Source organism: Streptomyces sp. NPDC050704 (assembly GCF_040654355.1).
Lineage (GTDB): Bacteria > Actinomycetota > Actinomycetes > Streptomycetales > Streptomycetaceae > Streptomyces.
Window position 1 is genome coordinate 1 of record NZ_JBFAHW010000042.1, and the last position, 56441, is coordinate 56441.

49 protein-coding genes, 1 tRNA gene and 2 pseudogenes (1 of these 52 running past the window's edge) are annotated in these 56441 nt (G+C 70.7%); 24 read left to right on the forward strand and 28 right to left on the reverse strand.

All coding sequences use genetic code 11. From position 1 onward, the window contains the following. Both AB0I18_RS24455 and AB0I18_RS24460 read left to right on the forward strand, forming a co-directional pair. The coding region (locus AB0I18_RS24455) for an SAM-dependent methyltransferase (RefSeq protein ID WP_363107691.1) at positions 1 to 765 on the forward strand (765 nt) is incomplete at its 5' end. Between the two features lie 222 nt (positions 766 to 987). Continuing rightward, the gene (locus AB0I18_RS24460; protein WP_363107692.1) at positions 988 to 1671 is read left to right on the forward strand and encodes a haloacid dehalogenase type II; all 684 of its coding nucleotides are present in this window, start codon (positions 988 to 990) and stop codon (positions 1669 to 1671) included. A 219-nt stretch (positions 1672 to 1890) separates the two neighbouring features. Here AB0I18_RS24460 and AB0I18_RS24465 read toward each other — a convergent pair whose 3' ends face one another. Together AB0I18_RS24465 and AB0I18_RS24470 are read right to left on the reverse strand one after the other, a co-directional pair. Continuing rightward, entirely contained in the window at positions 1891 to 4284 is a 2394-nt protein-coding gene (locus AB0I18_RS24465; protein ID WP_363107693.1) for an excinuclease ABC subunit UvrA, read from the reverse strand. A 325-nt stretch (positions 4285 to 4609) separates the two neighbouring features. After that, a pseudogene (locus AB0I18_RS24470) lies at positions 4610 to 4753 on the reverse strand (VOC family protein); the annotation flags it as partial. 328 nt (positions 4754 to 5081) lie between these two features. Here AB0I18_RS24470 and AB0I18_RS24475 point away from each other — a divergent pair. The 6 genes from AB0I18_RS24475 to AB0I18_RS24500 all read left to right on the forward strand — a co-directional run bounded on the left by AB0I18_RS24475 (position 5082) and on the right by AB0I18_RS24500 (position 10087). Further along, positions 5082 to 5615 carry a dihydrofolate reductase family protein gene (locus tag AB0I18_RS24475; RefSeq protein WP_363107694.1) on the forward strand — a complete coding sequence of 178 codons (534 nt, stop codon included), beginning with the start codon at positions 5082 to 5084 and terminating at the stop codon, positions 5613 to 5615. Between the two features lie 100 nt (positions 5616 to 5715). After that, entirely contained in the window at positions 5716 to 6633 is a 918-nt protein-coding gene (locus tag AB0I18_RS24480; protein WP_363107695.1) for an alpha/beta hydrolase, read from the forward strand. Then, positions 6633 to 7043, forward strand: a complete 411-nt coding sequence (locus AB0I18_RS24485; RefSeq protein WP_363107696.1) for a YciI family protein — start codon at positions 6633 to 6635, stop codon at positions 7041 to 7043. The genes AB0I18_RS24480 and AB0I18_RS24485 overlap by 1 nt, the downstream gene beginning before the upstream one ends. A 59-nt stretch (positions 7044 to 7102) precedes the next feature. After that, on the forward strand, positions 7103 to 8377 hold the full coding sequence (locus tag AB0I18_RS24490) for an RNA polymerase sigma factor (protein WP_363107751.1): 1275 nt from the start codon (positions 7103 to 7105) through the stop codon (positions 8375 to 8377). 152 nt (positions 8378 to 8529) lie between these two features. Further along, on the forward strand, positions 8530 to 8814 hold the full coding sequence (locus AB0I18_RS24495; protein ID WP_363107697.1) for an antibiotic biosynthesis monooxygenase family protein: 285 nt from the start codon (positions 8530 to 8532) through the stop codon (positions 8812 to 8814). Positions 8815 to 9031: 217 nt separating this feature from the next. Further along, positions 9032 to 10087 (forward strand): SDR family oxidoreductase, encoded by a 1056-nt coding sequence (locus AB0I18_RS24500; protein WP_363107698.1) that lies wholly within the window; start codon positions 9032 to 9034, stop codon positions 10085 to 10087. A gap of 13 nt (positions 10088 to 10100) precedes the next feature. Here AB0I18_RS24500 and AB0I18_RS24505 read toward each other — a convergent pair whose 3' ends face one another. Continuing rightward, entirely contained in the window at positions 10101 to 10439 is a 339-nt protein-coding gene (locus tag AB0I18_RS24505; RefSeq protein WP_363107699.1) for a winged helix-turn-helix domain-containing protein, read from the reverse strand. Between the two features lie 108 nt (positions 10440 to 10547). After that, positions 10548 to 11306: a class I SAM-dependent methyltransferase gene (locus tag AB0I18_RS24510; RefSeq protein ID WP_363107700.1), complete on the reverse strand. Its 759-nt coding sequence runs from the start codon at positions 11304 to 11306 to the stop codon at positions 10548 to 10550. Positions 11307 to 11557: 251 nt separating this feature from the next. Here AB0I18_RS24510 and AB0I18_RS24515 point away from each other — a divergent pair, with 251 nt between their 5' ends. From AB0I18_RS24515 to AB0I18_RS24525, 3 genes are all read left to right on the forward strand, one after another. Then, the gene (locus AB0I18_RS24515) at positions 11558 to 12757 is read left to right on the forward strand and encodes an AAA family ATPase (protein ID WP_363107701.1); all 1200 of its coding nucleotides are present in this window, start codon (positions 11558 to 11560) and stop codon (positions 12755 to 12757) included. A gap of 20 nt (positions 12758 to 12777) precedes the next feature. Beyond that, a complete protein-coding gene (locus tag AB0I18_RS24520) occupies positions 12778 to 14397 on the forward strand; it encodes a VWA domain-containing protein (RefSeq protein ID WP_363107702.1) in 1620 nt (539 codons plus the stop codon). Positions 14398 to 14512: 115 nt separating this feature from the next. Next, a tRNA-Trp gene (locus tag AB0I18_RS24525) sits at positions 14513 to 14590 on the forward strand. Between the two features lie 55 nt (positions 14591 to 14645). Here AB0I18_RS24525 and AB0I18_RS24530 read toward each other — a convergent pair. Further along, positions 14646 to 15236, reverse strand: a complete 591-nt coding sequence (locus AB0I18_RS24530) for a TetR/AcrR family transcriptional regulator (RefSeq protein WP_363107703.1) — start codon at positions 15234 to 15236, stop codon at positions 14646 to 14648. Between the two features lie 91 nt (positions 15237 to 15327). Here AB0I18_RS24530 and AB0I18_RS24535 point away from each other — a divergent pair, with 91 nt between their 5' ends. The 3 genes from AB0I18_RS24535 to AB0I18_RS24545 all read left to right on the forward strand — a co-directional run bounded on the left by AB0I18_RS24535 (position 15328) and on the right by AB0I18_RS24545 (position 19451). After that, complete coding sequence (locus AB0I18_RS24535) at positions 15328 to 16341, forward strand: saccharopine dehydrogenase (RefSeq protein WP_363107704.1); 1014 nt, start codon at positions 15328 to 15330, stop codon at positions 16339 to 16341. Between the two features lie 572 nt (positions 16342 to 16913). Then, the gene (locus tag AB0I18_RS24540) at positions 16914 to 18311 is read left to right on the forward strand and encodes a M1 family metallopeptidase (RefSeq protein WP_363107705.1); all 1398 of its coding nucleotides are present in this window, start codon (positions 16914 to 16916) and stop codon (positions 18309 to 18311) included. 354 nt (positions 18312 to 18665) lie between these two features. Beyond that, complete coding sequence (locus AB0I18_RS24545; protein ID WP_363107706.1) at positions 18666 to 19451, forward strand: SDR family oxidoreductase; 786 nt, start codon at positions 18666 to 18668, stop codon at positions 19449 to 19451. Positions 19452 to 19470: 19 nt separating this feature from the next. Here AB0I18_RS24545 and AB0I18_RS24550 read toward each other — a convergent pair whose 3' ends face one another. The 3 genes from AB0I18_RS24550 to AB0I18_RS24560 form a co-directional block, all read right to left on the reverse strand. Further along, a complete protein-coding gene (locus AB0I18_RS24550; RefSeq protein WP_363107707.1) occupies positions 19471 to 21267 on the reverse strand; it encodes an ABC transporter permease subunit in 1797 nt (598 codons plus the stop codon). Between the two features lie 6 nt (positions 21268 to 21273). Continuing rightward, entirely contained in the window at positions 21274 to 22797 is a 1524-nt protein-coding gene (locus AB0I18_RS24555) for an ABC transporter substrate-binding protein (RefSeq protein WP_363107708.1), read from the reverse strand. A gap of 981 nt (positions 22798 to 23778) precedes the next feature. Further along, positions 23779 to 24969, reverse strand: a complete 1191-nt coding sequence (locus AB0I18_RS24560; RefSeq protein ID WP_363107709.1) for an epoxide hydrolase family protein — start codon at positions 24967 to 24969, stop codon at positions 23779 to 23781. 64 nt (positions 24970 to 25033) lie between these two features. Between AB0I18_RS24560 and AB0I18_RS24565 the strand changes: the two genes are divergently transcribed. The 5 genes from AB0I18_RS24565 (at position 25034) to AB0I18_RS24585 (ending at position 29109) form a co-directional block, all read left to right on the forward strand. Then, complete coding sequence (locus AB0I18_RS24565) at positions 25034 to 25990, forward strand: YafY family protein (protein WP_363107710.1); 957 nt, start codon at positions 25034 to 25036, stop codon at positions 25988 to 25990. A gap of 404 nt (positions 25991 to 26394) precedes the next feature. Continuing rightward, a complete protein-coding gene (locus tag AB0I18_RS24570; RefSeq protein WP_363107711.1) occupies positions 26395 to 26655 on the forward strand; it encodes a hypothetical protein in 261 nt (86 codons plus the stop codon). Positions 26656 to 27494: 839 nt separating this feature from the next. After that, on the forward strand, positions 27495 to 27779 hold the full coding sequence (locus AB0I18_RS24575; RefSeq protein WP_363107712.1) for a hypothetical protein: 285 nt from the start codon (positions 27495 to 27497) through the stop codon (positions 27777 to 27779). 337 nt (positions 27780 to 28116) lie between these two features. After that, entirely contained in the window at positions 28117 to 28680 is a 564-nt protein-coding gene (locus AB0I18_RS24580) for a hemerythrin domain-containing protein (protein WP_363107713.1), read from the forward strand. Positions 28681 to 28941: 261 nt separating this feature from the next. Next, entirely contained in the window at positions 28942 to 29109 is a 168-nt protein-coding gene (locus AB0I18_RS24585; RefSeq protein ID WP_363107714.1) for a hypothetical protein, read from the forward strand. 108 nt (positions 29110 to 29217) lie between these two features. Here the strand turns inward: AB0I18_RS24585 and AB0I18_RS24590 are convergent, their stop codons facing one another. The 7 genes from AB0I18_RS24590 to AB0I18_RS24620 form a co-directional block, all read right to left on the reverse strand. Further along, positions 29218 to 29739: a hypothetical protein gene (locus AB0I18_RS24590; protein WP_363107715.1), complete on the reverse strand. Its 522-nt coding sequence runs from the start codon at positions 29737 to 29739 to the stop codon at positions 29218 to 29220. Between the two features lie 220 nt (positions 29740 to 29959). Then, positions 29960 to 30736 (reverse strand): metallophosphoesterase, encoded by a 777-nt coding sequence (locus AB0I18_RS24595; protein ID WP_363107716.1) that lies wholly within the window; start codon positions 30734 to 30736, stop codon positions 29960 to 29962. Continuing rightward, positions 30733 to 31020 carry a BON domain-containing protein gene (locus AB0I18_RS24600; RefSeq protein ID WP_363107717.1) on the reverse strand — a complete coding sequence of 96 codons (288 nt, stop codon included), beginning with the start codon at positions 31018 to 31020 and terminating at the stop codon, positions 30733 to 30735. The genes AB0I18_RS24595 and AB0I18_RS24600 overlap by 4 nt, the downstream gene beginning before the upstream one ends. Further along, complete coding sequence (locus tag AB0I18_RS24605) at positions 31017 to 31727, reverse strand: hypothetical protein (protein WP_363107718.1); 711 nt, start codon at positions 31725 to 31727, stop codon at positions 31017 to 31019. Before AB0I18_RS24605 ends, AB0I18_RS24600 begins: the two co-directional genes overlap by 4 nt. Positions 31728 to 32045: 318 nt before the next feature. Next, a complete protein-coding gene (locus AB0I18_RS24610; protein ID WP_363107719.1) occupies positions 32046 to 33497 on the reverse strand; it encodes a cytochrome P450 in 1452 nt (483 codons plus the stop codon). Positions 33498 to 33700: 203 nt separating this feature from the next. Beyond that, complete coding sequence (locus AB0I18_RS24615) at positions 33701 to 34174, reverse strand: carboxymuconolactone decarboxylase family protein (RefSeq protein ID WP_363107720.1); 474 nt, start codon at positions 34172 to 34174, stop codon at positions 33701 to 33703. A gap of 166 nt (positions 34175 to 34340) precedes the next feature. Beyond that, entirely contained in the window at positions 34341 to 35168 is an 828-nt protein-coding gene (locus AB0I18_RS24620) for a siderophore-interacting protein (RefSeq protein ID WP_363107721.1), read from the reverse strand. A 253-nt stretch (positions 35169 to 35421) separates the two neighbouring features. Here AB0I18_RS24620 and AB0I18_RS24625 point away from each other — a divergent pair. Beyond that, positions 35422 to 35904, forward strand: a pseudogene (locus tag AB0I18_RS24625) (GNAT family N-acetyltransferase); the annotation flags it as partial. A gap of 143 nt (positions 35905 to 36047) precedes the next feature. Here the strand turns inward: AB0I18_RS24625 and AB0I18_RS24630 are convergent. Next, positions 36048 to 36965, reverse strand: coding sequence for an NAD(P)-dependent oxidoreductase (locus AB0I18_RS24630; protein WP_363107722.1), 918 nt, complete (start codon positions 36963 to 36965; stop codon positions 36048 to 36050). 138 nt (positions 36966 to 37103) lie between these two features. Between AB0I18_RS24630 and AB0I18_RS24635 the strand changes: the two genes are divergently transcribed. Continuing rightward, positions 37104 to 37700 (forward strand): TetR/AcrR family transcriptional regulator, encoded by a 597-nt coding sequence (locus AB0I18_RS24635; RefSeq protein ID WP_363107723.1) that lies wholly within the window; start codon positions 37104 to 37106, stop codon positions 37698 to 37700. A gap of 21 nt (positions 37701 to 37721) precedes the next feature. Here the strand turns inward: AB0I18_RS24635 and AB0I18_RS24640 are convergent, their stop codons facing one another. Further along, a complete protein-coding gene (locus tag AB0I18_RS24640) occupies positions 37722 to 38801 on the reverse strand; it encodes a helix-turn-helix transcriptional regulator (protein WP_363107724.1) in 1080 nt (359 codons plus the stop codon). 197 nt (positions 38802 to 38998) lie between these two features. On the opposite strand from AB0I18_RS24640, the gene AB0I18_RS24645 reads away from it, so the two are divergent. Both AB0I18_RS24645 and AB0I18_RS24650 read left to right on the forward strand, forming a co-directional pair. After that, positions 38999 to 40456, forward strand: coding sequence for an FAD/NAD(P)-binding protein (locus AB0I18_RS24645; RefSeq protein WP_363107725.1), 1458 nt, complete (start codon positions 38999 to 39001; stop codon positions 40454 to 40456). Between the two features lie 251 nt (positions 40457 to 40707). Then, positions 40708 to 41673 (forward strand): fructosamine kinase family protein, encoded by a 966-nt coding sequence (locus AB0I18_RS24650; protein ID WP_363107726.1) that lies wholly within the window; start codon positions 40708 to 40710, stop codon positions 41671 to 41673. A 127-nt stretch (positions 41674 to 41800) separates the two neighbouring features. Here AB0I18_RS24650 and AB0I18_RS24655 read toward each other — a convergent pair whose 3' ends face one another. Genes AB0I18_RS24655 through AB0I18_RS24670 form a run of 4 tightly spaced genes read right to left on the reverse strand, consistent with a single transcriptional unit; the run spans position 41801 to position 50351 of the window. Further along, positions 41801 to 43396, reverse strand: coding sequence for an amino acid adenylation domain-containing protein (locus AB0I18_RS24655; protein WP_363107727.1), 1596 nt, complete (start codon positions 43394 to 43396; stop codon positions 41801 to 41803). Further along, on the reverse strand, positions 43380 to 44534 hold the full coding sequence (alr, locus tag AB0I18_RS24660; protein ID WP_363107728.1) for an alanine racemase: 1155 nt from the start codon (positions 44532 to 44534) through the stop codon (positions 43380 to 43382). The genes AB0I18_RS24655 and alr overlap by 17 nt, the downstream gene beginning before the upstream one ends. Beyond that, a complete protein-coding gene (locus AB0I18_RS24665) occupies positions 44531 to 49534 on the reverse strand; it encodes an amino acid adenylation domain-containing protein (protein ID WP_363107729.1) in 5004 nt (1667 codons plus the stop codon). Before AB0I18_RS24665 ends, alr begins: the two co-directional genes overlap by 4 nt. Then, positions 49527 to 50351 carry a hypothetical protein gene (locus tag AB0I18_RS24670; protein WP_363107730.1) on the reverse strand — a complete coding sequence of 275 codons (825 nt, stop codon included), beginning with the start codon at positions 50349 to 50351 and terminating at the stop codon, positions 49527 to 49529. Before AB0I18_RS24670 ends, AB0I18_RS24665 begins: the two co-directional genes overlap by 8 nt. Positions 50352 to 50446: 95 nt before the next feature. On the opposite strand from AB0I18_RS24670, the gene AB0I18_RS24675 reads away from it, so the two are divergent. Then, positions 50447 to 50710 (forward strand): acyl carrier protein, encoded by a 264-nt coding sequence (locus AB0I18_RS24675; RefSeq protein WP_363107731.1) that lies wholly within the window; start codon positions 50447 to 50449, stop codon positions 50708 to 50710. Here AB0I18_RS24675 and AB0I18_RS24680 read toward each other — a convergent pair. The 7 genes in view from AB0I18_RS24680 to AB0I18_RS24710 are tightly spaced (at most 3 nt apart) and all read right to left on the reverse strand, a layout consistent with a single transcriptional unit that may run on beyond the window. Next, positions 50685 to 51707 carry an HAD-IIIC family phosphatase gene (locus tag AB0I18_RS24680; RefSeq protein ID WP_363107732.1) on the reverse strand — a complete coding sequence of 341 codons (1023 nt, stop codon included), beginning with the start codon at positions 51705 to 51707 and terminating at the stop codon, positions 50685 to 50687. The two genes, AB0I18_RS24675 and AB0I18_RS24680, sit on opposite strands and share 26 nt — an antisense overlap. Positions 51708 to 51710: 3 nt before the next feature. Further along, positions 51711 to 52679 carry a 3-oxoacyl-[acyl-carrier-protein] synthase III C-terminal domain-containing protein gene (locus AB0I18_RS24685; protein ID WP_363107733.1) on the reverse strand — a complete coding sequence of 323 codons (969 nt, stop codon included), beginning with the start codon at positions 52677 to 52679 and terminating at the stop codon, positions 51711 to 51713. Further along, the gene (locus AB0I18_RS24690; RefSeq protein WP_363107734.1) at positions 52676 to 53818 is read right to left on the reverse strand and encodes an acyl-CoA dehydrogenase family protein; all 1143 of its coding nucleotides are present in this window, start codon (positions 53816 to 53818) and stop codon (positions 52676 to 52678) included. The genes AB0I18_RS24685 and AB0I18_RS24690 overlap by 4 nt, the downstream gene beginning before the upstream one ends. Then, positions 53818 to 54099: an acyl carrier protein gene (locus AB0I18_RS24695; protein WP_363107735.1), complete on the reverse strand. Its 282-nt coding sequence runs from the start codon at positions 54097 to 54099 to the stop codon at positions 53818 to 53820. Before AB0I18_RS24695 ends, AB0I18_RS24690 begins: the two co-directional genes overlap by 1 nt. Continuing rightward, positions 54096 to 55001 carry a 3-hydroxyacyl-CoA dehydrogenase family protein gene (locus AB0I18_RS24700; RefSeq protein ID WP_363107736.1) on the reverse strand — a complete coding sequence of 302 codons (906 nt, stop codon included), beginning with the start codon at positions 54999 to 55001 and terminating at the stop codon, positions 54096 to 54098. Before AB0I18_RS24700 ends, AB0I18_RS24695 begins: the two co-directional genes overlap by 4 nt. Next, positions 55001 to 56263, reverse strand: a complete 1263-nt coding sequence (locus tag AB0I18_RS24705; protein WP_363107737.1) for an MFS transporter — start codon at positions 56261 to 56263, stop codon at positions 55001 to 55003. Before AB0I18_RS24705 ends, AB0I18_RS24700 begins: the two co-directional genes overlap by 1 nt. Then, on the reverse strand, positions 56260 to 56441 hold the 3' portion of the coding sequence (locus AB0I18_RS24710; RefSeq protein ID WP_363107738.1) for an MbtH family protein. The gene runs 43 nt beyond the window's last position; the window shows 182 of its 225 coding nt (coding positions 44-225); the start codon falls outside the window, past its right edge — the gene reads right to left on this strand; its stop codon occupies positions 56260 to 56262. The genes AB0I18_RS24705 and AB0I18_RS24710 overlap by 4 nt, the downstream gene beginning before the upstream one ends.

The following is a 56441-nucleotide window of genomic DNA, read 5'->3' on the forward strand; positions in this document are numbered from 1 at the left end:
ACCTCGGTGCCGCACTCGGCCCGGATCTGGAACTACTGGCTGGGCGGCAAGGACAACTACCCCGTCGACGAGGAGGCCGGCGACGCGTACACCGCCGTCTTCCCCGGCATCGTCACCATCGCCCGCAGCAGCCGCGCCTTCCTGCGCCGCAACATCACATACCTGGTCTCCGAAGCGGGCATCCGGCAGTTCCTGGACGTCGGCACCGGCCTGCCGACCGCCGACAACACCCATGAGGTGGCCCAGCGGCTCGCCCCCGAGACCCGGATCGTCTACGTCGACAACGACCCGCTGGTCCTCGCGCACGCCCGCACCCTGCTCTACTCCACCCCTCAGGGGGCGACCGCCTATGTCGACGCCAACGTGACGGAACCGGACCGCATCCTGGCGGCCGCCGCCGACACGCTGGACTTCACCCGCCCCACCGCCCTCATCCTCAGCAACATCCTGGGCCACGTCGCCGACCACGACCAGGCACGCTCCATCGTCACCCGCCTGATGGACGCCCTGCCGTCCGGCAGCTACCTCTCCGTCAACGACGGTTCACGGGGCATCGACCCGGTCTTCGAACAGGCCCAGGACGCCTACAACAAAAGCGGGGCCATCCCGTACATCCTGCGCACCGTCGACCAGATCACGGCGTACTTCGACGGCCTGGAGCTCATCGACCCCGGGGTCGTCTCGGTCCCCCTCTGGCGCCCGGACCCCACTGCCCAGGCCCCGCACCCCATCGGGGAACACGGCGCCCTCGCCCGCAAGCCCTGACAGTCGTCACGGCCTGACGGACCAGGACCCGCGTACACGACGGACCGTCATCGCGCAGGCGACGGCGGTCCTGTCGTGCGGCCCGCGCAAACGACCTCTGGTCCAGCCCGCGGGCGGGACGGGGAATCACTGTTCAGCCGGGTCGGTTGGCCCATAGGCAAGGCTGAAACCCGGCTCGGTGCAGCGGCTGCTGAAAGGGCCGCCTTTCACGAGGAGAGTCCGTTGAGCGGTCCCGATCCCAGGTTCATCACGTTCGACATGTACGGAACTCTGACGGACTTCGCCATCGGGCCCGCCGCCAGAGAGGTCATCAAGGATGTAGCTCCGCCTGAGAAACTGGACGCCTTTCTCCACCGGTTCAGCTGCTACCAGCTCGATGAAGTGATGGGCGACTGGCGTCCTTATGACGAGGTCATTGCTCGATCCTTCGAGCGAGCCTGCCACAGCACCGGAGTTGAGTTCCGGCCGGACGATCCCGCCAGGATTTTCGCGGCGATCCCGGAATGGGGGCCTCACCCCGACGTCCCAGAGCCGCTCGCGAAGCTCGCCGAGCACTTCCCTCTCGTCATCATCTCCAACGCCGCGGACAGACACGCCCACCAGAACGTCGCGAAGCTCGGCGCATCGTTCCACGCGGTATACACAGCGGAGATGGCGCGGGCCTACAAGCCAAGGCTGCGTGCGTTCGAGTTCATGTACGAACAGTTGGACTGCCGCCCGGAGGAGACGATGCACGTGTCGTCCAGCCCACGCTACGACCTGCAGTCGGCAACCGACCTCGGCGTGCGGGACACGGTGTATCTCAACAGAGGAACCGAGCCGTCAGCGCCCTTTTACCACGCCTACGAGGTCACGTCCCTCGCCGGGGTGGCAGACATTCTGGGCGTGTCAACTGCCCAGCGCTGAAGCACTGATACAGGGCCGGCACGGCCCCATCATGACGCCGCGGCGCTGCACGCCGCCCGGCCAAGGATGCGATCCCTCCCAGGCGTGACCGCCTCTGCGAGGGCAGACGCTCATCCGGCGCCGGTCCGGCGGGCGGAGTGCGGCTACGAGAACGCGATGGTCCCCGGAGTCGGACACTCCCGCGCCGGACAAGTCCCACGGCGTCCGAGAGGGGCGCGGTCAGTTGCCGACGTAGGCCGCGAGGTGCTCGCCGGTGAGGGTCGAGCGGGCGGCGACGAGGTCGGCGGGTGCACCCTCGAAGACGATCCTGCCTCCGTCGTGGCCGGCGCCGGGACCGAGGTCGATGATCCAGTCGGCGTGCGCCATGACCGCCTGGTGGTGCTCGACGACGATGACCGACTTGCCGGAGTCGACGAGCCGGTCAAGCAGGCCGAGCAGCTGCTCCACGTCGGCGAGGTGCAGACCGGTGGTCGGCTCGTCGAGGATGTAGACGCCTCCCTTGTCGGACATGTGGGTGGCCAGCTTGAGCCGCTGCCGCTCGCCGCCGGACAGCGTGGTGAGCGGCTGGCCGAGGCTGAGGTAGCCGAGCCCGACGTCGGCGAGCCGGTCGAGGATGCGGTGCGCGGCCGGCGTGCGCGCCTCCCCTGCGCCGAAGAACTCCTCGGCCTCCGTCACCGACATCGCGAGCACCTCGCTGATGTCGCGGCCGCCGAAGTGGTACTCCAGCACCGCTGCCTGGAACCGCTTGCCCTCGCAGTCCTCGCAGGGCGCGGCGACACCGGCCATCATCGCCAGGTCGGTGTAGATGACGCCGGCGCCGTTGCAGGTGGGGCAGGCGCCCTCGGAGTTGGCGCTGAACAGTGCCGGCTTCACGCCGTTGGCCGTCGCGAACGCCTTACGGATCGGGTCGAGCAGTCCGGTGTACGTCGCCGGGTTGCTCCGTCGCGAGCCCTTGATGGCCGCCTGGTCGACCGAGACGACGCCCGCTCCGGCGGGGATCGATCCGTGGATCAGCGAGCTCTTGCCGGAGCCGGCGACGCCGGTGACCACGCAGAGCACCCCGAGCGGGATGTCGACGTCGACACCCTGCAGGTTGTGTGTCGTCGCGCCGCGGATCTCCAGCGCGCCGGTGGGCTTCCGTGCCGTCTCCTTGAGGGTGGCCCGGTCGTCGAAATGGCGGCCGGTGACGGTGCCGCTGGCCCGCAGCCCTTCGACGGTCCCCTCGAAGCAGACGGTGCCGCCCGCCGTACCGGCGCCGGGGCCCAGGTCGACGATGTGGTCGGCGATCGCGATCGCCTCCGGCTTGTGCTCCACGACGAGCACCGTGTTGCCCTTGTCCCGCAGCCGCAGCAGCAGGTCGTTCATCCGCTGGATGTCGTGGGGGTGCAGGCCGATGGTGGGCTCGTCGAAGACATACGTCGTGTCGGTGAGCGAGGAGCCGAGATGGCGGATCATCTTGACGCGTTGCGCTTCACCGCCCGACAGCGTGCCCGCCGGCCGTTCGAGCGAGAGGTAGCCGAGGCCGATCTCCACGAACGAGTCGAGCGTCTGCTGCAGCGCGGTGAGCAGTGGTGCCACCGACGGGTCGTCGAGGCCCCGGACCCATTCGGCCAGGTCGCGGATCTCCATCGTGCACGCGTCGGCGATGCTGATCTTCTTGATCTTCGACGAGCGGGCCCCTTCGCTGAGCCGGGTGCCGTCGCACTCGGGACAGGTGGTGAACGTGACCGCCCGCTCCACGAAGGCCCGGATGTGCGGCTGCAGCGCCTCCTTGTCCTTGGACAGGAACGACTTCTGGATCTTGGGGATCAGCCCCTCGTAGGTGAGGTTGACGCCGCTGACCTTGACCTTGACCGGTTCCCCGTAGAGGAAGTCGTGCAACTCCTTCTTGGTGTACTCGCGGATCGGCTTGTCCGGGTCGACGAAGCCGGACTGCGCATAGACCTGCACGGTCCACTGGCTGTCCGACTTCCAGCCGGGGATGGTGAACGCGCCCTCGGCGAGCGACTTCGAGTCGTCGTAGAGCTGGCTGAGGTCGATGTCGGAGACCGCGCCCCGGCCTTCGCAGCGCGTGCACATGCCGCCGGTGCGGTTGAAGGTCGCCTTCTGCGCCTTGGTCTTGTTACCGCGCTCGACGGTGATCGCACCACTCGCCCGGACCGAGGCGGTGTTGAAGGAGTACGCGCTGGGCGGGCCGACGTGCGGCTTGCCGAGCCGGCTGAAGAGGATGCGCAGCATCGCGTTGGCGTCGGTGGCGGTGCCGACCGTGGAGCGCGGGTCGGCACCCATTCGCTGCTGGTCGACGATGATCGCGGTGGTCAGGCCATCGAGGACGTCCACCTCGGGCCGCGCCAGCGTCGGCATGAAGCCCTGCACGAAGGCGCTGTACGTCTCGTTGATCAGCCGCTGCGACTCCGCGGCGATCGTGTTGAACACCAGCGAGCTCTTGCCCGAGCCGGAGACTCCGGTGAACACCGTCAGCCGGCGCTTCGGGAGCTCGATGCTGACATCCTTGAGATTGTTCTCGCGCGCACCGTGCACGCGGATCAGGTCGTGGCTGTCGGCAGCGTGCAGCGCAGGCGACTGCGTGTCCGTTCTCCTGGCCATGCTCATCGTGTCTCCATCCGTTGGGCGGGGCCGCCTTCGCGGTCTCCGCCGGCGTCGCCTGGCTCGATCTAACCAAGCTTCGAGCGGTACGTCCGGTTCTCCTTAGTTACCACCGCCGCGGCAACGGTCCGCTGTCTACGTGGTCGGCGATGTCGGGCGGGATGGCAGGACGTCCATCCGGCTGACGCGGCCGGGATCGCGTCCGGCGCAGAAGCCAAGGCATCCGTACCGCTTCGCCCCGTGGCAGCGCTGGGCCCCGGCCACGCGGCGCGCCCGAGCGACGCATCGGACAGACCGACGACAGTCGCGCACCAGCTCGCGGTCGGACGGCTCACTTCCGCTCCTGGATGCGGATCAGATTGCCCGCGGAATCGCGGATGCCGTACGGCTGCTCGACCGGCTCCTGGACGACCTCGGCGACGACGGCCCGCAGCCGCGCGAAGGTGGCGTCGAGGTCGGCGGTGGCCAGGAGGATACCGGCGCCAGAGACGCGTCCGGATCGTCGTGCGGCAGGAAGCCGGCGTGAATGGTGATGTCCATGGCCATCACGTTAGGTGCGGCTCGGGGGCCGGCGCTTCTCGATTCCTGACCGGTCTGGTCCCTCTGTCAGCAGTGATCTACCCGGACATACGAGGCGGACAGCATCGCGGTCTTCGACAAGCTGATGGCCAAGCACCGGCGGCGGCCTGACGACACTGCACGGTCCCCGCGTCCAAATCGACTCCCATGGCGCGTCGGTCTGAATGACCGCGAATCCCCAGCCGTCCGGCTTCCAGAAGGACGGGCGACCACAGGAGGCAGCAATGCGCAAGCTGACCGTCGGCACTCTGGTGTCCCTCGACGGGATCTTCGGCAACCCCCGCTCATGGGCGTCGCAGTACTTCGACGACGAGGCAGCGGACCGGTCCCTGCAGAAGCTGACCACCGCCGACGCGATGCTCATGGGACGCCACACCTATGAGTACTTCGCGCCGTCCTGGCCCACGCTGACCGGACCGTATCCCGACCGCGTCAACGCCATACAGAAGTACGTATTCTCCTCGACTCTGACCACCGCGGAGTGGAACAACTCGACGATCGTCTCCGACGACCCCGTGCGGGCCGTCAAGGAGTTGAAGCAGCAGGGCGACGGCGACCTGGTCGTCTACGGCTACGGGCAACTCGCCCGGACTCTCCTCCAACACGATCTCGTCGACGAGATCGACTTCTGGGTCCACCCCGTGGTCCTCGGCGACGGGCTCCCGCTGTTCCGGCCGGGGCAGCTCAGGCACCTGCGGCTGGTGTCGGCGCAGCCGTACTCGACCGGAGTCGTGTCGCTTCGCTACGCCACATCCTGAATTCCACCCCGCCGGCCTGTCCAAAAGCACCTCGCTGCCGCGTCGGCTTGATGCACGGCACCAACGGGGTGGCCGACGCGGACCAGAGGGAGCGAGAGCCATGGCGAGCCGGCAGTCGGAAGCGGTCAGGGAGGCCTACCGGGCCTGGACGGCCGAGCTGCATGATCCGGATACGACACGGCGGGAGCCTCGTGAGACCGACGACCACTGGGGCGACCTGACGGCCGAACCCCGTGGAGTCGACTACATCGAGACCGACGCGGGCGGGGTTTCCGCGATGTGGGCGGCCCCGAAGGGGAGCGACCCGGACCGGGTGCTGCTCTGTCTGCACGGTGGCGGGTTCGTGGGCGGTTCGCTCTACACGCACCGCAAGCTGTTCGGCCACCTCGCCAAGGCGACCGGGGTGCGCGCACTGATCGCGACGTATCGGCACACACCGGAGTACCCGTATCCGGCGCAGCTGGAGGACGCGACTGCCGCGTACCGGTGGCTCCTCGGCCAGGGTGTCGCCGCCCACCGGATCGCGGTGGTCGGCGACTCCTCCGGGGGCGGGCTGGCCGTCAGCGCGATGCTGCACGCCCGCGCCACGGGGACGCCGACCGCGGCCGCGCTGCTGCTCATCTCGCCCTGGGTGGACATGGAGGTGGGCGGAGCGTCGTACGAGACCAACAAGGGGACCGACGCCTACTTCCAGCGGGAACTGGTGCGGCAGCTGGCGGACATGTTCCTGGGCGGGGCCGGTCCCAGGGAGCCGCTGGCCAGCCCGTTGCACGCGGACCTCGCGGGGCTGCCACCGGTGTTCATCCAGGCCGGCGGTGACGAGACGCTGCTGGACGACAGCCGTAGCCTGGAGAAACGCGCGCGGGACGCGGGGGTCGAGGTGCGGCTGGACGTCTTCGCCGAGCAACAGCACACCTTCCAGATGGCTGCGGGCCGTGCGCCGGAGGCCGACGATGCCATCGCCCGGTTCGCGGACTGGGTCCGTCCCCGGCTGGGGCTCACCGGAGGAGACCACTGATGCCGCAGTACATGCTGCTGCTGTACGCCCCCGACGCGGACGAGGCCGGGCGTGCCGAACGCTGGGCCGAGATGCCGTTGTGGACGGAGGTGACGGACAGCCTGCGCGAGGCGGGGCTGCTGGTCGCGAACGCGCCGCTGCACGGAGTCGAGACGGCGACGACCGTACGGGTGCGGGGTGACGAGACCGAACTCACCGACGGCCCGTTCGCGGTCACGAAGGAGATCCTGGCCGGCTTCTACATCCTGGAGTGCACAGGGCTCGACGAGGCCCTCACGCATGCCGCGCGGCTGCCCACCGCACGCTACGGATCGGTCGAAGTGCGGCCGATCGCGGGTGCGGGCGAGCTGCCCGCCACCGGTCCGGTCGCGGGTTCGTCGGAGCCGCGCCCGGCGGATACCGACCCGTGACCGGCGTATATCGGCCCGTGACCGGCGGACACGCACCCATGCCCGACGGACACGCAGCCATGCCCGGTACGTCCGGTCGGCCGGCGGAGGCGGACGATCCCGCTGCCGCCGCGGTCGCGCGCGTCTTCCGGGACGAACGGGTCGCCGTCCTTGCGACGTTGATCAGGCACGTCGGCGACATCCAACTCGCCGAGGACGCCGTGCAGGACGCGTTCGCGGCCGCGCTCGGCGCCTGGCGGCAGGACGGCGTCCCGCGCCGCCCCGGAGCGTGGGTCACGGTCGCGGCCCGCAGACGTGCGATCGACCGACTGCGACGGGAGAGCTCCCAGTCCGAACGCACCCGGCGCCTGGCGGAGTTGATCCGCCTGGACCAGGCGGAAGAGGCACCGATGACGCGTGGCGACGACGTGATCCCGGACGACCGGCTGCGCCTGATCTTCACCGCCTGCCATCCCGCACTCGGACTGCAGGCGCGGGTGGCGCTGACGCTGCGCGTCGTCGGAGGACTCACCACGGGCGAGATCGCGCGGGCCTTCCTCGTGGCGGAGCCGACGATGGGCAAACGGATCGTGCGGGCCAAACGCAAGATCGCGACGGCCCGTATCGAGTACCGGGTGCCCGCCGGGTCCGAGCTCCCCGAACGGCTCGGCAGCGTCCTGCGGGTCACGTATCTGATCTTCAACGAGGGGTACGCCGCAAGTGCCGGCGAGGTTCTGGTGCGCGGCACGCTCTGTGCGGAGGCTATCCGCCTCGGACGGCTGCTGTGTGAACTGCTGCCCGACGAACCCGAGGTGTGGGGGCTGCTGGCGTTGATGCTCCTGCACGACGCCCGGCACGCCTCTCGCGTGGGCGACTCGGGCCAATGGGTCGGTCTGGACGACCAGGAACGCTCCGCCTGGGACCGTGACGAGATCGCCGAGGGACTGCTCACCCTCAAGCACGCCCTGCGCCTACGTCGACCGGGCCCGTACCAGCTCCAGGCCGCGATCACCGCTCTGCACCTCCAAGGAGCCGACACCGGCGTGACCGACTGGCAGCAGATCGCGCACCTGTACAGCGTGCTGGCCGGCCTGGACCCCTCGCCCGTGGTCGCACTCAACCACGCCGCCGCCGTGGGCTTCGCCGCCGGTCCCGAACAGGGCCTGGAGATGCTCGCACCCCTGCTCAGCCATCCGGCACTGGCCCGGTACCAGCCGCTGCACGCGACGCACGCCGACCTGCTCAGACGGACAGGCGACGCGGCGGGTGCCGCCGAGGCCTACCGACGGGCGATCGCCCTGACCACCAACGAGGTCGAACGCGCCGAACTCCGCCGCAGGCTGCACAGCCTCTGACCCGAGGCCGAGGCCTGCGACCACCTGCGGCCGTCATGGCACGAGACTGCTGGAGGCAGCACGGCCGGACCGATGAGTTTCGGGTCAGGTGCAGGTCCTTGACGGGGAGAGCAGTTCGACAGTGCCCGCCCGGGGCCTTGAGGAGGACGATCGTGATCATTGTGGCCGGCAAGTTGTACGTCGATTCCGATGCACGTGGTGACTATCTGGCCGGATGCGATCGTGTCGTCGAGCAGGCGCGGGCTGCCGCCGGGTGTCTGGACTTTGTGCTGGCCGCCGACCCGGTCGAGGCGGACCGCGTCAACGTGTACGAGCGGTGGGAGTCGGACGCCGAACTGGCGGCGTTCCGCGGCGCCGGACCCGAGCCGGAACAGGCGGCGGCGATTCGGGATGCGGACGTGAGGAAGTACCGCATCTCCGCCGTTGAGGCGCCGTAGGACGTCAGGGCATGGACGAAGCGCCGGTACCCGCTGTGCGGCCCGGCCCGGCCGCCTCACAGGCCAATCTCTAGGTACGCCTTGCGTCGTACCTAGAGGGCATGCTTCACTCCGCAGGTACGAACAACGTCGTACCTTCCGGGCCTTCGAACCATCGGCGGCCCGCGGCGCCTGAACGTCGAAGGCGTTCCGTCAGTCAGCTGAAGGAAACCAACGTATGAGCACGGACCAGAAGGCCGCCCTCGTCATCGGGGCGAACGGCGTCGTCGGACGCGACATCGTCGAGCATCTGCGCAGCCTCGGCGACTGGGACATCGTCGGCGTCTCCCGGCGGGGCGGCGAGGACAGCGGCCGTCTGCGATACGTCGCCGTCGATCTCCTCGACGCCGACGACGCCCGCGAGAAACTCGGCCCCCTGACGCACATCACCCACATCTTCTACGCCGCCTTCCAGGACCGGCCCAGCTGGGCGGAGCTCGTACCGCCGAACCTGGCGATGCTGGTCAACGCCGTGGACGCGGTCGAGCCCGTCGCACCGCGGCTGCGGCACATCAGCCTGATGCAGGGGTACAAGGTCTACGGCGCACACCTCGGCCCGTTCAAGACCCCGGCTCGGGAGACGGACGCGGGGCACATGCCGCCGGAGTTCAACGTGGACCAGCAGTCGTTCCTCGAAGAGCGGCAGCAGGGTAAGGCCTGGACGTGGTCGGCCATCCGGCCCTCGATGGTGGGCGGGGTCGCCCTCGGCAACCCGATGAATCTCGCCCTGGTGATCGCCGTCTACGCGGCCATCTCGAAAGAACTCGGCCTCCCCCTGCGTTTCCCGGGCAAGCCCGGCGCCTACGACTCCCTGCTGGAGGTGACCGACGCCGACCTGCTCGCGCGGGCCACCGTCTGGGCGGCCACCGACGAACGCGGCGCGCGGCAGGCGTTCAACGTGGCGAACGGCGACCTGTTCCGGTGGAACGAGATGTGGCCCAGGATCGCGGAGTTCTTCGAGATCGAGGTGGCACCGCCGCTGCCGATGTCGCTCACCGACGTGATGGCCGACAAGGAGGCGCTGTGGAACGAGATGGCGCGGAAATACGGTCTCGCCCACTCCTACGAGGAAGTGTCGTGCTGGAACTTCGGCGATTTCGTCTTCGGTCTTGACTACGACATGTTCGGTGACACGTCCAAGCTCCGGCGGGCCGGTTTCCACGAGTACGTCGAGACGGAGCAGATGTTCTTCGACATCTTCACCGAATTCCGCAAGCGGAAGATCATTCCCTAGCCGTTCCCCGCACTCAGCGGCTTTCCGGCTGATCGGCGGCTGGGCTTTCGTGAGCGAGCAGGCCGATCAGACCGGGAAAGCGCTCGTCGAGTTCTTTGCGCCTGAGCTGCACTCCACGGTGGTTGCCGTAGTTCGGGTGCAGGATCAGACCGGCTTCGCGCAGCACGCGGAAGTGGTGTGTGCAGGTCGACTTCGACACAGGCAGTTCGAAGGAGGCGCACGTTCGCTCGGTACCGGTGGGCTCCGCGATGAGCTCGGTCACGACCTTGCGGCGCAGCGGATCGGACAACGCCGCCAGGACGTTGCTCAGGTCCATCTCGTCAACCGCGGGGTGTCCGAACTCGTCGGGCATGAAGCCGTCACCCTCTCTGGCCGCCTGCACATGTGTCCCCGTACGCGAGTCTGCGTCTGCGGACAGGCACGTACAACTGTCATCGTACCTGCGGCGCACAGCGTCGCTTCAGGCCTGAGCAGTGGCCGGTCGTACGACGGTCAGGCCGCACCGGTACGGCTCGTCGAGCTCGCCGTCGGGGAAGCGCCGTGCCAACGCGGTGCGGTTCGCGTCGAGGAGTTCGGCCCGCTCGACGGGGTCCATGACCACGAAGTGCGAGTGGGTGCCGAGGTTGCGGATGTGCTCCTCGACGGTGATGCGGCGTGACCACGTGATCTCGCGGGCAGCCGCCCGGACGGGGAACGGGGCGAACAGTTCGGCCACGGTCGTCGGGAAGCCGCGGGTGAAGGGCGCGAGCCGGTTCTCCTCCGCCGCGACCCAGTCGACGCGGACGTCGGCCTGGTTCCACCACAGGGCCAGCACACCGTGCGGGCGCAGCACGCGCAGCGCCTCGGGGACGGAGCGGGCCGGGTCGGTCCAGTGCCAGGCCTGGGCGTAGGTGATCACGTCGAAACTGCCACCGGCGAAGGGCAGGCGGTTCCCCTCGCCCCGCACCAGCGGAACCTCCGGTGCGGCCCGGCGCAACTCTTCGGCCATACCGGCGCCCGGCTCCAGGGCGACGACGCGGGCGCCGCGCTCACCCAGCAGCCGGGTGGCGATACCGGTGCCGGCCCCGCAGTCCAGCACGTCGGCGCCGGCCAGCGCCAAGCCGGCGAGCTCCTCCATGGCGTCGAAAAGCGCCGCCGGATAGCCCGGGCGGGCGGCGGCGTACTGCGTGGCAACGGCGTCGAAGGAAAGGGCGCGGGATTGGTTCGAGTGGGATGTCATGCCCGGGATCCTTCCCGCGAGCTGGCGGACGTGCCACGCCCTTCGTGAACCGGCCGGTGTGACGGTTGCCGGCGACCGCGCCGCCGTGCGAGTGGCACGGCGAGCCGGGCTCTGCCCGCACACACGGTGGCCGGCCGATCGAGGGGCGGGAGGGTCTGCCCGGTCTCCAAGTTATCTTGCTCGGGCACAGGGCGGTTTCTGGGAACAGTCGTCTCGTCGCCCAACAGGGCGTTGCAGGCAAGGAGTTGAGTATGGGCGCGCAGAACGCGCAGGACACGGCCACGCGGCTGCGGGCGATCTGCGACGAGCTGTCGGACCGTTTCTACGAGCGGGCCGACGCGGTGCGGACGCTGGTGGTCGCGCTGCTGGCCGGGCAGCACTCGTTGGTGCTCGGCCCGCCCGGAACGGCGAAGTCCGAGTTGGCCCGGGAGCTCACGGGCCGGGTCGAGGGGGCGTCCTACTGGGAGATCCTCCTGTCGAAGTTCACCGCGCCGACGAGGATGTTCGGTCCCATCGACGTCGCCGCGCTGGCCCGGGGCGAGTACCGCCAGGTCTACGACGGGCGTGCCACGACCGCGCATGTCGCGTTCATCGACGAGATCTTCAAGTGCTCCACGGCGGCGCTGAACGAGACGTTGGGCTTCCTCAACGAGCGGATCTATCACCCCGAGAGCGGCGGCGAGCCGATCCGCTGCCCTCTGATCGGGGCCATCACGGCGAGCAACGAACTGCCCAGCGGGGAGGACACGGCGGCGATCTACGACCGGCTGCTGGTGCGGATCGAGGTCGGGTACCTGGCAGACCCCTCGAACTTCGCCGCGCTGGTCCGCTCCGCCGTCAGCCGCCCGGCGGCACCGGCACGGACCACCATCGGGCTGGCCGCGTTGCAGCACGCCGTGGCCGAAGCCGTCCCGGCCGTGGACGTCCCCGACGTGATCGTGGATGCGGTGTGCACGCTGCGGGCCGCCCTGCGCCGCAGGGAACTCGTCGCCTCCGACCGCCGCTGGCGGCAGTCGGTGAGCCTGCTCCAGGCGTCCGCGTATCTCGACGGCCGCCCGGCGGTCGCCGAGACCGACCTGTCGGTACTGACTCACGTGTTGTGGGACTCCCCCGCCGAGCGCCCGACCGTCGAGCGCGAGGTGCTGCAACTGGTCAACCCCGACGCCAAGGAAGCGCTCGACCTGGCCGACGCCATGGAGGAGTTGGAGGCCCAACTCGACGCCATGGCCGGGCAGTCCCGCGAGGCGCTGAGCGAGTGGGTCATCAAGAAGGCCCACAATCAGCTGGCTATGGCGGGGAAGCGCCTTGAGAAGCTGCGCGAGGAGGCGGCGGGTGCCGGCCGTTCCACCGCCGCCATCGACCGGGTCACCGGCCGCCAGCGCGCCGTCCGCGCCCGCGTTCTCACCGAGGCCCTCGGTATGGACGCGAGCATGGTGGAGGCCCAGCTCTGAGCACCGGGAGGATCAGGACCATGGGCGAGACACCGAGCACGCTCAATGAGCTGGCGAGCCGGGCCGGGAGGTGGTTGGCGCTGTCCGCCGCGGCTCCCGAGTGGTCCTCGGCGGCCGTGGTCGCGGACCGGTTCGAGCAGATCACGTGGCGCGACACCTTCGAGCAGTCGGCCGGACTGCGCGAGCTGGCCGAGGAGCTGAACGAGCGCTACGACCACACCGCCGACCTCCTGACCGACACGTTCCTGGCCGCCTACAAGGTCAACCCTCGGTTGCGAGAGCGCGCGGAGATGGCCCCCTCCCGGCTGGTCAACCATCAGGTCATCACCTCACTGGTGGAGTCACCGGAGTTCGCCGAGCTGCGCCGGGAGACGGTCGGCGACCCCTACGCCGCCGCCATGGCCGTGCTCGCCCAGGCCGCCGCGCTGCGCCGGATGCTGGAGCGCTCCCGGGATACCCAGGAACAGGCGGAGCAGGCGGAAAGGGACCAGCAGGACGCCGAAGGCGCGGCGACCGCAGTGGGCGAGGCGCTCCGGCAGGCCGTCGACGGGGCCGACGAGGACGGCGCCGTGCCGACCCCGGCCGCCGACGCCGTACAGCGGGCGATCGAGGCCGCCGACACGGCCGGGACCGCCGCGCGGCAGGCCGCCGAGGACGCCGCGCGAACCCTCGCGGCGGCGGCCCCCGGTATCCGTGCCGCCGCGCGGAACGCGGCGGCGAAGGCCGCCGAGGGCGCCCGGGAGGAGGCCGCGCTGATGCGGGCATGGGGTGTTGGTCCCGGCGAGCTGGAACGGATGCCGTTCGACCGGCGCGCCCGGCTCGCCGAGCGGCTGCGTACCAGCCGTCTCGCTCAGTGGGCCGAACTGATCGGCCGTTTCCGGCAGATGGCCGGCGGTGAGCGCGCCCGCAAGGTGGAGAACGCCACCGGAGAGCTGGTCGGCGTCACGCTCGGCAACGATCTCTCCCGCGTCATCCCTTCCGAGCTGGCCAACCTCGGCCTGCCCGAGCTGCGTGCGGTGTTCGCCGCGCGCTACGCCGCCGGGGAACTGATGCTCTACGACAGCCAGGGAGAGCAGACCACCGGCCGGGGCGCCATCATCGCGTGCGTCGACACCTCGCACTCCATGTACGAGGCAGGGCCCGGCGGAGTCACCCGGGAGGCGTGGGCCAAGGCGTGTGCCCTGGCACTGCTGGACCAGGCCCGCCACGCGGGGCGTGACTTCGTCGGCATCCTGTTCTCCGCCGCCGACAAGCTCCAGGTCTTCCGGTTCCCGGCCGACCAGCCGGCCGGCATCGACCGGGTCCTCGAGTTCGCGGAGACCTTCCTCGGCGGCGGCACCAGCTATCAGAGACCGCTGACAGCGGCCGGCGAACTGCTGGAGGAGGAGTTCAACGACGCCGCCCGCATGCGCGGCGACATCGTGATGCTCACCGACGACGACTGCGGCGTCACCGAGGAATGGATGCGCGGCTGGCACGACGCCAAGCACCTGCTGGGCTTCCGTGTCTTCGGCGTGGCCATCGGCGCCCCGCGCGTCGCCGAAGCCGACTCGGTCCTGGACGCCCTGTGCGACAACCTCCGCTCCGTCGAGGACTTCACGGACGTCCACGCCGCCGCCGACCTCTTCCGCGTGATCTGACCCGAGCGGCGGCAGGTGGCCGACCTGGTGGAACGGGAGCGGATGACGGCAAAGGGGCCCGGGCTAAATTCCGTCGCCCAACACCCGGCGGTCATGCCAAGCTGACACCTGACAAAGGGGCGTAGCTCAGCCCGGCCAGAGCAACGGATTCCAAACCCGTACGCCGCAGGTTCGAATCCTGCCGCCCCTGCCAACCATGGACACGCGCCGCGAGAACGCAACTCCAAGAGCTGCTTCTGGCACCGACCCTAACGGCCGGTCCTGGTGTCGAGGCCGCCCACGATCAGCTCGGTCAGTGCAGTGACCGCGTCGTCGGTGGTCGCCCGCTCTCGGTTCAGCTCGGCGGCGATCGTCTCGGCCGCACCCAGCACGCCGACGCAACGCAGCCGAAGGGCTTCGGGTGTGAGACCGGAATGCGGCAGCAGCGCCGCGGCCATCAGGTCCGTGTAGCTGTCGATCAACTCGCGCTGGGCCGCCTCCATTTCCGGATCTCCTTTCAACGCGGCGGAAACAGCGCTGAGTTCCGGCATGTCGGTGGCGCAGGCGAAGTACGCGGTGCTGATGACACGGGCGACCACGTCAGCGGTGGGCGCGGCATCCCGCAACGCCTGCGCGATCGCGTCCCGGTGACGTTCGTCGAGTCGTCGGTAGAGCGCGAGCAGCAGGCCGGGGCGGGTGCCGAAGTGGTCGTACACGATCGGCCTGCTCACCCCGGCCGCCTCCGCGAGGGTGACCAGAGTCAGACCGTCGGCGCCCTGGGTGCGCACGATCGCCACGGCGGTATCGAGCAACTGCTCCCGTCTGGCCTGCCTGGACAGACGGGTCGTTGTGGTGGCCATGGTCCTCCTTTACGTCGCACCGCAGCCTATGCTACAAAACGTAGGTTACAAAATGTAACTTCATGGTCCGTGGACGCGAGAGGAACTCACAGTGGGACAGTCGAACTCGGTACTGATCTTGGGTGGTTCGGGCCAGGCGGGCGCGGGGACCGCCGACCTGCTGCGCCGATGGCACCCGGCGCTGCCGCTGACGATCGCGGGTCGTGACATCGACCGCGCACAGCGGGTGGCCGACAAACTCGGCGCCGCCACTGCCGTGACCATCGATCTGCGGCGCGGCGATCTCGGCCTCCCGGCCGATCACAGCTGTTCGGCGGTGGTCGCCGCGCTGTGGGACGACCACCTGCACGGGCTGCGCTACGCGCAGCACCACAGGGTGCCGTACCTGAGCATCTCCAGCGGCCTGACGGATGTCGCGCTGGAGGTCGTCGCGGGCGCCCAGCGGCCCGGCGCCGCGCCGATCCTGGTGGCCAGCCACTACTGCGCCGGTGTCGGCGTCCTCGCGGCACTGCACTCGGCCCGGGAGTTCGACCGGATCGACACCATCCGCATCAGCACCGTACTGGACGAACTGGACGCCGGCGGGCCCGCGGGAACAGCGGATCTGGAGCGGTTGTCCACCGCCACCTCGGCGGGATTGGTACGCCGTGACGGCGTCTTCACCTGGATCACCGGCCCCGACGCGGAGGCGGATGTGACCAGTACCGACGGCACCGTCCTGAGCGGCCGGAGCATCCCCATCCTCGACGTACCGAGCCTCGCCCTCGCAACGGGTGCGCCGAACGTCCGCTTCGACTTCGCCGTCGGTGAGTCCGCGGGCCGGCGCCGCGGCGAACCCGCCTCCAACGAGACCCGGATCGACCTCGAAGGAACAGGACCGACCGGCGCACCGCTCAGGACCATTCGCTACCTCGTCCGCCCGGCGGGGCAAAACCCCCTGACCGCACTCGGCATCACCCTCGGTGTCGAACGACTGCTCGGGCTGCGCGGCGAACCCGTAACGCCGGGCATCCACACCCCTGAAGGACTGCTCGACCCGGCCTACGCGGTCGAGCGGATGCTGGAGATCGGCGCCACCTTCGTCGACGCACCCGGCGACGACTGAACACGGCCGCAGGCGCCGGACCATAGCGGCGGGCGCTGGTGGTGCTCTCGCAAGGGCGGCCCGGGGATGCCTGGACGAGCTCCATCTGCATACCCCAGGGGGTGCGGAAGTAGATCCACCGGTTTCCCGCGATGGGGCCGCCCGGAATGGTCCGGGCTGCCCCGACCATCCCGTGAAGAAGGCCACAGCCTGGTCGAGGTCGGGGGCCGTGTGCGCGACGTGGTCCACATTGGTGGCTCCCGGGATGCCTGCACGCCGAACGGCGGGGCGCGCGGGAGCCGTTGGGACCGCCGAGGTCATGAGGCGACGGGCAGGCGGGGCGGCATGGCGGCGGTGAGGTGCCGAAGTGCCACGGCGACCAGGACGAGTCGCATGCCGTGGTCGCCCGCGCGCAGGCGTGCTCGGCCGTTCAGTCGACCGTTCAGTCGACCCGACCGGACGCCCGACCCACGGCACCGGCTCGGTCGGCTTTCCGGGGTCCGGCAAGCATTCCCGCGCCCAAGCGGAGTTGATCCCCTCGGTTGTCGCAGGTGTGGGTCGAGTGCCAGACCGATATGGCAAGATCCGCTGCCATGTCATCCTTACCCGCGTGGTCGTCAACGGCCGGTCGCCGTCTGTTCGTTGCCCTGCTCGCGTTGCTCCTGGCAGCGGCCGCCACCATGGCCGATGCCGTCACCGCGCCCAAGGCCGAGGCGAGCACCTCCGAGGCCGCGACGCCCGACCGCCTTGACTACGACGTGACCCTGCGCGCCGACACCGACGGCTCCCGGTGGACGGGCCGGCAGCGGGTATCGTTCCGCAACGCTTCCGACCGGCCCCTGCGTGAGGTGTACGTACGTCTGTGGGGCAACGGCGAAGACGCGTGCGGTACGCCTGACAAGCTGTCTCCCGTCGAGGTCTCCGAGGTCCGCGGTGGCACGCCTGGCCCCCTCACCGTGAACTGCACGGCGCTGCGCATCACCCTGCCGAAGCCGCTCGCCCGCGGCGAGCGGGCTGCCATCGCCTTCGACGTGTCCATCACCGTGCCCGAGCGCAACAACCGCTTCGGCCGCGAGGGCGCGTTCCGCTTCCTGGGCAACGCACTGCCGGTGCTCGCCGTGCACGACGCGAAGGGGTGGCACCTCGATCCGTATGTGTCGACCGGCGAGAGCTTCTACGCCCTGGCGAGCGACTTCCGGGTGCGCATCGACCACCCGTCGACCCTCAAAATCCCGGCGACCGGCCGCACTTGGACCCGCCCCGGCGAACCCGGACGCACCGTCACACACAGCGTCGCGCACCAGGTGCGGGACTTCGCTTGGGCGGCGGGCCCGTTCCGCACCGCGACCGAGACCTCGCCCGGAGGCGTGCGCGTGAAGTCGTACTGGGCGCCCGACACACCCGCCGCGGGAGTCCGCCTCAACCGCCGGGACGGCGTCGCCGCCGTCGACCGGTTCGGCAAGGAGTTCGGCCGCTACCCGTACGGCGAGATCGACCTTGTGATGACCAAGGAGTTCGGCGGCGGCATGGAGTACCCCGGCCTGGTCATCCTCGGGACCACCGAGGAGGGCGGCGCGGTCGTCCACGAGGTCGCCCACCAGTGGTGGTACGGCATCGTGGGCAACGACGAATACGGCTCGCCCTGGCTGGACGAGAGCTTCGCCCAGTACGCCAACGCACGCTTCTACGGCTGGGACACATTCGACTGCTGGTCGGAGACCGACTGGCCGAGCGACCGCACCGCGCTGACCAACTCGATGGCCTACTGGGCCGAGCACCGCGGCGAGTACCACGTCATCTACACGGCCGGCCCCTGCGCCCTGGCGCGCCTGGAGCGCACCGTCGGGGCCGACGCCATGGCCCGACTCCTCAAGCAGTACGCCCGCGACCACTGGTACGGCGTCTCCACCACCGCCGACTTCAAGAAGGCCGCACAGTCCGTGACGGACCAGGACCTGGACCCCTTCTGGGAGGAACACCGCATCCGGTGAGACCACCGGCGAGCTGATGGCGGGCAGCGGTCAGGGCGGCTGGTGGAGATGGGTGCGCTGTCCGTCGTGGTCGAGGATGACCAGGATCTCCGCAGGTCCGCCGTGGGCCCTCATGGCGTGGGGGATCATGGTGGAGAACTGTGCCGCCTGGCCGGCCCATGCTCGGCGTTGAACTCACACCGCAGGCTGCCGAATGTGCCCCGCAGTCCCTTCACGGTGTGCTCAATTGCTGCCCGATAACTGGTCTGTTTCCTCGGACGCGGCCTGTGCCGCTGTTCATTCGCTGCCCGCCCGGCCCCAGGGCTCCCTCGGCGTGTCATTCTGCGGGCTCGGTTGAGGAACGCGAGAGGTGTCATGCGCAGAAGAACGGCCACGGTAGTCACGGGCGCCAGCTCGGGTATCGGCAAGGAATTCGCCAGGCGTCTCGCCGAGAGGGGCCACGACGTCGTTCTGGTGGCCCGGCGGCTTCATCGACTCGACCATCTCGCCGCGGAGTTGGTCTCCAGGTACGGCGTTGCTGCGATTCCCGTGCAACTCGACCTGGCCACGCCACGCCCGGGAAGGGAATTACGCGCCCGCCTCGAACGCCACGGCATCACCGTCGGCGGACTCGTCAACTGCGCCGGATTCGGAAAGCAGGCCGTCTTCGCGGAAGCCGACGCGGACGACATGGAGAAACTGATCGCGGTAGACGTCACGGCGGTGGTCGACCTGACAAAGGAGTTCTACGACGACCTCCTCGCGGCGGACTCCGGAATCCTCATCAACGTGGCCAGCCTGACCGGTCATCTGCCCTTCCCCGGAATGGCCGTCTACTCCTCGGCCAAGGCTTACGTGATCAACTTCACAGAGGCCTTGTGGGTGGAAGCGCGCGGAAGCCGTCTCCGTGTCCTGTGCGTGTCGCCGGGACCGACGGAAAGCGAGTTCTTCGCGATCGCGGGCAGTCCGAGCGAGGGCGTCAGTCTGCAGAACCCCGCCCAAGTGGTGGAGACCGCCTTGCGGGCGATCGCGAAGGGACGTCCCAGTGTGGTGGCCGGCCGCACCAACGCCCTGCTGGCTCACCTGGCCCGCAAACTTCCCAGGAAGGTCGTCCTGAAGATGGTCGCGCGACAGGTGCCGCCGGCTCGACGTCACGTATGAGCCCTCTCCGCCATGCCGATCACCTGCCGCTGAGACGGATACCGCGTCTGCCGGTGCGGCGCCGGGCTCCGCTCCCTCCCGATGCCGCACCGGACACGGCGAGAACGGAGAGCAGGACGAGCGCGCCGGCCGGGGCGAGAACGGTCCAGGGTGCCAGTTCCACATACGGCTGGTTCTCCGACAGCAGGCGGCCCCACTCCGGAGTGGGTGGCTGCTCTCCCAGGCCGAGGAAGCCGAGGGAGGCCAGTACGAGGACGGTGGTCGGCAGCCGCAGCAGGGCGTTGCGCAGTACCGCGGGCAGTGCCGCGGGCAGCAGGTGGTGGCGCAGCAGATACCACCGGCCGGCGCCGAACAGGATCGACGCCTGCATGTGCCCGCTCGCCCGTTCCTGTTCGAGCAGCGCCGCGGTCTGGGCGGCGTACGGGCTCCAGGCGACCAGGCACACCGCGCACGCGGCGCCCCAGACCGACGGCCCGGTCAGCGCGGTCGTCAGCAGTCCGGCGAGGACGGCAGGCAGCGTCGACACCACTTCTGTCAGGCCCGCGCCCACCTGGGCCGCCATGCCGAGCAGCAGCCCGATGGCGGTACTGACCGCCGTCACCACGAGGGCGACGCCCGCCGTGCGCAGCGCTCCGTGGCCCAGCCGGGCCAGCAGATCCCGGCCGAGTGAATCCGTGCCCAACGGGTGCGCGGCTGAGGGCGGCAGCAGTCGGGCCCCCGTGTCCACGTACAAGGGATCACGCAGTAGCCCCGCCACGACCAGCGTGAGCAGGGCGACGGCACAGAATCCGGCGATCCAGCGCGTGGTGCGCCGCCGCGGAAGGGCCGGCGGGTTCAGGGCGGGCAGACCGCCGTCCCGCAGCGCGGGGCCGAGGAGAGCGCGGCGCAGGGCCTGGATGAGCAGGCCGGCCGTGACGCCGAGCAGGACGAGGACCAGCGTCGCGGTCTGCAGCGGCGGGAGATCCTGGGCCACGGCGGCGTCAAGGGCGAGCCGGCCGAGTCCCGGGATGTTGAAGATCTTCTCCACCGCGACCGCGCCGCCGACCAGGGCCACGACCGTCGGCAGAAGCTGCGGGAGCACACCGGCCAGCGCGCGGCGCAGCCCGTTCCGGGCGGTGAGGCCGGGCGAGAAGCCGAAGGCGTGCCAGGTCCGCGCCCATGGTTCGTTGAACGCGGCGGGCAGCGACTGATCGAGCAGAGCGCCGATCATCGCCCCGGACGGCACACCGAGGGCGAGCGCGGGCAGCACCATGGACCGCGGTCCCGCCCAGCCGCTGGACGGGAACCAGCCGAGCCACACCCCGCACACGGTGGCGAGCAGCGAGGCCAGCAGGAACTTGGGCAGCGCGGCGAGGACGGCGGCCCCGGTGCCCGCCTGCCGCTGTCGCAGCCGTCGCCGGGTTCCGAGGTGCAGGGTGCGGGCGCAGACCAGCGCGGCCACCGCGATCGTGACCACGAGGGCGCCGAGCATCAGCGTGACGGAGACCGCGAAGGCGGCCGTCACCTGAGGCAGGACCGGTTCGCCCGACACCCAGGAGGTGCCCGCGTCGCCGCGCGGCAGTCCCCCCAGCCAGTGCGCGAGATGCGTGAACGGCCCCTGGTCCAGGCCCAGTTGCTCACGTACGACGGCCAGCTGTCCGGGGGTCGGGTCCTGGTCGGCGGAGCGGGCCCGCAGGACCGTCAGCGCGGGGTCGGTCCTGGACAGCCAGGGCAGCAGGGCGACGGCCGTCAGCAGTGCGGTCCCGGCGACGACCCGGCCGGCCCCCGCACGCCACCGGACCGGACGGACGCCGGCACCGCCCGACGTGACGCTCATCTGCTGCTACTTCGCGTGCGTGTCGACGTCGACCAGGGAGCGCTCGCGGGGGTCGAGGAGCACGCCTTCGACACCGGTGCTGATGCCCTGCACGACCTTCTCGTGGACCAGCGGTACGACGGCGTCGGTGCGCAGGATCTCCGCCTCGGCCCGCATGATCTTCTGCTGCCGCTTCGCCGTATCGCCTTCGCCGGCGGCGGACTTGATGGCCTGGTCGACCTTGGAGTCCTTCAGTCCCGCGATGTTGTAGACGCCGTCGCTGGTGTAGTCGCTCGCGAGGTAGGCGACGGCGTCGCCGGTGTCGAGGAGGGTGACGCGGGAGAAGACCAGTGCGTCGTACTTGCCCGCGAGGAGGTCGGCCTCCATCTGTGTGTACTCGCGTACGTCCTGCTTCACGGCGAAGCCGGCCTTCTCCAGCTGCTGTTGCAGGACGCTCGCGGCTTCGGGCAGTTCCGCGCGGTTGGTGTAGCTGGCCAGGCGCAGCGTCCTGCCCTTGGTCTTCGACTTGACCTGTGCGGTGGTCGCGGCCGCGGCGCGCCCGGTCACCTCGACACGCTTGTCGGCCGCCCAGGAGACGGCGGGCCCGAACAGGCCCTGCGCGGGGTCGGCGTACCCGCCGAAGACCGAGTCGACGAGAGCGGCACCGTCCACGGCCTCACGGGCGGCCGCGCGCAGCGTCTCGTCGGTGAAGAGGCCGCTGCCGGTGTTGAGGACCAAGCTGTCGGTCCGTACGGAGGGCACTTCGTGACGGGTGTCCTTGTCCAGCAGCTTCGCCTGGGCGGTGGGGATCCACTCGGCGATGTCGACGTCGCCGGCGCGCAGGGCGTTGGCGCGGGCGGTGCCGTCGGCGATCCAGCTCACGTCGATACCGGACGCCTTGGCCTTGCCGCCCCAGTGCGCGTCGAAACGGTCGAGGGCGGCCTTGGTCTTGCCGGTGAGCTTCGTGATCTCGAAGGGACCGGTTCCGGTGCCGACCGGGCTGACGGTGCCGTCCTTCGCGTACGCCTTCGGGGAGAGGATGCCCAGCGCGGGGCTGGCAAGCCGCAGCGGGAGCACCGGGTCGGCGGTCCTGGTGCTGATCGTGACGGTGTCGGCGTCCTCGGCCTTGGCGGTCAGGGTCACGTCGCTGAGGACGCGCGGCTTGGTCTCGGCCTCATTGGCATGGTCGAGCGCGTTGACGACGGACTCGGCGGTGACCTCGGTGCCGTCCTGGAACGTGGCCTCGCGCAGTTCGAAGGCCCAGGTGGTGGCGTTCTTCTGGGTCCAGGACTTCGCCAGCGCGGGCGCGGCGACTCCGTCCTCGTCCAGCGCCGTGAGGCCTTCGGCCACGGAGAGCTTGCTCAGGACGGTCGCGTCGTTGCTGTACGGGGACAGGGCCTGCACCGGCGGTACCGCGAGAGCGACCCTGAGACGGCCGGACTGCCCCGCCTCGCCATCCGCACTCGAACCGCCCTCGCCGGAGACGAAACAACCGGCCAGCAATGGAGTGAGAGCAAGCGTCGCGAAGAGGCCACGGGAGGCGGTGCGCATGGTGGGTCCTGTCGTGCGGGGAAGGGACGGTCACGCCCCTGCACACCGGATGCGACGGCGAGGGCCGCGTCAGCATATAAGGCAAGGCTTACCAAATTTCCACCCGGGTAGGTGAAGCCTCAATCACTGAGGTTTCACCTACCGCGCAGCCGGCACCAGGGACCGGGCCCTGCCTTAGGGCCGTCAGCTCGTTCGTGGTGACTGGGAGGCGCCGGAGCAGGTGCGCAGCTCCCGGGTGGTGACTGACGGCTGGCATGGGATCTGAAGTTCCGTCATCCCCAGTGAAGTTCGATCAGCAGCATCGATGTGAAGACGCACTCCGTGAAGGGAGCGGTCGATGGGTCTGGCCGTGGTGCGCAACCTCTCGTCCGCGCGTGGTCGAAAACACGCAAGCATGGAAGCGAGAACTCGACAGGATCGGGCGGCGGCTCACGTCCCGCCCCCTCCTGCCCCCGCTGGTCGCTCACCGCCTCAACCAGCGCCGAGCTGAGATCACGCAGTCCCTGCTCAGCAACGGAATCCCGGTGACCGCCCCGTGAGCTCTCCGGACCAGGACCTACCGTACGTACTCGTCCGCAAGCGCATGGAGAAGATGCTGGCCGCCTGCCGAGACGCCAACCGTCGACCGAGCGTCCTCGCATTTGCCCGCAGCCTCGGCATGAGCAACACGACGTTCCGCCGGCGCTGTCCCGACCTTGTCCAGGAGATCTCCACCCACCGAACGACCTCCAACGACGAAGGAGCACGTGAGCCATCGGCCCAGGACACCCTGATCGCTCGCAACGCCAAGCTGCGGCGCCGCAACCGCGAACGTTGCGTCGTAGGTGGCCATTGTGTCGCGGCATGGTTGGCCGGTTCCGGGGGCGTGTTCGTAGCGCGTTGTTACTGCCTTGAACGCGAGAGGGCCCCGGCATCAGCACCGGGGCCAGGCCGCGGTCGAATCACTGGCATCCGGGCCGTAGGCGGGTCGTCGCTGTGAGATCAGCGCAGGTCGCGGAAGAACTCCCTGACGTCGCGGGTCAGCAGGTCGGGGGCCTCCAGGGCCGCGAAGTGTCCGCCGCGGTCGAACTCGCTCCAGCGGACGACGTTGTTGGCTTCCTCGGCCCAGTGCCGGATCGCCGTGTCGCCGGCGAAGTTCGCCACCGCGGTGGGCACTTCGGAACGCGTGAGGGGGAACCACCCGGCCTGGGCGTACTTGCTGCCCTCGTAGTACATCCGCGCTGACGAGCCCGCTGTCGCGGTGAGCCAGTACAGCATCACGTTGGTGAGCAGGGTGTCCCGGTCGACCGCGTCTTCGGGCAGTTCGGCGGAGGGGTTGGACCACTCCTTGAACTTCTCGATGATCCAGGCGAGCTGGCCGGCGGGCGAGTCGGTGAGGCCGTAGGCGAGGGTCTGCGGACGCGTCATCTGGATCGCCATATAGCCGGAGCCGTCGGCGGCGAACATGCCGAGTGCCGCGAGGCGCTGCCGGTCCTGGTCCGTCAGTTTGGCCACCACGTCCTCCGGGGTGGGGCCCATCGGCTGGAAGCCGAGGGTGGCGGCGTTCACGTGGATTCCGATGACCGACTCGGGCGCGACCCGGCCGATCTCCGGTGTGATCAGCGCGCCCATGTCGCCGCCCTGGGCGGCGAAGCGCTCGTAGCCGAGGCGGTGCATCAGCTCCACCCAGGCCCGGGCCACCCGGTTGGGATTCCAGCCCGCTTCGCGGGTGGGTCCGGAGAAGCCGAAGCCGGGAACGGACGGGATGACCAGGTGGAAGGCGTCGGCCGCATCGCCGCCGTGGGCGCGCGGGTCGCTCAGCGGGCCGATCACGTCGAGGAACTCCACGATCGAGCCCGGCCAGCCGTGGGTGAGGATCAGCGGCACCGCGTCCGGCTCGGGCGAGCGCAGGTGCAGGAAGTGCACCTGGGTGCCGTCGATCTCCGTCATGAACTGCGGGAGCTCATTCAGTGCGGCCTCGTGCTCGCGCCAGTCGTAGCCGGTGCGCCAGTAGTCGACCAGCTCGGCCAGGTATCCGGTGGGGACACCGAGGTCCCAGCCGGCGCCGGGCAGCTCGTCCGGGAAGCGGACCCTGGCCAGGCGCTCATTCAGATCGTCGAGGTCGGCCTGCGGGATCTCGATCCGGAACGGACGGATCTCGGGTTTGGTGTCAGCGGTGTTGTGGTTCGTCACGCCCACCATGACACCCCCTATTGCGGAAGGATGGCTTCCGCAATAGGGGGTAGAGTAACGCAATGTGATGACCGTCTCGGCCCGATTGCTCCAGGTTCTGTCCCTGCTGCAGGCCCGCCCCTCCTGGACCGGGCCGGAACTCGCCGAGCGGCTTGGGGTGAGCGCGCGCACGGTGCGCAGCGACATCGACAAGCTGCGCGAGCTCGGCTATCCGGTGCATGCGCTGCCGGGCGTGGGCGGCGGTTACCGGCTCGCGCCCGGGGCGAAGCTGCCTCCCTTGCTGCTCGACGACGACGAGGCCACCGCCGTCGCGATCGGCCTGAACAGCGCCACCGGTGGCGCGGTCGCCGGGATCGAGGAAGCGGCCACCCGCGCGCTGGCCAAGCTCGAACAGGTCCTGCCCTCCCGGCTGCGCCACCGGATCAGCCTCCTGCGCGCCTCCACCGTCACCCCCAAACACGGCGGACCGACCGTCGCCCCGGAGGTTCTGACCGCGATCGCCGCGGCCTGCCGGGACCAGCACCGCCTCCGCTTCGACTACCGCACCCACGACGGCACCGACCAGCGCAGGGAGATCGAGCCGTACCGGCTGGTGCACCTCGGCCGCAAGTGGTACCTCGTCGGCTGGGATCCCGGCCGCGCCGACTGGCGCACCTTCCGCGTCGACCGGATGCAGCCCCGCACCCCCACCGGGCCCCGCTTCACACCCCGCGAGCCCCCGGAACAAGACCTCACCGCCTACGTCACCAAAGGCGTCGACGCCGCACTCACCCGCTACCGCGCACGGGTGCTCGTGCACAAATCGGCCACCGACCTGGTGCAATGGCTGACCCCGGCCACAGTCGTCGAAGCCGTCGACGACCACACCTGTCTCGTCCACGTCGGCGCGGAGACCCCGCACATGCTCGCCGCACACATTCTCGTCATCGACGCCGACTTCGAGGTCGACGGTCCCCCCGAACTACTCGACGCCCTCCACACGATCGGCGACCGCTGCCACGCGACACAACACCGGCGATGAGAGAGGAGCGGCTCACCCAGGCCCAGCCACGCAGTGCCGCTTCTCGGCATGTGACCGCAAGTCGCCGCAGCGAGAGCGGTCACGGGACGTCACTGGCCAAGTAGCGCTCAAAAAGGCCAACCATCGGGCAACGTCCGACCGCACCAGACAACGGCGCAGGGTGGTCAACGGTCAATCGCGAACCCTGTCCACAACTTCGCCCAGCACACCGCCGGTCTGCCCGTCGGCATGACCGACCAGCTGCAGCTGTGGTTCGACACCATGCTCCACGGCGGCGGCACGGCCCCCAGACGCCGGGCCCGGCACGTGGAGACCATCCACATGCACATCCTTGGCATGGCCCCCTCTGGCGCGCGTGGGCCCAGCACGGCCGCGACTCGTTCGCCGAGATCACCACCGACGACGTGACCGGGCCCCTGCCCGCCAAGGGCACCAACCGGATCCTCGCCGAACAGGACCTGCGCTCGCTGTTCACCGTGCGCGAGGCCCGTCGACGGGTGTTCGCCGACCCCACCCGCGGGCTGAGCCTGACCCGCCCCAACACGACCGTCCCACTGCCGGTCGACACCCAGAAGATTCGCGGCCTTCTCAACTCGCCGGATCCGACAGCCGCGTTGGCCGTCGCCCTGGTCGCCTTCCACGCCCTGACCGGCCCGCAGATCTAGGCGCTCACGCTGACCGACATCGTCGACGGCAGGCTCGCCCTCGACCAGCGCACCATTCCTCTTGCCGGCCCCGTCACCAGCCGCCTGCGCGCCTACCTCGACCACCGCGCACGCACCTGGCCCGACACGATCAACCCGCACCTGTTCGTCAGCAGGAAGACCGCGGGGCGCACCAGACCCGTCGGCAGGCAGTTTCCCTTTCACGCCCTGGACATCTCCGCAAACGCGCTGAGAGACGACCGGATCCTGCAGGAGATCTATGCCACCGGCGGAGACGTACGCCGACTCTGCGACTACTTCGTCCTCAGCGTCGAGTCCGCCCTGCGCTACCGCGGCGCCCTGGACCACCCCGAACCAGATTCCAGACGCGAGAATGGAGCAGATCGCGGTATCTGACACGATATCCGCAGATCTGCTGACAGAGATCGGCCTGGCTGGGGGCGTTCCGGGCCGAGCCATTTCAGGCATGGTTGATCCACTCTCGGGAGGGGTCCCGAGGCTGAGAAGGTAAGTTTTCTGGCCCGGCAGCGGCGAGTGAGGTGACATCTTCAGTGGGATGGCGGGGTAAATCTCTGAATGATCGCGCGCGAAAGAACGGGCGGCCGTGGGCCGTGGACAATTCATCCGGCACCCCCTCGCGAAGGCCGCTGCCGCCAGGCCCGAGGGCCAGTCGAGCCGCACTGTCCTGCCTCGCCCTTGGGATCACGCTGGCCGCCTACGGGCTCACTGACCTTATTACAGCCGGCAGTGAATACCAGGTTGTTTTCGTCAAATCCGGAGGCGGATGTTCGGGAAGGGAACTTTACCTGGATAGTCGTACGGGGCGTCCAGTGCCGTGCATGCCTACCCTGGGGGAAGACACCCTCGAAGGGAAATCTCCGTTCTCGGCCAAAGAGGAAGAACGCGTCCTGAAAATGGCGAGCGACCTGGGATCTGACTCGGACGGCTTGTCCAGCACGGACAGAGCCGAGATCGAGCGCCTTGTGCACTCGATCGGCGCCGCGAATGGAGATCCGGACGAGTCGAAGAATCGAGCTGGCTCGCCCGCACATATATCCTTTCTCGTCGGCGTTCCTCTGACAGCGATAGGCATCTTCTGGACTGTACTCAGCCGCGTGAGTTGAAAAAGATGCGTCGCATCGGCAGTCAGAAAACGTCAATTGAAGGAATACCGGGGCGTTGGCCGCGCTCATCGGCACTTGCGGCTGATTGCTGAGTGTTACCCAAGACCGTCGACAACCATTACTCCACGACGCTGATGAAACGGCCAACCAGAACCGGGAACCCGCGACCCCACGTACACTCATCGCCGCACCTCCAAGCGCTGCATAGGAATTGAGAAACCGCCAGTCGCAGTGAACTCACGGGAGTTTGTCGACATCGTGTGATCCCGTCGCCCGGGGGCACTCGGGAGCCGTTGCGGGTCCGTCCGGGGCCGCGCTCAGGCTGGAGGTGAAGGACATGGGTCATGGTGGGAACGTCATCGATGAGCTGGTGACCGATCACCGGGAGGTCGAGGAGATCTTCGGCCGCATCGAGGCCCTGCCGTCCGGTGACAAGGACCGCAAGGTGTACGCCGACCAGGCCACGATGGAGTTGGTCCGGCACTCGGTGGCCGAGGAGGCCTACCTCTATCCGGCCGTGCGGGAGCACGTGGCCGGCGGCGACGCCCTGGCCGACAAGGAGCTCGAGGATCACGCCAGGGCCGAGCAGATCATGAAGGATCTGGAGGGGTGCGAGGCCGGCGATCCCGACTTCGACCGGCTCGTCGGCATGCTGATGACCGAGATCCGCTCGCACCTGACCGACGAGGAAGGAAACCTCTTCCCGAAGCTGCGCTCGAGTTGTCCCGTCGAGGCCCTCGACGAGCTGGGCGACAAGGTCCGACAGGCGAAGAAGATGGCGCCGACCCGTCCGCACCCGTCCGCTCCGGACAAACCCCCGGCCAACAAGCTGCTGGCCCCGGGCGCGGGACTGGTCGACCGGTTGCGTGACACGCTGACCGGGCGCGGCAAGAAGGGCTGACACCGGCGCTGTCGGGCGGCCGGCCATGCGGGTGTCGGCCGCCCGGCGGCGTATGGGTCCGTCGCGGCGGGACCCTGTCGGCGCATCAGGTCGGCGGCGCGCCGTCCAGACACACCCTCCACGAAAAGCGTGAGCACTCTCCTCGAGAGTGCTCACGCTTTCGGCAACTGGTGTCCCAGCAGAGGGGATTGGCCAACAGCGTCCGGCGGCGACCGGCCCCTGTACGTCCCCGCGCGCCCCTCCCCCGCCCTGGCCGAGCTCGTGACCGTGTCGCTCGTGGGCGGCGCCGGGTTCTTCGCTGCGGCGCTTCGGTGCGGTCTGGTCTCCATGGTGCTCGCCATCGGCGGCATCCTGGGCGCTGTCCCCGGCGTCCGGGACGGCATCGGCACGGTGAGGGCCTCGGCGGGCCGTCCACGACGGGTCAGGTGACGGAGCTCTCCGGGGCACGCCGGGCGTTGGTGACTGGTGGACCGGTCATCGCGGGCAGTGCTGAGCGCAGCCTGCCCGACGGGGCGAGCGGGCCGCAGCACAGCGCGCTCAGGCGATGAGCGCCTGTCCCGGATTCAGGCGGTCCTGGAGCTGGTCGCGGTGCAGCCCGGCCACGGGTGCCAGGAGGTCGGGGTGGCGCAGCAGTGCCGCCGCGGCCCGGTCGCGTGTGTCCGGTGCCACCAGGCGCCTGAACTCCACCGGCACACCGGGCGAGTGCCCGCCTTCGGCGACCGCGGCCACCGCGAGGCCGGCCAGCTCGGGGTCGGTGAGCAGACAAGCCGCCCAACTCGCCACGACCTCGTCCACCCAGGTGCGCCACGCGGATGCGTCGGTGTCGCCGCCCGCGTCCGCGCCGGTCGTCCAGTCCAGCCCGGCCGAGCCACCGGGCCCCGCCATACCGACCAGTGCGACGTCGGTCGGCGTCGGATACCGCAGCCAGGCCGCGACCGTCACGGCCTGCCGGGCCTGCACCTCGCAGAGGGCGGCGGCCAGCGCGCCGCCGCACGCCGGGTAGGAGCGCGTCAGCCACTGGGTGGTCGCCGCGATGAGCGAGGAGAGATCTGCGAGCACTGCCGGCCGTCCGAGTACTTGCGGTGAACAGGGAACTCCCTGAACGGTAGCCCGCGCACAAGGGGGGCGGACGCGGCCCGGATCTCACGGCGTCCGTGGCTTCGACCACATCGGGACGGCAGCCGGGACAGCAGACGGGACGGGCGGCGTCGCAGCGGCGTCTCGATCGGACGGCCCTCGGCCGGGTGCGACCGCAGGTGCGTCGGGGTGCTCCGGAAGTTCAGCCCGGCATCCCGTTCCGCATCGCGTTCGCTGTCCCGTTCGGCATCGGCGCTCGCGCCCGGACGTGGTAGACGTGGAAGGCCCGTCCGATGACCGGCTGAGCGACGTTCCGCACCTTCACCCCGCCGCTGGTCATGCCGTGCTCGGTGCCGAGATGCGCGTGACCGTGCACGGCGAGGTCCGCACCGGCCGTGTCGATGGCCTCGGCGAGCAGGTAGCTCCCGAGGAAGGGATAGATCTCCGGGGGTTCACCGGCGAGCGTGTCCGGGACCGGGGAGAAGTGGGTGAGGGCGATCCGTACGTCGCAGCCCTGCTCGTCCAGAGCCACCAGTGAGGCCTGCAGCGTCTCGGCGGACCGGCGCGAGTACCGTACGAACTCCTTCATGACAGGCTCGCCGAACTCACCGGCGCAGCGGCCGACGAACCCGCCTCCGAACCCCTTGGTGCCGGCCACGCCGACGCGTGCGTCCCCGCAGGTCACGACGGTGCCCTGGCCTTCCAGAACGCGTGCGCCCGCGTCCTCCAGGACGGCCGTGACCTCGTCCGGCCGTTCGTGATGGTGATCGTGGTTGCCCAGGACCGCGACGACCGGGACCGCGAGGCCCTGGATCTCCCGGGCCACCACCTGGGCCTCTTCGAGCGTGCCGTGGCGCGTCAGGTCACCGGCGAGCAGCAGCAGGTCGGCACGTTCGGGCAGGGTCTCGAAGGCGGGGCGGAGCAGGCCCTGGCTCTCGGGTCCCATGTGGATGTCTCCGACGGCTGCGACCCGGATCACGGGAGGTCCTCCGCACGGTCGGGTGAGGAGTTGTCCGCGACGAGGACGTCCGAATGGACGGGGTGTCCCGCCAACTCCGCACGGGCGAGGCGGAGAACGTCGTCGCGGCACTGCGCTGACGGGACGGTGCCGGTCAGCAGGACCGCCTCGCCGCGGATCTCGACCCGCACACCCAGTTCGCCGAGCGGGCCGGCCGCCAGGTGGTCGGCGAGATGGGCAACCCGGTAGTCCAGGTTTCCGGCTGCCGGAACGACAGGAGTGTGTTCTGTGTCCCGGTGACTCATGACTGTCCCTCCTCCGAGTCCTCCTTCGGGGCGATGACGTTCAGGCGTTCGAGAAGGAAGAGGAAGGCGGCGGGCATGGGCTGGTGTCCGCAGGTGGCCCGTACATCCTCCCAGTGGACTTTCTCGCGCAGCGCGCGGGCGACGGGGAGCACCGTCCCGAAGTCGCAGTGGTGCTCCGAGAAGGCGGTGATCAGGCTCCGCATCAGATCCGTCGGCGCCAGTACGGGCATGTGCACCGAGTCGACCGGGATCAGCTGCGCGCGGGCGAGCATGTCCGGGGTGACGGGCCGGTGTGCCAGCTCGAAGATGATGTCGACGTCCTGCCCGAAACAGGTGGTCTTCAGCAGCCAGTCCTCCGGCGGCCGGTGAACGGGCAGGCAGGCTTCGCGCAGGGTGGCCGCCACGGCCTCGGCTTCGTCGGGGGTCACGCAGAAGTCGACGTCGTGTTGCAGGTTCCGGCTCCCGCCGTGGGCGTAGACGGCCACGCTTCCGCCCAGTGCGAAGGCGTGGCCCTTCCTCTTCAGCAGGGCGCCCACCTGTTTGGCCGCCTCGAGAATGGCCTGGCTGTGGTCACGGGGCAGGTCGCGCGCCTGCGACGCGTGACGCGACACCGGCTCGGGAGCCTCCGTCTCCGTCGCCGTCGCCAGCCGGAGATCGGGGACCTCGGATCGCCGGGCGAGTGTCCTGTCCTCTCCGTCCTGCGCCATGGCCACTCCATTCGCCGTACTCAGCGGTCCGGCACAACACCCGTACGAGACCAGGACCACTGCCGGGGCGCCCCGAGTACCCGGGACACCGCCTTCGACACAGCACCGGGGATACGGCACCGCACCGGGATCACGGCATCTGGGTTTGCGAGTCGGCTATCAGGAAATTCGGTCTACGTGTCGCGGTGCCCGCCTGCCGCGACGGACCCGGGTGGCCTGCGACGACGGGATGGTCGGAGTAGCCCACCGCGACACACCAGACGCCCGGACGCGTTGTCGGGACCGTGCCGGCCGTCATACACACGGGAGCGCGGTCGGTCAGTTCCCGGGCTCCTCGTTGCCCTCACGCGGGGAGGCATCGCTCCGGGAGAAGACCATGGTCAGTCGGTCGGGCTTGACCGTGACGACGGCCTGGCGTCGCGGCGGGGGCGAGGTGAGCCGGATTCCGGGCCACTCCTGAATGATCGTCGCGAGGATGATCAGCAGTTCGGCCCAGGCGAAGTTCTCGCCGATGCACTTGCGCCGCCCGTCGCCGAAGGCGAGGAAGGAACCGCGTGTGGCGGCGGTGCGCTCCGAGGTCCACCGGTCGGGGTCGAAGACCTCCGGGTCGGGAAAGTACTCGGGGTCGTGCTGGTGCAGGTATGGGCTGTACACGACGTCGGCGCCCTTGGGGATGGTGTGCCCGCCGAGGTCGACGGTCCGGGTGGCGGTGCGGGTCACCAGCCAGGCCGGCCCGTACTTGCGGATCGTTTCCTGCAGGACGCGGCGGGTGTACGGCAGCGCGTCCAGGTCCTCGTAGCGCAGGGGCCGGTCCCCGCACACCGACTTGAGTTCCTCGCGCAACTGCCGTTCGACCTCGCGGTTTCCGCTGATCTCATAGAGCGCCCAGGCCAGCGTGGTTCCGGTGGTCTCGATGGCACCGGTCAGCAGCGTGATCGCCTCGTCCTGGAGCTGCTGCCGACTGAGCCGGCCGGTCTGCGGATCCTCGGCGGTGAGGAGCGTGGTGAACAGCCCGGCCGCGTCGCTCCGGGCGGCGGAGTGCGGGCACTGCCCGGCTTCGGCCGGCTGTCCGGTCGTGGGTATGAGGGCCGGTTTCCCGGCGGGATGGTGGTCGATGGCCTCGTCGATGAGGGCGCGGAGCCGGGCCACGCGCTGCGCGTGCGCGCGGTTGGCCGGCAGTGGCAGCGCGGTGATCCAGCCGGGCAGGAGGGTCTGCCGGATGGTGCCCTGCATGATCGCGGGCATCAGCGCGATGAATTCACCCTCCAGATGGCCGGGGAGGTCCGCACCGAACAGGGCGGCGAGGAAGACGGCGAGCGTGAGCGCGTTCATGTCCTCGTAGACAGGTCGCCGCGAGGCCTCACTCCACTCACCGACCATGGCCCGGACCTGGTCGATCATGAGGTCGCCGCGGTCCGCGATGTGCGCCTTGTTGAACATCGGCTGCATCAGACGGCGGTTTCTCAGGTGTGTGTCGCCGTCGGCGACAGTGGCGAGCCCGTCCCCGAAGAACACCCTGAGCGCATCGATGATCTTGCCACCCTTGGCGAAGGACGCGGCGTCACTGACCAGCACCTTCCGGGTGAGGGCTGGGTCAGTGACGACGTACGCGGGCGTAGGCCCGATCCGTATGCGCACGACGCTGCCGTGGTTACGGAGGGAGGTGATGAACGGCAGTGGTCTGCGGGCGAGTTGGACGCCGTGCCCGATCAACGGGAGGGCTCCGGGTGCGGTCCGTGTAGGGGTGGACGGTGTCGGCATGACATGCATAGCGGAGGTCACTCCTTGTGGGGGGCCGTCGGGGGCGCCCCATGCATGTCCACTGCCAGATCGGTAAATGCCTCCCCTCTGTGATCACTGCGTCACACTCACGACCGCGACAGCGGGACAGATCGGGATCAAAGGCCGTCTGTAGGCGGGTGGTTCAGCGTCCCTGGTCGTTGTCGTGGCCGTTGTCGTGGCCGTGGCCGTGGTCAGCCGAACTGGCCCGGCTGGTAGTCACCGGCGGGCTGCCGGACGATGACGTTCATGCGGTTGTAGGCGTTGATGAGGGCGATGAGGGCCACCAGGGCGGTCAGTTGGTCCTCGTCGTAGTGCTTGGCGGCGTTCGCCCAGGCCTCGTCGGTGACTCCGCCGGCGGCGTCGGCGATGCGGGTGCCCTGCTCGGTCAGTTCCAGGGCGGCCCGCTCGGCGTCGGTGAAGACCTTGGCCTCCCGCCAGGCCGCGATCAGGTTCAGGCGTACCGAGGATTCCCCGGCGTGAGTGGCGTCCTTGGTGTGCATGTCGGTGCAGAAGCCACAGCCGTTGATCTGGCTGGCACGGATCTTCACCAGCTCCTGCGTCGCCGCCGGGAGCGTGGAGTCCGTTACGACCTTGGCCGCGGAGTTGATGTGCCTCGTGAGCTTGGTCGCCACGGAGTTGCCGAAGAGGTTGAGTCGAGCGTCCATGATGGTCTCCTTGCCGTGCGGACGGTTACACGGACTTGACGGAAACAACCCGGCGAGATGTGACAGCCCAACGGGCCCCATGAGGGTGACGTGCGTCTCACATGACATGCCTGTCGTGCCGACAATCGCCGTCGGTGGAGTGACTTCAGGTCGGAGACCGCCCTGTTCACCCCGCGAGACTCGCCCGTTGCGCCTCGTGCTTCCAGAAGCCCGAGAACGTGATGCGCTTCTTCGGGAGGCCCGCTCGGTGCAGATGCCGGCGCCCTTCGGTGGCGAGTGTCGATTCACCGACGACGAAGGCGTATCCAGCCGCGTCGGGGCGGGCGTGCCTGCGAAGTTCGTCGAGTGCGGCCGCGCCGGGTACGGACGTCGGGTTGTCGCGCACGACCCAGGTCACGGTCATACCGGCCGGTGCGTCGAGGTCGCGTCGGTCGCCGCCGGTGGGCACCTCCTGGATGAGGCGGCCCACGGTGTCACGGGGAAGGGATCGGAGAATCCCCGCGGTGGCGGGCAGGCCACTCTCGTCGGCCACGATGAGGACTTCGGACGCGTCGCGAGGACAGTCGAAGAGGAGGCCCTGATCGAGTACGGCGAGTGCGTCGCCGGCGCGGGCACCGCAGGCCCAGAGCGCCGCGCCGCCTTCCAGTTCTCCGGTCGGCCCGCGGTGGACGACGAAGTCGATGTCCATTTCCGCGGTTTCGGGACGGAAGCCGGCCACGGTGTAGTTCGAGCAGTGCGGCCGTTCGACCTCGGGTATGGCCAGGTAGGACGGCCACCATCGCGAGCCGGAGACGTCCGGCAGCCGCAGCGTGGGCTGGTGGGACAGTTGCTTGAACAGGCGGAACCAGTGGTCGTAGCCCAGCCAGGGGAATTCGGCGAGGTCCGCGCCCGTGACGGTGACACGGTGCATGGAGGGAGACACGCGCCCGGTCCGGACGACCTCGGCGCGGAACAGCCTGGGGTGCTGCGGCATGAGCCGCGGGATCTTCGCCATGGAGGCAGGCTAACCGAGTCACTAAGGTTAGGCTAACCTTCTTGTACGAGTTCGGGTGAGGAAGCAGCCAAGTCCCTGCCCATGCGCGGACACTTGCCGGCGCGATGACGGCGGTCAAGGGCACGCCCCACTTCCTGTACCTGCTCGCCCGCACCCGGCGGTAGAGGGCCCGCACGCCACGACACCACCGACACCCACCGACCCGGCCGCACCCGCCGCATGGGGCCGCACTCCGGTACGTAATACTCTCCCAATGAATTCGAGCATTACGTCCAGGGGCGGGCCGCCGCCCACGGTACGGCGGGCCGTCGCGCGGGACGCCAAACGGCTCACGCGGCTCGTGCGCGGCTCGCGCGCCTACAAAGGGCAGTACGCGGCCATGGTGGCGGACTATCGGGTGGGTCCCGACTACATCGAGACCCACCGCGTCTTTGTAGCCGTTGCCGCCGACGGGCACGAAAGCGGTGTACTCGGGTTCTACTCGCTCGTCCTCGCCCCGCCGGAACTTGACCTGATGTTCGTCGCCGACGGAGCTCAGGGACGTGGCATCGGACGCCTGCTCGTCGCGCACATGGAGTCCGAGGCCCGCGCCGCCGGGCTCGATCGCGTCCGCGTGGTGTCGCATCCGCCCGCCGAGGGCTTCTACCGCAGTGTGGGGGCGGTGCACACCGGGACCGTGTCCGCGAACCCGCCCGCCGTGGTGTGGGACCGGCCCGAGCTGGAGTTCCTCATTCCGCCCGCCGCGGCGAAGGCGGCCGGCCCGGCTTCCCAGAGCCGTCCGGGCGTTCCGGCTCGTTCGGCTTCGGCCTCGGGTTCGGGTTCGGGTTCGGGTTCGGGTTCGGGGCGAACGGCGTAGGTCCCGGTCTTGGTCCGGCCCTCTCATTCCTCCAGCGTTTTCCCGTCGTCCGGTGAGCCGTGCAGGCGTGTGCTGTCGGTCCGGGCCTCGATGGCGCGCAGTACCGCCACCATGTCCTCGCCGCCGTGGCCCTGCGCCACGGTCTCGTCGAAGAGGGTGTGACTGACGTCGAGGAGAGGGGAGGCCAGGCCGGCCTTCCGAGCGGCGTCCGCGATCAGCTCGTTGTTCTTCAGGACGTCCGCGGCCGCCGCCTGGACGACGAAGTCGCGGGCCAGCAACTTGGGCGCCTTCATACGGGAGACGGCGCTGGCCATCGGCCCCGCGTCCAGGACATCCAGGAACAGGCGCTGGTCGAGCCCGTGCCGGTCGGCGAAGTGGAACGCCTCGGTGAGCCCGGTGACCAGCGTGATCAGGAACAGGTTCACCGAGAACTTCATCAGCAGCCCACCCGGGACAGGGCCGCAGCCGAACATCTCCCGGCACATGGGGGCGAGCAGGGGCCGCACGGCCTGCACGGCATCGTCGTCACCCGCCGGCATCGCCACCAACTGCCCCTGCTCCGCCGGGACGCGGGAGCCGGAGACCGGCGCCTCGACGTATCTTCCGCCCGCGGCCCGGATGTCGTCCTGGAGGTTGCCCGAGTACTCCGGTGAGGTCGTGCCCATGTGGACGACGGTGTGTCCGGCGACGCGCGCGGCGAAGTCCGGGGTGCCACGCCCCAGGACCGCGTCGACGGCGCTCTCGTCGGCCAGCATGAGGATCACGACGTCGGCCCGGTCGAAGACCTCGGCGGGTCCGGCGGCGACCTCGGCCCCGGCGGCTCGCAGAGGTCCGCACCTTGCGGAGGTGCGGTTCCAGACGACGAGGCGCGTCCCCGCGCGGGCGAGGTTCAGCGCCATGGGCTGTCCCATGACCCCGAGGCCGACGAATCCCACGTCCACGATGCACCGCCACTTCCGGCCCACGCTGCGGTGAGGCCGTCGTCGCCGTCGACTATGACAGTGGTCATAGTAGTCGGTTCTATGACGGCGGTCATAGGGTGGCACCGGAAGCTCACGGAACGGTGATGGAGGTCGACGATGGCGGTGTCCGAACGGGGGCCACGCGAGCGGATGGTCTTCAGCGCGGCCCAGCTCATCCGGCGCGACGGGGTCGCCTCCACGGGTATGCGCGAGGTCGCCGCCCGCGCCCGGGCGCCGCGCGGCTCGCTCCAGCACTACTTCCCCGGCGGCAAGGAGCAGCTCGTCAACGAGGCCGTGGACTGGGCGGGACGGTACGCGGGCAACCGGGTCGCCCGCTTCCTCGGCGCGCTGCCCGAGCCGACGCCCGGCGGGCTGTTCGCCGAGATGGTGCGCCAGTGGACCGACGAGTACGAGGCCGGCGGCTTCGTAGGCGGCTGCCCCGTGGCCGCCGCCACGGTGGACTGTGCGCAGTCCGCCGTGTCCACACGGGAGGCCGCGTCCACCGCCTTCACCACGTGGACCGGCTCGATCGCCCGGGCTCTGGCGGACATGGGCGTGCCCGAGGAGCGGACGACAGCGCTCGCCACGCTCATGATCAGCGCCCTGGAGGGGGCGATCCTCATCGCCAGGGCCGAGCGGGACGTCCGCGCCCTGACGACCGTGGCCCACGAACTCGGCCCTCTCCTCGACGCCGCGGTGACCGAGGCCGACTGACCGCCACCTGTCGTCTGTCACTCAGTGAGCACTGTGCATCGTGAACAGCCTCGCGACGAGTTCGCCCCGGCTGGAGACCTCTGCCTTGCCGAAGACTGCCTTGAGATGGTCACGGACGGTGTGCGGGGAGATGAACAGCGTTGCGGCGATCTCGGTGGTGGGCAGCCCGCGTGTGACGAGCTGGGTGATCTCCAGCTCGCGCGGCGTCAGACCGTAGGCCTCGGCGATGAGGACCGCCAGATCGGCCCCGTCCGCCGGCTCGATGACCAGCGCCACCGGACCAGGTCGGCCGGCGGGGCCGCTGAGACAGGAGGCGTGACAGGTCAGCCAGCGGCCGTCGACGGTTCGGATACGCGCCCTCGCGCCGCCTCGGTCGCGGCCACCGGCGATCGCCCGCGCCTGCAGCGCTGTGGCGACCACCCAGATCGGCAGCCTCAGGCCCAGCTGCGAGGGGATGGAAGGGCCGGCAGGGAGCCGCGCGAAATGCTGCCGCGCCTCCTCGTTGATCGACGTCGGCTCGCCGGACGGGTCGAAGAGCACCAGTCCGGGCATGGGTGCGTCGGTCCTGCCGCCGGATGCGGACGGGCGGGCGAACCGGCGCAGCCGCGTGGCCAGCGGACCGGACAGACCGGCGAGCAGCGCGGTCTCGGCCGGGCCGAACGAGGCGCCACCGCGCATACGGAACAGGCTCACCACGGCCCATGGCCGGCCGCCGACCCGCAGCACGGCCCGTAACTCGTCGTCCACGCCCTGGCTCCCGAGCAGCCGGCGGAAGCGCGCACTGCGCGCGGGCGCGTCGCCGGTGGCCGCACGCAGGCCGGCCGCCGGGACGGCGGCGCGGGCGAGGTCCCGGAACGGGAGGACGTTCTCCTCCAGGAGTTCGCTTTCCCAGTAGTCGGCGCAGCGTTCGCGGGAGCCGAGGTTCTCCACCAGCATCGGCGCGGTGATGAGACCGGTCTCCGGGTCGGTGGCCGCCCATACGGCCGAGTCGAACGGCATGACCCGCCGCAGCTTGGCGGACGTCCCGCTGAAGAGTTCGAGTGTGTCGCCGGCCCGCTCCGCACCTGACAGCACCTCGGCGTGGCGACGCGCATCGGACATTCAGGTGCCTCCCCTGGTCTGGATGCCGGTCAGCCTGCCCGAACTCCTGTCCTGCGCCAATCCCTCGTTCGAGGGGGTCATCGCCGGTCGATCACCGCTCGCGGGGGATGGGGCTCGGCTCCGGCGACGGCGAGGCTCGGAAAGGCCCGGGACCCGTTCGGTGGCGGCCTGGAACGCGAAGGGAAGACGGAGAGACCATGGACAACAGAGACATCGCAATCGTCGGAGCGGGCGCTGCCGCGGTCGGCCTGCTGGACGCGCTGGCGGCCACCGTCGGCAACACCGGCAGTCCTGGCTCGATCACGGTGTTCGAGCCGTCCCCGCATCTGTGGCGAGGCCGTCCGTACGGCCCCGACCTGGACTCGGTGCTGGTCAACTCACCACCTGCCGTCATGTCGATCCGCCACCTGGACTTCGGGCACTACGCGGCTTGGCTGGGCACGCGTGGTGCCGCCCACCTCGACGAGTTGCTGGGACAGCCGTTGGTTCCGCGGGCGCTGTACGGCGAGTACCTGGCGCACACCGCGGAGACGGCGTCGGCGACCCTGCGCGAAGCCGGCTGGCGCGTATGCGTCGTCGCCGCCCAGGTCACCGGGGCGGTCCGGTCCGGGGCCCGCTTGTCGCTGCGCACCGCGGACGGACGCGGGCACGATGCCGACCACGTGGCCCTGTGCGTGGGCGGAGGGATGCCGCAAGACCACTACGGCCTCGGGCACGCCCCCGGTTTCGTGAGCGATCCGTACCCGTTGGCACGCAGGCTCGACCGGGTCCCGCCCGGCAGCGACATCGCGGTGATCGGGAGCGGCCTGACCGCGGTGGACGTCGTCGTGTCGCTCGCCGCGCGCGAACACACCGGGCAGATCACACTGCTGTCCCGCAGCGGGGTGCTGCCGCACGTCTGGCAGCGTCCGGTCGGCCACCGGCCGCGGCACGTGACCGCCGAGCGAGTGGCGGCGCTGCACCGTGCGCACGGTGTCGTCACGCTCGACGGCCTCATCGGGTTGCTGCGCGCCGAACTGGCGGAGGCGGGAGAGGACTTCGAGGACTTCGTGGCCGAACTGCTGGCGACCGAGACCGATGAGCCGGTCCGGCGACTACGGACGCAACTGGCCGCTGTCGACGACCCCAGGATCGGCCGCCGGGTTCTCCAGGAGACGGCGCACACCCTTGCCCCGTACGCGTGGCGGCTGCTGCCCGAGCCCGATCGCAGGCGACTGCGGCGTCACTTCCGCATGGCGACCAGCGTCGCCTCACCGATGGTCCCGGTGAACGCCTCCACCATGATGCGGCTGCTGGACTCCGGGCAACTCGCCGTCGCCGCGGGCGTCCGCAGGATCGAGGCGGCGCACGGGCGGTTCCGGGCGAGTGGCGACGACGGCGAACGCACTGCCGACGTCGTCGTCAACGCCGTGAATCCGCCGCCGCGAGCGATACCTGACGCGGCCCGACAGCTGGTCACGTCACTGCTGGCCGACGGCTCGGCCGAACTGCACCCATCCGGTGGGCTGGTCCCGGTCGACCCGCGTCTGCACGTGATCGGGGACTTCGCCGGCGACGGTCCGTTCATCACCTCAAGCATCGCCGGCACAGCCGCCCGAGCCGCGGCGGCCGCTCAGGCGATCATCACCGCGCAGGACGCGGCGCGGGTCGCCTGACCCCGACGGTGAGCCGGGGTCTCCTCGTTGATCGACGGCGGCCCTACGGAGGTTGCGTTGAGGCCGCTCCGACCGGCAACCGCACGGGTTGCGGACCTGCCTGCGTCCCACACGCCACCAAGGACTTGTCCAGATGTTGCCGCGGTGCCCGAATACCTTCGGAATGGAAGGGCCACAATGTGCACGTCGGCGATGCCGGCGCGAGCATGGACTCGTTCTTGGCCTGATGCTTTGATGCGCGGATGCCGGAGATGGAGATTCTTCAGGAGCGACTGCGGGAAGCCGGGTTTGCCGCGGAGTCGGTGGAGGCGGCGACGGGTGGCGTGGTTGCCCTCGCAGGGGTGGCCACGTTACGTGACGGCGGTCGGGTCTTCGCGAAGACGTTGCGTGGCATGACTGCGGACGTGTTCGAGGTGGAGTCGGCCGGGCTGATCGCTTTGCGGAAGCGGGGCCGCGCGAACACCCCAGCCGTGCTGCACGCGTCCCGGGGGCTCTTGGTGTTGGAGGTGCTGGGTCCACGGCGCGACGACGAGGACTTCTGGGAGCAACTCGCGCACATGGTCGCCGGCCTGCACACATCGCGGGTCTCCGACCGGTTCGGTTGGCACCGGGAGGGCTGGCTGGGGCGGATGCGCCAGGACAACGCCTGGGAGGAGGACGGGCATGTGTTCTTCGCCGAGCGCAGGATCCTGCGGTGGTTGCCGGAGCCGCTGGTCGAAGCGGCGTTCGACCGTGAGGAGCGCCAGGCCGTGGAGCGGCTGTGCGCCGCGCTCCCCGAGCTGATCCCGTCCCGGCCGCCGGCCTTGACGCACGGCGATCTGTGGAGCGAGAACATCCTCGCCGACAGTACCGGCGCGCCGGTACTCATTGATCCTGCGGTGTCCTGCACCTGGCCCGAAGTGGATCTGAGCATGTTGTGGTGTTCGCCGCGTCCGCCCGCCTCTGAGCGGTTCTTCGCCGTCTACGAGCAGGTCGCGCCGCTCGATGACGGCTGGGAGGACCGGATGCCCGTCCTGCACCTGCGGGAACTGCTCAGCACCATCGCGCACGGTGACGACAACGGCGGGGGCGCCGCAGAAGCTGTCCGGAAGGTCATCGCACCGTTCAGACATCGCGACGCCGCATGCTCCGCAACGGCCTCGGGTGCGGCCGTCGACCATTCACGATGCGGTGTCCCTTCCGGGTTGTGCCCACCGTCAGCTGCGCACCCCGGCTGAAACGCCGACGCTGCCCGGCCTTCACGTCAGCCGGCCCTGTCGCACCGCCACGACGTTCGGTGACTTCAACCCGCTGCGCCACTGCTGACCGGGCCGGTTGCCACCTCGTGTCCCGCCCGGCCCGCGCTCACCCCGGCGGAGGCAGCGCCGCCCGGTCGACCTTTCCGTTGGGGGTCAGAGGAAGGGCGTCCAGTACGACCAGTGCCGAGGGCACCATGTAGTGCGGCAGCCGGTCGGCCAGATAGGTGCGTATCGCCGCTGTGTCCGGGGCACGGCTCGCCGCCTCCGGGTGCGCTCCCGGGACGAGATAGCCGATCAGGCGGGTGCCGGCTCCTCCGCCGGCGACCGCGCGTGCGATCACCACGGCGCGGCCCACGTCGGGATGGCCGGTGAGTACGGTCTCGACCTCTCCCGGCTCGATACGAAAGCCCCGGATCTTGACCTGGTCGTCCATCCGGCCGAGGAACTCCAGCTGGCCGTCCGGTCCTTGGCGCACCACGTCGCCGGTCCGGTACATCCTCGAACCGGCAGGTCCGTAAGGATCGGGCAGGTACGCCGCGGCGGTCAGGGACGGCCGCCGCCAGTAGCCCCGGGTGACGCCGTGGCCTCCGATGTAGAGCTCCCCCTCCGCGCCTGCGGGCACCTGCCGCAGGTCGTTGTCCAGGACGTAGGCCAGCGCATGGGCGACCGGCCGGCCGATGGGGGGAGCCCCGGGGCGGCTGTCGTCGAGGGCAGCGAAGGTCGTGTACACCGTGGCCTCGGTCGGTCCGTAGCCGTTGATGACCTGCGCGCCGTGCGAGCGCAGCCGGTCGACCAGCGAGGCGGGCAGCGCCTCCCCGCCGATCAGGAGCCGGACTCCGCGGACGGCCTCGGGCACGATCGCCGCGACCAGCTGCCACAGCGTCGGGGTGCCCTGCACGAAGGTGACCTGGTCGCGGACCATGACGTCGGCCAGCGACCGCGGGTCGCTGACCGCATCGCGCGGTGCGACCACCACGGCGGCCCCGTGCAGCAGGGGCAGGTACAGCTCCGGCACGGCCATGTCGAACGCCGGGGTGGTGACGGCCAGCATCCGGTCCCCCGGGCCGAGCGGGAACCGGGCGTACATGTCGGCCAGCAGGTGCGCCAGATTTCCCCGGGTCACCACCACGCCCTTGGGCAGCCCGGTCGACCCCGACGTGTAGATGAGGTACGCGGCCGTGTCGGGTGCCCCGGCGTGAGGATCCGTACCGGCCCGGGAACCGTCCCCGCGGTACTGGGCGATGCGCTGCTCCGTCGAGGCCGCCCCGAGGACCACCCGCGGCGGACCGTGAGTGTCGGGCAGCGTCGGCGCCCTGTCCTTGTCGGTCACCACAAGCACGGGACGGGCGTCCTCGAACAGGAACCGCAGCCGCTCGGCGGGCAGCTGGGTGTCCACCGGCAGATAGGCGGCCCCGGTCTTCAGCACCGCCAGCACAGTGGCGATCAGCTCGGTGGACCGGGGCAGGACCAGGGCCACGATCCGTTCGGGGCCCGCGCCCTCGTCCCGCAGCAGCCGCGCCAACCCGTCGGCCCGGGCGTCGAGTTGGCCGTAACTGGTCGGCACGCCGTCGCAGATCACGGCCACCCGCTCCGGAGTGCGCGCGGCGTGCTCCTCGAAGGCCGCCAGCGGCAGCCGGGGCGCAACCGGCGGCGCGGTGGCCTCCCGCTCGGCCCGGGCCGCCTCGCTAACGGACCGGTCCATCGGTCTCCCCCTTCGCGTCCTCGCGCGACGTCCCGAGATAACGGCGCGGCACCGTGGAGCTGATCCGGGTCACCGTCTCGTAGACCGAGCTGCCCGACCACTGCGCGAACTCCTCCGCGCTGATCTCCGTCCCCTGGCCGGCGCCGAGCAGTACCACCTCGTCGCCCACGGCCACCGGGTCGTCAGCGCAGTCGATGACCACGTGGCTCATGGCCACCGCACCGGCGATGCGCCGGCGCCCGCCCCCGACGATCACCTGGCCGCGGTTGCCGAGGAGTCTGGGAAGCCCGTCGGCGAACCCGACCGGCACGACCGCCAGGGTCGTCGCGGTCTCCAGTCGGTACTTCAGGCCGTAGCCGACCCGCTCGCCCTTGTCGGCCCGCCGGATCGCGACCACGGTGCTCCGCCAGCTCAGTGCGGGCCGGAAGCCGTCGAGGTGCGGGACGGCCGGGCCGGGCCGGATGCCGTACAACACCGCGCCGAGCCGTACCAGGTCGAGCCGGGCGGCGGGCCGGGCCATGGCCGCCGCGCTGCCCGCGGCGTGCCGGTAGCGGGGGCGGACGCCGAGAGCACGCAGGTCGTCCAGAGCACGGTGGAACCGGTCGAGCTGGGTGTCGGCGAACGAGCTGTGCGGGTCGTCGGCCGTGGCGAAATGCGTCCACACTCCCTCGACGCGCAACCCCAGCTCGACTGCCAGCGCGGCCACCCGGCCCGCCTCATCGGGATCGGCGCCCAGCCGGTGCAGTCCGGTGTCGATCTTGAGGTGGACGGCGGTGTCCCGGCCCAGCCGGTCGGCGGCCGCGGCCACCCGACGCACCGAGTCCTCGCCGCTGACCGTCGGTGTCAGGCCGTGGGCCACCGCGTCGGGCTCCTCGCCCGGCAGGGGGTCCGTCAGCACGACGACGGGCTCGTCGCGGATGCTCTCCCGCAGCCGCAGTCCTTCCTCCACGAAGGCGACCCCCAGGCAGGCGGCACCGCTGTCCAGGGCGGTGCGGGCGATCCGGTGCGCCCCGTGCCCGTAGCCGTCCGCCTTCACCACGGCCATCACCTCGGCCTCGCCCACCAGTTCTCCGGCGCGGCGCACGTTGTCGCGGACGGCGTCGAGGTCGACGTCGACCCGAAGGCGGGGAAGAGTCATCGTGGCTCCTCGACGAGTCCGGCGGGCTCTTTCACGAGTCCGGCGAGCGTCGCGACGGTCGGATGGGCGAACAGTGCGCGCAATGGAACACGGACGCCGAGGCGTTGGCGGATCCTGGCGACGTACTGCGCGGCCAGCAGCGAATGACCGACCTCGAAGAAGCTCTGGTCGCGGTGCGCGGGGGGAGCGCCGAGCACCTCCTGCCACAGCGCCGCCAGTTCACGTTCGACTGTTCCGGAAGGCGCCCGGTGTCCGGCCGCGGGCGGCGCGACTGCCAGGTCGAGTGCGGCCAGCGCGTCGAGGTCCACCTTTCCGTTGGAGGTCATGGGCAGCATGTCGGTGAGAACGACCCGGTGCGGAACCAGCTGAGCGGGCAGCACCTCCGCCAGGTGGGCGCGCACCTCGCCCGGGGTGGGCGCGGCGCCGGGGGCCGGTACCACGTAGGCGACGAGCCGTTCGTCATGGGCCGTCACCGCGGCCTCCCAGAGGTCCGGGTGGGCAGCCAGCGCGGTCTCGATCTCCGCCGGTTCGATACGGAAGCCGCGTAGGTCGATCCGGCGGTCCCGGCGGCCGACGAGGTCGACGGTGCCGTCGGGGCGGAAGCGCCCGAGGTCGCCGGTGCGGTACTGGCCGGCGGCGAAGGCGTTCCGGTCGACGGCCAGGTCCCCGCCGGGAGCCGGATGCCCGTCGTCGGCCAGATAGCCGAGCGCCAGGTACGGCGACCGTACGGCGATCTCGCCCAGCTCGCCCGGGCCCGCGGGCGTTCCTGACGGGTCCAGGACGAGGATCCGTGCCTCGGCGGTGCCGGTGCCGATGGGCACGCCCGGCAGCCGCAGGCCGCGCGGCACCGGGAAGAAGGCGGCTGCCTGGGGGGTCTCGGTGGTGCCGTAGAAATTTACGTACTCGGCCTCCGGCGCCCACCGCCGGGCCGCCCGCACATGGGCGCGGCGCAGTGGTGCCGCGCCGAAGAAGAGGTGGCGCAGCGCCGGTACGGGAGTGTCGTCGGCCGTGGTGATGAGGTCCAGGAGCGGTGGCGGCAGATGGAGCGCGGTCACTGCCTGTCGGCGCAGCCAGTGGGCGGTCAGGGCCGGTTCGCGGGCGCTGTCCTCATCCGGCCAGTGCACCTCGCCGCCGGACCACAGCCCGGCGAACATGTCGCGCAGCACCGGGTCGTGGCCCAGACCGGACAGTGCGCCGAACCGGTCCCGCTCGCCCAGGCCGAAGCGGTCGGCCTGCCAGTCCAGGAAGCGGCAGAGCGGAAGCTGTGAGCTGACCACGCCTTTGGGCGTGCCGGTGCTGCCCGAGGTGAACAGGACGAAGGCCGGGGCGGTGGGATCCGCGGTCCGGGCCGCCGGAGGAGCGGCCGCCCGGTCGGGCAGGTGTTCCGTCCGGATCACGGTCGGGCCGGCCAGGTCGTGCCCGCCGTGCAGGTCCACCACGGCGGCCGGCCGCAACTGTGCCAGGCGCTGCCGCAGCCACGGGGTGGGATGGGCGGGGTCCAGGGGTGCGAACACCGCCCCGGTCCACGCGACGGCCAGGGCGGTCGCCTGCGACCAGGCCGACCGTGCGGCGGGCACGGCGACCACATCACCGCGCCCCACACCGTGTGCGTGCAGGGTGGCAGCCAGCCGACCGGCCCGCAGTACCAGCTCCCCGTACGTGCAGTCGCCTTCCGGCCCGGTGACGGCGCGCCGGTCCGGGTGCCGAGCGGCCGTGTCCAGGATCCGGGTGGCCAGGTCGGGCGGAGCGCTCCGCGCGGGCGGCCGGGCCGTGGTGCGGCGCCGCCACTCGGGCGTGCTCAGCGATATCGAGGACAGTGCGGCCGAGGGGTCCGCGCACAGGGCACGGACCGCTTCCAGGTACTGCCCGGCCAGTGAGTGGATCCGCTCCGCGTCGTACAGGTCGGCGTTGAAGATGAACTGGCAGCGGGTGCCCCGCGCCCCCTCCCATACGTAGAGGCTCAGGTCGAACTTGGCTGCCACCTCGTCGACGGGCTCCCGCCGCCAGTGCAGTCCGCCGGCGCGCACGTCGTCCTCGTGGAGCACGATGTGGTTGAAGAGGATCTGGACCAGTGGGGTGCGGGCGAGGTCGCGGTCCGGTCGCAGGGCCTCGACCAGTCGCTCGAAGGGCAGTTCCTGGTGGGTGCAGGCGTCGACGGTGAGTTCGCGGACCCGGCGCAGCAGGTCGCGGACGGTCGGATCGCCGGACAGGTCCACTCGCAGGGCCAGGGTGTTCATGAACAGCCCGATGAGGTCCTCGGTCTCCAGGCTGGTGCGGCCGGCGACCGGTGTGCCCACGACGATGTCGTCGCGGTCGCACTGACGTCGCAGTACCAGTGCGAAGGCGGCCAGCAGCGTCATGAAGACGGTGCTGTCCTCGGCACGGGCGGTGTCGGCGACGGCACGGGCCAGCGGCGCCGGGATGTCGATCCAGTGCGTGCCGCCGGTGGAGGTCCGCACGGGCGGTCGGGGCCGGTCGGCGGGGAGTTCCAGCACCGGCGGCGCTTCGTCGAGCTGCCGCGTCCAGTAGGCCAGTTGCTCCTCCAGGGCCGGCCCGCTCGACCGGTCGCGCTGCCACACGGCGTAGTCCCCGTACTGGACCGGCAAGGGCCGCAGGGCGGCCGGCCGTTCCTCGGCGATCGCGGCGTACAGCTCGCTGAGGTCGCGCAGGATGACGTCCATCGACCAGCCGTCGCAGACGATGTGATGAACCGTCACCAGCAGGAGGTGCTCGTCCTCGGCCGACCGCACCAGCCGGGCGCGCAGCAGCGGCCCGCGCGCCAGGTCGAACGGTGTCGCGACGTCCTCGGCGATCAACTGCGTGGCGCGCCGGGGGCGTTCGTCGCCGGGCAGTGCCCGCAGGTCGTCGATGGCGAGGGGTACGTCCGCCGGCGGGAGGCACACCCGGCGGGGCTCTCCGTCCCGCGCGGGGTAGGCCGTGCGCAGCACCTCGTGCCGGGTGGCCAGTTCCCGCAGCGCCCGGCGCAGGGCCGCGGCGTCGAGGCCGCCGCGCAGTCGGAACAGCGAGGGCAGGTTGTAGGTGGCCGTTTCCGGTTCCAGCTGGTCCAGGAACCACAGCCGTTGCTGGGAGTGGGTCAGGGGCAGCGGCCCCTCGCGGGGGGCGGGCACGACGGGCGGGCTGCCGGTCCGCTCGCCGAGCGCGGCGCGGATCCTGGGCTCCAGCGCCGCCGGGGTCGGACGGTCGAACACCTCCCGCAGCGGCAGCTCGACGCCGAGCACCTGGCGGATGCGCGAGACCAGCCCGGTGGCCAGCAGGGAGTCACCGCCGAGGGCGAAGAAGTCCTCGTGCGGGGCCAGCCGGGGCCGGTCGAGGCCGAGCACGTCGGCGCACAGCTCCGCCACCGCGTCCTGCAACGCCGACGTCGCAGCGGTGAACGGCGTGGCCGAGACGGCGGCGGCCGGGTGGGGAAGCGCCGCCCGGTCGATCTTGCCGCTCGGCGTCAGCGGGAAGGCGTCCAGGACGAGGAGCGCACCGGGCACCATGTGGTCCGGCAGGGTGCGGCGCAGGTGCTCGCGGAGTTCCCCCACCAGGTCCTCCCTCGCCGCCTCGCCGGGCCGGAGGACCACGTATCCGACGAGCCGGCGGTGACCGGCGTCCTCCCCGGCGAGGACGGTCACCACCGCGTGGTGGACGCCCGGATGGGCGGTGAGGGCGGTTTCGACCTCGCCCGGTTCGACCCGGAATCCGCGGATCTTCGTCTGACCGTCGGTGCGGCCGAGGAATCGCAGGGCGCCGTCCGGCAGCCGCAGCACCTGGTCGCCCGTGCGGTAGAGCCGGGAGCCGGGGCGGTCGGAGAACGGATCGGGCACGAACCGGCGGGCCGTCAGCGCGGGCCGGCCGTGGTATCCGAAGGCCACCCCGGCGCCGCCGATGTGCAGCTCTCCCGGGGTGCCGTCCGGGACGGGCCGCAGATCCCCGTCGAGCACGTGCAGTCGGGTGCCTGCGACCGCCCGCCCGATGGGCACCGACGGTTCGAGACCGTCGGCGGTGACGCGATGGGCGGCGGCGAACACGGTGGCCTCGGTGGGCCCGTACCCGTTGACGAGGGCGGTTTCCGGCAGGTCCGCCAGGAGGGCGGCGCACGCCTTGGGCGGCAACACGTCCCCGCCCGCGAGGAGTTGCCGCAGCCCGCGCAGCCGCCGGGTGACCGGCGGGGTCAGATGGGGCAGGAGTCCGGCGGTGAGCCACAGGGTCGTCACCCCGTGCCGCTGGACCAGGTCGGCCAGTTCCTCCGCGGACAGCGGCCCGGGTGGTGCCACGACCAGACGGCCCCCGTTGACGAGAGCCCCCCACAGCTCGAACATCGCGACGTCGAAGGAGATCGAGACGAACTGCAGCAGTGTCTCGTCCTCGTCGAGGCGTGCGAAGGAGCAGGGCCGCAGCAGCGTGATCAGGGAGGTGTGGGAGACCATCACGCCCTTGGGCGTGCCGGTCGAGCCGGAGGTGTAGATGACGTAGGCGGGATCGTCGGGAGCGGTGTGCGCCGGCACCGGCGGGGTGTCGCGGGCGGCGGCAGCGGGCCAGTCGTCGTCGAGGCAGCGGACGAGGTCGTGATCCGGCAGTCGTGGCAGCAGACGCCGCTGGGTGAGCAGGACGGAGGCGCCGGTGTCGGCGAGCATGAACGCGATCCGGCGCCGCGGATAGTCCGGGTCGACGGGCAGATAGGCGGCCCCGGTCTTCAGGATGCCCAGCAGGCCGACGACCAGCTCCACCGACCGCTCCACGGCGATCCCCACGACCTGCCCGGGCCGCACGCCCAGCTCCCGTAGACCGCGGGCCAACGTCTCGGCGCGGGAGTCCAGTTCGGCGTAGGTGAGGTGCCCGTCGCCGAACTCCACCGCGACGGCCCCCGGGGCGCGCCGGGCGTGGTCCGCCACCATGTCGTGCAGACAGCCGCCCGTGGCGGGCTGCCCCGCCGGCCGGGCCGGGTGCCGGGCCGGGTGCCGGGCCGGGCCCGTCGCGACCGGTGTGTCACTCATCCTCGGCCTCCTCCAGCTGGTCGAGGTGATCGAGGAGCAGTTCACGGACCGCCGGCGTGCTCGTCAGGTCGGCGGCGGCGACATCCAGTCGGCGTACGGTCATCCGGTCGTGGTCCGCCGGCCCCGCGGGCAGGTCGCGCCCGCGGGAGAGCAGGCAGTGCACCGGGCCGGTGCCGGCCGCCCGGCCGGTCGTGTGGCCGACGCCGGCGAGCAGGAAGGCGAGCCAGGCCCGGTAGCGGGGAATCAGTTCCCCGGTGACGGTCGCGGCGTCCTCGTCGAGTTCCTGCTCGGCACAGAAGGCGACGGCGTCCCCGGCGAGTACCGCGGTCATCCAGTCGAGTGCGTCGGCGGGCGCGGCGGCGAGGCGGAGCAGGGCTTCCGCCACGTCCACGTCCCCGTCCCGCTCGCGGCCGAGCCCCAGGCGCAGTTCGGCGAAGGTCCGTGCGACGGAATCGTGGGTGGGCCGGGCCGGGTCGAGGAGGAAGACCCGCGGTGGGCGCGGCCCCATCCGCGCGGCGATCGCCAGGGTCAGCGCGGCCGCGCTGCAATGGCCGACGAGCGCGCCGGGCCGCGGGTCGAGACGGGCCAGTTCCTGCGCGTAGGCGGCGGCGAGATCCGGCAGGGTCGTCGAACCGGGCAGTACCGTCATGTCGCCCAGCAGGTCCAGGCGGTACACCGCCCGGCCCCTGGCGTCCGTGGCCAGCAGCCGGTCCAGGTCCTGGCCCGCCTCCGTGCCGGTGAAACTCACCGATATCAGGGCGGGCCGCCGGCCCGGCACCAGCTCTTCCACCCGGACAAGTCGGTCCTCGACGTTCACCGCTTCACCTCTTCCGGCCTTGACAGTGTTCCCGGGGCCTCCGGATAGTGACTCGTGCCGTTGCCGGCCCGGCCGAGGAGGGAGACGCCGTTCCCATGTCCCCACCGCAGCCCCTTCCTTCGGATCCCGACGTGAGCGCGGCGATCCTGGAGATCTGGCGGGAGGTGCTGGGCGACCCCGCGTTGGGTCCGCGGGACGACTTCTTCGCCCTCGGCGGCGACTCGATCCGCGGCGCGCTGATCGTCTCCCGGATACGCCGGCGGCTGGGTGTGCGGGTGTCGCTGCGGGTGCTGCTGTCCGACGGATCCACGGTCGAGGAACTGGCACGGATCGTCATGCGGCCACCTCACGGAGCGTGATGTGGCCGGGCACCGCGGGGGTCTCGCCCCGGTGCTCGAACAGCGTGGGCCCGACACCGGTGAATCCGGCGAACCGCAGCGTGACGAGCATGACGCGATTGCGGTCGTTGGGAACGAACTCGGCGCGCAGCACGGCACCCGCCCGGTGCGCCCGTTGCACGACATGGGCCAGCAGCGCGCCCCCGATGCCGCGGCCCAGCACCCGGCAGGACAGCAGGAGCAGCCGCAGGGTCCACAGCGCGGGACCCGTGTGCAGCAGGGCGAGGCCCACCTGGCCCAGGTCGCCGTAGCGGTCCCGCAGCGCCACCATCAGCAGCACATGGTCCGGTGAACGGCACAGCCGGGCCAGCTCGGCACGCGAGTACGTCACCCCGGTGGTGTTCAACTGGTGGGTGCGCACGGTGAGTTCCTCGGCGCGGGCGAGGTCCTCGGTGTCGGCGGGCACGACGGTCAGCACGGTGCCCAGGCCGTCGAGGAACTCCTGTCGAGGGCCGGTGAACGCCTGCTCGTCGTCCTCCCGCCGGTGCTGACTGAGGTACAGCAGCCGCCTGTCGCGGGCCGTGCCGGTGACCGGGGGGTCGAACTCGGTGAGCCGGGGCAGCCGGGCCGCGTCCTGGGCCGGGTAGCAGCGGACCCGGGGGTCGGCCGAGCGGACCTCATCCAGGTGGTAGGTCTGGTCGTCGATGTAGGCGAGGGCGTCGGGCGCCAGGTTGAGCGCCTGAGCGACCTGCCCGACCAGGACGGACTTCGCCGACCAGCCGATCCGTGGCCGCAGGAAGTAGTCCGCCAGCCCCAGTTCGGTGAGCCTGGCCAGCGCGTCGTCCGCCTCGTTGTGGCTGGCGACCGAGTGCACGATGCCGCGCTCGTCGAGTGTGCGGATCGTCTCCATGACCCCCGGTCTCAGCCGCACATCGCGGTTCTCCAGCAGGGTGCCGTCCCACACGGTGCCGTCCAGGTCCCACACCAGGCATTTCACGAAGGGCGCCGGCTCGGTCATCGCTCACACCTCTATCAGCGTGGAACTCCACGCGGCTACGGGGCTGTTGTTCATCACCAGGACGAGGTCCCCGGGGGCCAGCTCGCCGGATTCCACGCCGTCGCGCAGGTTGGCCAGGATGTCGATCGGGCCCAGATGCCCGTATCTGCGCAGGTTGTCCCGGCAGACGGCGGCGAAGGTGATGCCGAGCCCTTCCTCGTAGAAGCGGTACGCCCCTTCGGAGAGGTTCTGCATCACGAAGTGGTCGACGTCGGCCAGGGACAGCCGCTGGCGCGCCAGCAGCCGCTCGTTGAGGGCCGTGAACCGCTTCTGGCTCTCGACGGCCAGGCTGAAGGAGTACCGCGGCTCGTCGACGCAGACCTCCTGCCAGTCCTGGTGCGGACGGTCCCGGTACTCCACGCGGAACAGGTCCCAGTACCGGCCGTCGGTCTCCATCACCATGTCCACGATCCGCATGCCGCCGTGCGGCTCGACCAGCACCGCCATCCCCGCATCGCCGTTCACCGTCACCGGCTTGCGCAACCGTCGTGGGCCGGCCGGCCGGCAGCCGTGCGCGATGACCACCCGGCGCCAGGCCGGCGTGCTCTCCAGCAGCGCCCGGGCGGTGAGCAGCGCGGCGGAGCTCGCGGCGCAGCCCAGGTCGGTGACGGTCAGCGACAGCGCACCCGTCAGTCCGGCCTCGTGCTGGACCCGGGTGGCCTCCGACGCGACGAAATAGTCGGGCACCCGCCCGCCGATCAGCAGCAGAGCGTCCACCTCGCCGCCGTCGAGACCGCGGGCGTCGAGCAGTTCGCGCACCGCCCGGGCGGCCAGCTCGCTGCTGCCGGTGCCGGGAGCCTCGCCGACGCTCGTGATGCCCAGGCCGTCGACCAGCGCCCGGTCCGCGTCGGACAGGCCCGGATACTCGGGCAGCGCGGTGACCGGAGTGACGGTGTCGGGCAGGGCCAGGTGTACGGCGCTGATCGCGGTCATGGTGTCCCCCTGACCGGGAAGTCACGGAAGGCCAGTTCACAGACGTTGAGCTGGTGCATCTCGTCGGTGCCCTCGATGATCTGCTGGACTTTGGCGTCCCGCAGGAAGCGTGCGACGGCGTGGTCGGTGGAGCAGCCCGCGGCGCCGAGGATCTGCACCGCGTCGGTGGCGTTGGCGAACGCGGCCGTGGACGCGGCGTACTTCGCGGCCATGGTCTCCAGGGCGGCCTCGGGCCGGCGTTCCGCCCTGGCCGCCGCGGCGGCCAGGCACATGTGCCGCGCCGAGCGGGCCCGGATCACCATGTCGCTCAGCAGCCGCCGGACCAGTTGGTGCTCGGCGAGCGGCCGGCCGAACTGGCGTCGGGTGCAGGCGTAGCGGGTGGCGTCCCGCAGACAGCCTTCGGCGATGCCGACGCTGCCCCAGGCGACGCTGTGCCGGCCGTGGTCGAGCGCGACCGCCGCGACGTGCGAGAAGCCGGCACCGACCGGGCCGAGGGTGTTGGCCGCGGGCACCCGGCAGCCGTCCAGGTCGACATGGGCGACCATGGCGCCGCGCATGCCGAGCAGCCGGTCGCCGACCGGCTCGGTGCGCAGCCCCTCGGTACCCCGTTCCAGGACGACGGCGGTGGGCGCCCCCGCGACCTGGCCGATGACGAGATACAGGTCGGCGACCGATCCGAGGGTGACCCACAGCTTGCGTCCACTGACCACCCACGTACCGGCGGCGTCGGTCAGTTCGGTCGTCACACCGGCGGCGTCGCTGCCCGTTTCGGGCTCGGTGAGGCAGAACGCGGCCAACAGGCTGCCGTCCGCCAGACCCGGCAGCCAGCGGTCGCGCTGGTCCGCGGTCCCCCAGCGGGCGATCGCCGCCGCCACCATGTTCTGCACGGTCAGCAGGGCACGGGTCGCCGTGCACCAGGAACCGATGTCCGCGCAGGCCCGGCCGAACGCCTGCTCGTCCATGCCCAGGCCGCCGTACCGTGGGTCGGTCGTCGAGCCGAGCAGACCGGTGGCGGCCACTTGGCGGATCAGCCGCGGATCCAGGCGCAGCGACCGGTCGCTCTCGTCGGCCGCGCCGCCGACGACGCGTTCGGCGAAATCGGCGAAATCGGTCTCGCGGGTGCCGGCCGGGGCCGCCATCACGGGCGTGTCCTCGCGGGCGCGCCCCGCTTGCGGCCCACGAACGCGGTCAGTGCCGATACGGAGCTGAAATGCGCCGGGTCCAGGTCCTCGGCCTCCACGGTGAGGTCGAACTCCTTCTCGACGAACACCACGAGGTTCATCGCCAGGAGGGAGTTCGCGCGCCCGGTGGCGAATATGTCCGTCTCGTCGTCGATCTCCTCGCGCAGGGCCTCGTGCAGGAAGGCGCGGACGCGTTTCCTGATGTCCTCGTCGGTGGTGGCTTCTCCGAAGGAGGTCACTTGCCGTCTCCCTTCCGCGACCGGGCGTCGTACGGGTAGAAGCCCTCGCCGCTCTTACGGCCCAGCCGGCCCGACTCCAGCAGCTTCAGCAGACTGGGGCGCGGTTCGTACTGGGCTTCGCCGGTGAACTCGTGCAGCACCCGCAAGGAGCGCACGACGGTGTCGACTCCGATGAGGTCGGCCGTCTCCAGCGGACCCATGGGGTGCCCGAAGCAGGACCGGAACACCTCGTCGATGTCGGCGTGCGAGGCGACGCCCTCCTCCGCCAGCCGGGCGGCCGAGTTCACGACGGCCATCAGGATCCGGTTCGACACGAAACCCGGGGCATCGCCGACCACCACCGCCCGTCGCCCGATGGACCGCAGGAAGTCCAGCATCGCGCTGAGCGCCTCGTCGGAGGTCAGCTCGGACCTGATGACCTCGACGACTGTCTTCTGCGGGACGGGGTTCATGAAGTGGGTGCCCACCACCCGGTCCGGGTGCCGGGTCTCCTTGGCCAGTACCGCGATCGGGATGGCCGAGGTGTTGACGGCCACGAGCGCGTCGGGACGGCTCAGTTCGTCGATCCGCCGGTGAACCGCCCGCTTGACGGCGAGATCCTCGGTGGCGTTCTCCAGGACGACATCGGCCTCCCGCAGGACACCGTCGTCGGTGGTGAAGGAGATCCTCTCCAGGATCTCCCGCACGGGCGTGCCGCCGGGCCGCAGCAGACCACGGGCCAACAGGCCCCGCCGGATGGTGTCGCGAGCCCGGTCCAGCTGCGGGCGGCCCACGTCCAGCAGGGTCACCCGATGTCCGGCCTCGGCGGTGACCTCCGCCACTCCGGCGCCCATCACACCGGCCCCCACCACCGCGACGGTGCGCGGCGCGGCGGATCCGCCCGGGTTCTCCGTGCCGCTCATCAGGGTGCCTCCTTGTCGTCGGACGCGGCTGACGCCGTTTCACGGGCGCGGTCCTCGGCCCACAGGGCGGAGACGCCCAGCAGGGTCCGGGCGGCGACGACGGCCGCCACCACGACCGTCAGTCCGCCGGCGACGAACGGCAGCCGCAGGCCGAACGAGGCGGCCAGCAGACCACCGAGCAGCGAACCCAGCGGCAGGCTGCCCCAGCTCAGGAACCGGTGCACGCTGCTGATCCGTCCCAGCAGCCGGTCCGGCACGACCGTCTGCCGCACCGTGGCGGTCAGCACGCTCCACGTCATGGTGGCGAAGCCGAACGCGGCGCTGGCCAGGCCGGCCAACCAGGGATTGGACGTCAGCCCCATGGCCACGGTGGTCAGGCCGTGCCCGAGCACGGAGGCCACGAGCACGGGCCCGGTCGCCCGCCGGCCGATCCGCTCCGCCACCCAGGACGCGGCCACCGCGCCGACCGCCACGGCGCTGGAGAGCACGCCGAACCCGAGCGGGGTCAGGTTCAGCGTCTGCAGCGCGTACAGCACGAAGATCGCCATGGTCATGGCACGCGCCAGGTTCATGAACGTGACCACGATGGAGATGGTGCGCACCACCGGGTTGTGCCACAGCCACCGGAAACCCTCGCCGATGTCGCGCAGCAGCGCTCCCACGGAGGGGTCGGAGTCGCCGTCACGCTCGGGCCGGAACGTCCCCCGCAGCCGGCTCAGCAGCAGGGCGCTCACCGCGTAGCTGACGGCGTCGAGGGCGAACGGCACGGCCGACCCCAGCCGGTACAGGAAACCACCGAGCGGCGGACCGACGAACTCGTTGGCCCCCAACTCGACGCCGAACAGCCGGGCGTTGCCCTGGGTGAGCCGGTCCTTGGGGACGACCTTCGGCAGGATCGTCGGAGCGGCCGCGTCGTAGAGCACCTCTCCGATGCCCAGCAGGAACACGAACACGTACAGGACCACGATCGAGGCCTGGTCGGCCAGTACGGTCATGGTCAGCAGCACGGCCAGGCACAGTCGTACGAGCTGCACGACGACCATGAGCTGCCGCCGGTCGACCCGGTCGGCGACCGCCCCGGCCACGATGCTCACCAGCAGCCAGGGGAGTTCGGCGGCGACGGACACACCGGCCACCGCCACCGGGTCACGGGTCACGGCGGCCGCCAGCAGGGGCAGCGCGGTCAGCCGGACGCCGTCTCCGATGTTGGACATCGCCGACGACAGCCACAGCCGCCGGAAGTCGGGACCGAGGCCGCTCATGCGTGGCTCTCTCCGCCGGCCCGCTCCAGGCGGCGGCGGACGCTCAGCGGCCGGATGTCGGTCCACACCCGCTCGATGTGGTCCAGACACTCCTGGCGGGACCCGCTCACGCCGGTTCGCGACCAGCCCGACGGCACATCGCGCCCGTCGAGCCAGATCGAGTACTGCTCCTCGTGGT

Bases quoted from the DNA above. Each gene is read 5' to 3' on its own strand.
- AB0I18_RS24465 (WP_363107693.1), bottom strand. From the start codon at position 4,284: ATGAGCATGGCCAGGAGAACGGACACGCAGTCGCCTGCGCTGCACGCT.
- AB0I18_RS24475 (WP_363107694.1), top strand. From the start codon at position 5,082: ATGCGCAAGCTGACCGTCGGCACTCTGGTGTCCCTCGACGGGATCTTC.
- AB0I18_RS24480 (WP_363107695.1), top strand. From the start codon at position 5,716: ATGGCGAGCCGGCAGTCGGAAGCGGTCAGGGAGGCCTACCGGGCCTGG.
- AB0I18_RS24485 (WP_363107696.1), top strand. From the start codon at position 6,633: ATGCCGCAGTACATGCTGCTGCTGTACGCCCCCGACGCGGACGAGGCC.
- AB0I18_RS24490 (WP_363107751.1), top strand. From the start codon at position 7,103: ATGCCCGGTACGTCCGGTCGGCCGGCGGAGGCGGACGATCCCGCTGCC.
- AB0I18_RS24500 (WP_363107698.1), top strand. From the start codon at position 9,032: ATGAGCACGGACCAGAAGGCCGCCCTCGTCATCGGGGCGAACGGCGTC.
- AB0I18_RS24505 (WP_363107699.1), bottom strand. From the start codon at position 10,439: ATGCCCGACGAGTTCGGACACCCCGCGGTTGACGAGATGGACCTGAGC.
- AB0I18_RS24510 (WP_363107700.1), bottom strand. From the start codon at position 11,306: ATGACATCCCACTCGAACCAATCCCGCGCCCTTTCCTTCGACGCCGTT.
- AB0I18_RS24515 (WP_363107701.1), top strand. From the start codon at position 11,558: ATGGGCGCGCAGAACGCGCAGGACACGGCCACGCGGCTGCGGGCGATC.
- AB0I18_RS24520 (WP_363107702.1), top strand. From the start codon at position 12,778: ATGGGCGAGACACCGAGCACGCTCAATGAGCTGGCGAGCCGGGCCGGG.
- AB0I18_RS24530 (WP_363107703.1), bottom strand. From the start codon at position 15,236: ATGGCCACCACAACGACCCGTCTGTCCAGGCAGGCCAGACGGGAGCAG.
- AB0I18_RS24540 (WP_363107705.1), top strand. From the start codon at position 16,914: ATGTCATCCTTACCCGCGTGGTCGTCAACGGCCGGTCGCCGTCTGTTC.
- AB0I18_RS24545 (WP_363107706.1), top strand. From the start codon at position 18,666: ATGCGCAGAAGAACGGCCACGGTAGTCACGGGCGCCAGCTCGGGTATC.
- AB0I18_RS24550 (WP_363107707.1), bottom strand. From the start codon at position 21,267: ATGAGCGTCACGTCGGGCGGTGCCGGCGTCCGTCCGGTCCGGTGGCGT.
- AB0I18_RS24555 (WP_363107708.1), bottom strand. From the start codon at position 22,797: ATGCGCACCGCCTCCCGTGGCCTCTTCGCGACGCTTGCTCTCACTCCA.
- AB0I18_RS24575 (WP_363107712.1), top strand. From the start codon at position 27,495: ATGCCTACCCTGGGGGAAGACACCCTCGAAGGGAAATCTCCGTTCTCG.
- AB0I18_RS24580 (WP_363107713.1), top strand. From the start codon at position 28,117: ATGGGTCATGGTGGGAACGTCATCGATGAGCTGGTGACCGATCACCGG.
- AB0I18_RS24600 (WP_363107717.1), bottom strand. From the start codon at position 31,020: ATGAGTCACCGGGACACAGAACACACTCCTGTCGTTCCGGCAGCCGGA.
- AB0I18_RS24605 (WP_363107718.1), bottom strand. From the start codon at position 31,727: ATGGCGCAGGACGGAGAGGACAGGACACTCGCCCGGCGATCCGAGGTC.
- AB0I18_RS24610 (WP_363107719.1), bottom strand. From the start codon at position 33,497: ATGCATGTCATGCCGACACCGTCCACCCCTACACGGACCGCACCCGGA.
- AB0I18_RS24615 (WP_363107720.1), bottom strand. From the start codon at position 34,174: ATGGACGCTCGACTCAACCTCTTCGGCAACTCCGTGGCGACCAAGCTC.
- AB0I18_RS24620 (WP_363107721.1), bottom strand. From the start codon at position 35,168: ATGGCGAAGATCCCGCGGCTCATGCCGCAGCACCCCAGGCTGTTCCGC.
- AB0I18_RS24635 (WP_363107723.1), top strand. From the start codon at position 37,104: ATGGCGGTGTCCGAACGGGGGCCACGCGAGCGGATGGTCTTCAGCGCG.
- AB0I18_RS24640 (WP_363107724.1), bottom strand. From the start codon at position 38,801: ATGTCCGATGCGCGTCGCCACGCCGAGGTGCTGTCAGGTGCGGAGCGG.
- AB0I18_RS24645 (WP_363107725.1), top strand. From the start codon at position 38,999: ATGGACAACAGAGACATCGCAATCGTCGGAGCGGGCGCTGCCGCGGTC.
- AB0I18_RS24650 (WP_363107726.1), top strand. From the start codon at position 40,708: ATGGAGATTCTTCAGGAGCGACTGCGGGAAGCCGGGTTTGCCGCGGAG.
- AB0I18_RS24655 (WP_363107727.1), bottom strand. From the start codon at position 43,396: ATGGACCGGTCCGTTAGCGAGGCGGCCCGGGCCGAGCGGGAGGCCACC.
- alr (WP_363107728.1), bottom strand. From the start codon at position 44,534: ATGACTCTTCCCCGCCTTCGGGTCGACGTCGACCTCGACGCCGTCCGC.
- AB0I18_RS24665 (WP_363107729.1), bottom strand. From the start codon at position 49,534: ATGAGTGACACACCGGTCGCGACGGGCCCGGCCCGGCACCCGGCCCGG.
- AB0I18_RS24675 (WP_363107731.1), top strand. From the start codon at position 50,447: ATGTCCCCACCGCAGCCCCTTCCTTCGGATCCCGACGTGAGCGCGGCG.
- AB0I18_RS24680 (WP_363107732.1), bottom strand. From the start codon at position 51,707: ATGACCGAGCCGGCGCCCTTCGTGAAATGCCTGGTGTGGGACCTGGAC.
- AB0I18_RS24685 (WP_363107733.1), bottom strand. From the start codon at position 52,679: ATGACCGCGATCAGCGCCGTACACCTGGCCCTGCCCGACACCGTCACT.
- AB0I18_RS24690 (WP_363107734.1), bottom strand. From the start codon at position 53,818: ATGGCGGCCCCGGCCGGCACCCGCGAGACCGATTTCGCCGATTTCGCC.
- AB0I18_RS24700 (WP_363107736.1), bottom strand. From the start codon at position 55,001: ATGAGCGGCACGGAGAACCCGGGCGGATCCGCCGCGCCGCGCACCGTC.
- AB0I18_RS24705 (WP_363107737.1), bottom strand. From the start codon at position 56,263: ATGAGCGGCCTCGGTCCCGACTTCCGGCGGCTGTGGCTGTCGTCGGCG.